General features: G+C 53.7%; 48 protein-coding genes, 4 tRNA genes and 1 pseudogene (2 of these 53 only partly in view). 24 read left to right on the forward strand and 29 right to left on the reverse strand.

Translation table 11 applies throughout. The features are described from left to right. Both ppnN and xni read left to right on the forward strand, forming a co-directional pair. On the forward strand, positions 1-721 hold the 3' portion of the coding sequence (ppnN, locus tag H4F65_RS08980) for a nucleotide 5'-monophosphate nucleosidase PpnN (protein WP_010284789.1). Its footprint begins 644 nt before the window's first position; the window shows 721 of its 1,365 coding nt (coding positions 645-1,365); its start codon lies beyond the left edge, outside the window; the stop codon is at positions 719-721. A gap of 71 nt (positions 722-792) precedes the next feature. Beyond that, on the forward strand, positions 793-1,575 hold the full coding sequence (xni, locus tag H4F65_RS08985; RefSeq protein WP_010284786.1) for a flap endonuclease Xni: 783 nt from the start codon (positions 793-795) through the stop codon (positions 1,573-1,575). A 53-nt stretch (positions 1,576-1,628) separates the two neighbouring features. Here xni and rlmM read toward each other — a convergent pair whose 3' ends face one another. The 4 genes from rlmM to H4F65_RS09005 all read right to left on the reverse strand — a co-directional run bounded on the left by rlmM (position 1,629) and on the right by H4F65_RS09005 (position 4,893). Then, positions 1,629-2,729, reverse strand: a complete 1,101-nt coding sequence (gene rlmM, locus H4F65_RS08990) for a 23S rRNA (cytidine(2498)-2'-O)-methyltransferase RlmM (RefSeq protein ID WP_010284783.1) — start codon at positions 2,727-2,729, stop codon at positions 1,629-1,631. After that, positions 2,722-3,117, reverse strand: a complete 396-nt coding sequence (locus H4F65_RS08995) for a DUF423 domain-containing protein (RefSeq protein ID WP_010284780.1) — start codon at positions 3,115-3,117, stop codon at positions 2,722-2,724. The genes rlmM and H4F65_RS08995 overlap by 8 nt, the downstream gene beginning before the upstream one ends. 93 nt (positions 3,118-3,210) lie before the next feature. Beyond that, the gene (locus H4F65_RS09000; protein ID WP_010284779.1) at positions 3,211-4,134 is read right to left on the reverse strand and encodes a transcriptional regulator GcvA; all 924 of its coding nucleotides are present in this window, start codon (positions 4,132-4,134) and stop codon (positions 3,211-3,213) included. Positions 4,135-4,671: 537 nt separating this feature from the next. Beyond that, positions 4,672-4,893 (reverse strand): YgdI/YgdR family lipoprotein, encoded by a 222-nt coding sequence (locus tag H4F65_RS09005; protein ID WP_005975888.1) that lies wholly within the window; start codon positions 4,891-4,893, stop codon positions 4,672-4,674. 183 nt (positions 4,894-5,076) lie between these two features. On the opposite strand from H4F65_RS09005, the gene csdA reads away from it, so the two are divergent. Further along, positions 5,077-6,282: a cysteine desulfurase CsdA gene (csdA, locus tag H4F65_RS09010; protein ID WP_010284774.1), complete on the forward strand. Its 1,206-nt coding sequence runs from the start codon at positions 5,077-5,079 to the stop codon at positions 6,280-6,282. Positions 6,283-6,285: 3 nt separating this feature from the next. Beyond that, a complete protein-coding gene (gene csdE / locus H4F65_RS09015) occupies positions 6,286-6,741 on the forward strand; it encodes a cysteine desulfurase sulfur acceptor subunit CsdE (protein ID WP_010284772.1) in 456 nt (151 codons plus the stop codon). A 15-nt stretch (positions 6,742-6,756) separates the two neighbouring features. On the opposite strand, the gene tcdA is transcribed toward csdE, so the two are convergent. From tcdA to mltA, 3 genes are all read right to left on the reverse strand, one after another. Beyond that, complete coding sequence (gene tcdA / locus H4F65_RS09020; RefSeq protein WP_010284764.1) at positions 6,757-7,575, reverse strand: tRNA cyclic N6-threonylcarbamoyladenosine(37) synthase TcdA; 819 nt, start codon at positions 7,573-7,575, stop codon at positions 6,757-6,759. A gap of 68 nt (positions 7,576-7,643) precedes the next feature. Beyond that, positions 7,644-9,902 carry a molybdopterin-dependent oxidoreductase gene (locus H4F65_RS09025; protein ID WP_039319356.1) on the reverse strand — a complete coding sequence of 753 codons (2,259 nt, stop codon included), beginning with the start codon at positions 9,900-9,902 and terminating at the stop codon, positions 7,644-7,646. Positions 9,903-9,920: 18 nt separating this feature from the next. Further along, the gene (mltA, locus tag H4F65_RS09030; RefSeq protein WP_039319359.1) at positions 9,921-11,057 is read right to left on the reverse strand and encodes a murein transglycosylase A; all 1,137 of its coding nucleotides are present in this window, start codon (positions 11,055-11,057) and stop codon (positions 9,921-9,923) included. A gap of 272 nt (positions 11,058-11,329) precedes the next feature. Here mltA and H4F65_RS09035 point away from each other — a divergent pair. The 3 genes from H4F65_RS09035 (at position 11,330) to H4F65_RS09045 (ending at position 11,674) form a co-directional block, all read left to right on the forward strand. Continuing rightward, a tRNA-Met gene (locus H4F65_RS09035) sits at positions 11,330-11,406 on the forward strand. Between the two features lie 57 nt (positions 11,407-11,463). Next, positions 11,464-11,540: transfer RNA gene (locus tag H4F65_RS09040), tRNA-Met, on the forward strand. A 57-nt stretch (positions 11,541-11,597) separates the two neighbouring features. Further along, positions 11,598-11,674, forward strand: a tRNA-Met gene (locus H4F65_RS09045). Between the two features lie 189 nt (positions 11,675-11,863). Here H4F65_RS09045 and amiC read toward each other — a convergent pair. Beyond that, positions 11,864-13,108: an N-acetylmuramoyl-L-alanine amidase AmiC gene (amiC, locus tag H4F65_RS09050; RefSeq protein ID WP_039312452.1), complete on the reverse strand. Its 1,245-nt coding sequence runs from the start codon at positions 13,106-13,108 to the stop codon at positions 11,864-11,866. Between the two features lie 260 nt (positions 13,109-13,368). Between amiC and argA the strand changes: the two genes are divergently transcribed. Then, positions 13,369-14,712, forward strand: a complete 1,344-nt coding sequence (argA, locus tag H4F65_RS09055) for an amino-acid N-acetyltransferase (RefSeq protein WP_172644761.1) — start codon at positions 13,369-13,371, stop codon at positions 14,710-14,712. Positions 14,713-14,795: 83 nt separating this feature from the next. Here argA and H4F65_RS09060 read toward each other — a convergent pair whose 3' ends face one another. Further along, positions 14,796-15,992 carry an L-talarate/galactarate dehydratase gene (locus tag H4F65_RS09060; protein WP_010286465.1) on the reverse strand — a complete coding sequence of 399 codons (1,197 nt, stop codon included), beginning with the start codon at positions 15,990-15,992 and terminating at the stop codon, positions 14,796-14,798. A gap of 314 nt (positions 15,993-16,306) precedes the next feature. On the opposite strand from H4F65_RS09060, the gene H4F65_RS09065 reads away from it, so the two are divergent. Next, the gene (locus H4F65_RS09065; protein WP_010286463.1) at positions 16,307-17,329 is read left to right on the forward strand and encodes a LacI family DNA-binding transcriptional regulator; all 1,023 of its coding nucleotides are present in this window, start codon (positions 16,307-16,309) and stop codon (positions 17,327-17,329) included. A gap of 125 nt (positions 17,330-17,454) precedes the next feature. Here the strand turns inward: H4F65_RS09065 and recD are convergent, their stop codons facing one another. The 8 genes from recD to H4F65_RS09105 form a co-directional block, all read right to left on the reverse strand. Then, positions 17,455-19,320 carry an exodeoxyribonuclease V subunit alpha gene (recD, locus tag H4F65_RS09070; RefSeq protein WP_010286461.1) on the reverse strand — a complete coding sequence of 622 codons (1,866 nt, stop codon included), beginning with the start codon at positions 19,318-19,320 and terminating at the stop codon, positions 17,455-17,457. Further along, complete coding sequence (gene recB / locus H4F65_RS09075; protein ID WP_010286459.1) at positions 19,317-22,898, reverse strand: exodeoxyribonuclease V subunit beta; 3,582 nt, start codon at positions 22,896-22,898, stop codon at positions 19,317-19,319. The genes recD and recB overlap by 4 nt, the downstream gene beginning before the upstream one ends. Further along, positions 22,895-25,831 carry a pitrilysin gene (gene ptrA, locus H4F65_RS09080; RefSeq protein WP_039319364.1) on the reverse strand — a complete coding sequence of 979 codons (2,937 nt, stop codon included), beginning with the start codon at positions 25,829-25,831 and terminating at the stop codon, positions 22,895-22,897. Before ptrA ends, recB begins: the two co-directional genes overlap by 4 nt. 96 nt (positions 25,832-25,927) lie before the next feature. Further along, on the reverse strand, positions 25,928-29,326 hold the full coding sequence (gene recC / locus H4F65_RS09085; RefSeq protein ID WP_039319367.1) for an exodeoxyribonuclease V subunit gamma: 3,399 nt from the start codon (positions 29,324-29,326) through the stop codon (positions 25,928-25,930). Positions 29,327-29,383: 57 nt separating this feature from the next. Further along, positions 29,384-29,779, reverse strand: a complete 396-nt coding sequence (locus H4F65_RS09090; protein WP_010286800.1) for a prepilin-type N-terminal cleavage/methylation domain-containing protein — start codon at positions 29,777-29,779, stop codon at positions 29,384-29,386. After that, entirely contained in the window at positions 29,766-30,221 is a 456-nt protein-coding gene (locus H4F65_RS09095) for a YgdB family protein (RefSeq protein WP_236146236.1), read from the reverse strand. Before H4F65_RS09095 ends, H4F65_RS09090 begins: the two co-directional genes overlap by 14 nt. Beyond that, positions 30,218-30,829 carry a prepilin peptidase-dependent protein gene (locus H4F65_RS09100; protein WP_420850612.1) on the reverse strand — a complete coding sequence of 204 codons (612 nt, stop codon included), beginning with the start codon at positions 30,827-30,829 and terminating at the stop codon, positions 30,218-30,220. The genes H4F65_RS09095 and H4F65_RS09100 overlap by 4 nt, the downstream gene beginning before the upstream one ends. A gap of 8 nt (positions 30,830-30,837) precedes the next feature. Further along, the gene (locus tag H4F65_RS09105; RefSeq protein ID WP_039319370.1) at positions 30,838-31,341 is read right to left on the reverse strand and encodes a prepilin peptidase-dependent protein; all 504 of its coding nucleotides are present in this window, start codon (positions 31,339-31,341) and stop codon (positions 30,838-30,840) included. A gap of 222 nt (positions 31,342-31,563) precedes the next feature. On the opposite strand from H4F65_RS09105, the gene H4F65_RS09110 reads away from it, so the two are divergent. Together H4F65_RS09110 and H4F65_RS09115 are read left to right on the forward strand one after the other, a co-directional pair. Continuing rightward, on the forward strand, positions 31,564-32,034 hold the full coding sequence (locus H4F65_RS09110) for a hypothetical protein (RefSeq protein WP_010286790.1): 471 nt from the start codon (positions 31,564-31,566) through the stop codon (positions 32,032-32,034). A gap of 104 nt (positions 32,035-32,138) precedes the next feature. Beyond that, positions 32,139-32,375 carry a hypothetical protein gene (locus H4F65_RS09115; RefSeq protein WP_010286789.1) on the forward strand — a complete coding sequence of 79 codons (237 nt, stop codon included), beginning with the start codon at positions 32,139-32,141 and terminating at the stop codon, positions 32,373-32,375. Between the two features lie 45 nt (positions 32,376-32,420). Here H4F65_RS09115 and thyA read toward each other — a convergent pair whose 3' ends face one another. The 4 genes and pseudogenes from thyA to rppH form a co-directional block, all read right to left on the reverse strand. Next, complete coding sequence (thyA, locus tag H4F65_RS09120; protein ID WP_010286786.1) at positions 32,421-33,215, reverse strand: thymidylate synthase; 795 nt, start codon at positions 33,213-33,215, stop codon at positions 32,421-32,423. A gap of 36 nt (positions 33,216-33,251) precedes the next feature. Then, complete coding sequence (gene lgt / locus H4F65_RS09125; protein WP_010286783.1) at positions 33,252-34,118, reverse strand: prolipoprotein diacylglyceryl transferase; 867 nt, start codon at positions 34,116-34,118, stop codon at positions 33,252-33,254. 226 nt (positions 34,119-34,344) lie between these two features. After that, complete coding sequence (ptsP, locus tag H4F65_RS09130) at positions 34,345-36,591, reverse strand: phosphoenolpyruvate--protein phosphotransferase (RefSeq protein ID WP_039283946.1); 2,247 nt, start codon at positions 36,589-36,591, stop codon at positions 34,345-34,347. Positions 36,592-36,603: 12 nt separating this feature from the next. Further along, positions 36,604-37,136 (reverse strand): annotated as a pseudogene (rppH, locus tag H4F65_RS09135) (RNA pyrophosphohydrolase). A gap of 695 nt (positions 37,137-37,831) precedes the next feature. Here rppH and mutH point away from each other — a divergent pair. The 4 genes from mutH to H4F65_RS09155 all read left to right on the forward strand — a co-directional run bounded on the left by mutH (position 37,832) and on the right by H4F65_RS09155 (position 41,178). After that, positions 37,832-38,527: a DNA mismatch repair endonuclease MutH gene (gene mutH / locus H4F65_RS09140; RefSeq protein WP_010282867.1), complete on the forward strand. Its 696-nt coding sequence runs from the start codon at positions 37,832-37,834 to the stop codon at positions 38,525-38,527. 293 nt (positions 38,528-38,820) lie between these two features. Beyond that, a complete protein-coding gene (locus tag H4F65_RS09145) occupies positions 38,821-39,537 on the forward strand; it encodes a TerC family protein (RefSeq protein ID WP_010282862.1) in 717 nt (238 codons plus the stop codon). Between the two features lie 175 nt (positions 39,538-39,712). After that, positions 39,713-39,931 carry a YgdI/YgdR family lipoprotein gene (locus H4F65_RS09150; RefSeq protein WP_039276145.1) on the forward strand — a complete coding sequence of 73 codons (219 nt, stop codon included), beginning with the start codon at positions 39,713-39,715 and terminating at the stop codon, positions 39,929-39,931. Between the two features lie 185 nt (positions 39,932-40,116). Further along, positions 40,117-41,178 (forward strand): NADP(H)-dependent aldo-keto reductase, encoded by a 1,062-nt coding sequence (locus H4F65_RS09155; RefSeq protein WP_010282857.1) that lies wholly within the window; start codon positions 40,117-40,119, stop codon positions 41,176-41,178. Positions 41,179-41,235: 57 nt separating this feature from the next. On the opposite strand, the gene H4F65_RS09160 is transcribed toward H4F65_RS09155, so the two are convergent. The 3 genes from H4F65_RS09160 to trmB form a co-directional block, all read right to left on the reverse strand. Continuing rightward, positions 41,236-41,949 (reverse strand): YggN family protein, encoded by a 714-nt coding sequence (locus H4F65_RS09160; protein WP_010282855.1) that lies wholly within the window; start codon positions 41,947-41,949, stop codon positions 41,236-41,238. Positions 41,950-42,063: 114 nt separating this feature from the next. Next, positions 42,064-42,408, reverse strand: coding sequence for a YggL family protein (locus H4F65_RS09165; RefSeq protein WP_010282853.1), 345 nt, complete (start codon positions 42,406-42,408; stop codon positions 42,064-42,066). 1 nt (position 42,409) lies between these two features. Then, positions 42,410-43,129: a tRNA (guanosine(46)-N7)-methyltransferase TrmB gene (gene trmB / locus H4F65_RS09170; RefSeq protein WP_010282849.1), complete on the reverse strand. Its 720-nt coding sequence runs from the start codon at positions 43,127-43,129 to the stop codon at positions 42,410-42,412. Between the two features lie 165 nt (positions 43,130-43,294). Between trmB and mutY the strand changes: the two genes are divergently transcribed. From mutY to H4F65_RS09190, 4 genes are all read left to right on the forward strand, one after another. Next, the gene (gene mutY / locus H4F65_RS09175) at positions 43,295-44,401 is read left to right on the forward strand and encodes an A/G-specific adenine glycosylase (protein WP_010282847.1); all 1,107 of its coding nucleotides are present in this window, start codon (positions 43,295-43,297) and stop codon (positions 44,399-44,401) included. Then, positions 44,398-44,670: an oxidative damage protection protein gene (locus H4F65_RS09180; protein ID WP_010282845.1), complete on the forward strand. Its 273-nt coding sequence runs from the start codon at positions 44,398-44,400 to the stop codon at positions 44,668-44,670. The genes mutY and H4F65_RS09180 overlap by 4 nt, the downstream gene beginning before the upstream one ends. Positions 44,671-44,722: 52 nt before the next feature. Continuing rightward, a complete protein-coding gene (mltC, locus tag H4F65_RS09185; protein ID WP_010282844.1) occupies positions 44,723-45,796 on the forward strand; it encodes a membrane-bound lytic murein transglycosylase MltC in 1,074 nt (357 codons plus the stop codon). A 95-nt stretch (positions 45,797-45,891) separates the two neighbouring features. Beyond that, complete coding sequence (locus H4F65_RS09190; RefSeq protein ID WP_010282841.1) at positions 45,892-46,983, forward strand: helix-turn-helix domain-containing protein; 1,092 nt, start codon at positions 45,892-45,894, stop codon at positions 46,981-46,983. Here H4F65_RS09190 and H4F65_RS09195 read toward each other — a convergent pair. The 3 genes from H4F65_RS09195 to H4F65_RS09205 form a co-directional block, all read right to left on the reverse strand. After that, complete coding sequence (locus tag H4F65_RS09195) at positions 46,946-47,989, reverse strand: alpha/beta hydrolase family protein (RefSeq protein ID WP_039319373.1); 1,044 nt, start codon at positions 47,987-47,989, stop codon at positions 46,946-46,948. The two genes, H4F65_RS09190 and H4F65_RS09195, sit on opposite strands and share 38 nt — an antisense overlap. Positions 47,990-48,204: 215 nt before the next feature. Beyond that, complete coding sequence (locus tag H4F65_RS09200) at positions 48,205-49,038, reverse strand: phosphoenolpyruvate hydrolase family protein (protein WP_010282834.1); 834 nt, start codon at positions 49,036-49,038, stop codon at positions 48,205-48,207. 13 nt (positions 49,039-49,051) lie between these two features. Further along, complete coding sequence (locus tag H4F65_RS09205; protein ID WP_010282828.1) at positions 49,052-50,275, reverse strand: Tm-1-like ATP-binding domain-containing protein; 1,224 nt, start codon at positions 50,273-50,275, stop codon at positions 49,052-49,054. 288 nt (positions 50,276-50,563) lie between these two features. Here H4F65_RS09205 and H4F65_RS09210 point away from each other — a divergent pair, with 288 nt between their 5' ends. The 3 genes from H4F65_RS09210 to ansP all read left to right on the forward strand — a co-directional run bounded on the left by H4F65_RS09210 (position 50,564) and on the right by ansP (position 53,775). Then, a complete protein-coding gene (locus H4F65_RS09210; protein WP_010282824.1) occupies positions 50,564-51,193 on the forward strand; it encodes a TetR/AcrR family transcriptional regulator in 630 nt (209 codons plus the stop codon). Between the two features lie 79 nt (positions 51,194-51,272). Then, a complete protein-coding gene (locus H4F65_RS09215; RefSeq protein ID WP_010282822.1) occupies positions 51,273-52,013 on the forward strand; it encodes an SDR family oxidoreductase in 741 nt (246 codons plus the stop codon). 310 nt (positions 52,014-52,323) lie between these two features. Further along, positions 52,324-53,775 (forward strand): L-asparagine permease, encoded by a 1,452-nt coding sequence (gene ansP / locus H4F65_RS09220; protein WP_010282820.1) that lies wholly within the window; start codon positions 52,324-52,326, stop codon positions 53,773-53,775. Positions 53,776-53,996: 221 nt separating this feature from the next. Here ansP and H4F65_RS09225 read toward each other — a convergent pair whose 3' ends face one another. Beyond that, complete coding sequence (locus tag H4F65_RS09225; protein WP_010282817.1) at positions 53,997-56,150, reverse strand: ornithine decarboxylase; 2,154 nt, start codon at positions 56,148-56,150, stop codon at positions 53,997-53,999. Positions 56,151-56,824: 674 nt separating this feature from the next. On the opposite strand from H4F65_RS09225, the gene H4F65_RS09230 reads away from it, so the two are divergent. Continuing rightward, positions 56,825-56,900, forward strand: a tRNA-Phe gene (locus H4F65_RS09230). 249 nt (positions 56,901-57,149) lie between these two features. Here H4F65_RS09230 and H4F65_RS09235 read toward each other — a convergent pair. After that, positions 57,150-57,392, reverse strand: coding sequence for a helix-turn-helix domain-containing protein (locus H4F65_RS09235; RefSeq protein WP_010282810.1), 243 nt, complete (start codon positions 57,390-57,392; stop codon positions 57,150-57,152). A 103-nt stretch (positions 57,393-57,495) separates the two neighbouring features. Between H4F65_RS09235 and H4F65_RS09240 the strand changes: the two genes are divergently transcribed. Continuing rightward, positions 57,496-57,671 carry the 5' portion of a helix-turn-helix domain-containing protein gene (locus tag H4F65_RS09240; protein WP_039313952.1) on the forward strand. The gene runs 79 nt beyond the window's last position, so 176 of the gene's 255 nt are visible here — the first part of the coding sequence; the start codon lies at positions 57,496-57,498; its stop codon lies off the right edge, out of view.

The following is a 57,671-nucleotide window of genomic DNA, read 5'->3' on the forward strand; positions in this document are numbered from 1 at the left end:
TGAACCGTCCATCATTGCCGCTGAACCACCGAATCCGCTGGTCAATGAACTGATTATCATGCCGGATATCGAAAAGCGTCTGGAAGCCTTTGTCCGTATCGGACATGGCATCATTATTTTCCCCGGCGGGGTCGGAACGGCGGAAGAGTTCCTCTATCTGCTGGGCATTATGATGAACCCGGAGAACAGCGAGCAGGTGCTGCCGATTATCCTGACCGGGCCGGAGGAAAGTGCAGACTATTTCCGCGTGCTGGACGAATTCATTGTTAGCACGCTGGGCCGTCAGGCGCGTCGTTACTACTCGATCATCATTAATGATGCCGCAGAAGTCGCCCGTCAGATGAAGAAAGCGATGCCGCAGGTGAAAGAAAGCCGACGCCACACGGGCGATGCCTACAGCTTTAACTGGTCATTGCGCATCGCACCCGATCTGCAACTGCCTTTTGAGCCGACACATGAAAATATGGCCGATCTCAACCTGCACCCTAATCAGCCCGCTGAAGAGTTGGCTGCCGCGCTGCGTCGGGCGTTCTCCGGCATTGTGGCTGGTAATGTGAAGGAAGTCGGTATTCAGGCGATTGAGCAACGTGGGCCGTACAAAATTCACGGCGACCCGCAGATGATGAAAAGCATGGATACGCTGCTACAGGGCTTTGTCGCACAGCAGCGCATGAAGCTGCCCGGCAGTGCCTATATCCCCTGCTACGAAATCTGCTCCTAACGGTTTACCGCTCGATCGTACCTCTGTGGGGAAGTCTGGCTTCCCCCTCTTATCACATCAGGAATTACGCGATGCCCGTCCATTTGCTGATTGTCGACGCGCTCAATCTGATACGTCGCATTCATGCGGTACAAGGTTCGCCTTGTATCACAGCATGCCAACATGCGCTGCATCAACTCATCCAAAACAGTCAGCCTACGCATGCTGTCGCCGTCTTTGATGATGAAGATCGCGATACCAGCTGGCGCCACCAACTCTTGCCGGACTACAAGGCAGGACGCACGCCAATGCCGGATAATCTGAAGCAGGAACTCCCGCAGATTAAAGCAGCATTTGCCGCCGTTGGCGTAGCAAGCTGGCATAGCTCCGGCAATGAAGCCGACGATCTGGCGGCTACGCTGGCCGCCAAGCTGTCATCCGCAGGTCATCAGGCAACGATCGTGTCGACTGACAAAGGGTATTGCCAGCTACTGGCACCATACATTCAGATCCGAGATTACTTTCAGAAACGCTGGCTGGATCTACCGTTTATCGAACAGGAATTTGGTGTGTCACCGCAGCAGCTTACGGACTACTGGGGGCTGGCAGGCATTAGCAGCAGTAAGATTCCGGGCGTCGCAGGAATCGGCCCTAAAAGTGCCACACAGCTTTTGCAACAGGCAGGGAGTCTGGAGGCGTTGTATCAGCAATTGGATACCGTACCGGAGAAGTGGCGTAAGAAGCTGGAGCAGCATAAAGAAATGGCGCTGATCAGTCGTCAGGTTGCGACACTGCGCACCGATTTAACGCTTAATGGCAATCTTCAACAGTTGAGGCTGCCGGTGCAGAATAGCGCTCAGCCGCATTCTCACTAGCAGATAAATACGGATGCGTACCTGAGTGACCTCAGATACGCACCAGCTCGAGACTATCGCTCGTCGCGACGGCCGGGCACCGCGCTCCAGAAACGACGAACATGCACGGTGATTTCCTCACGGTCATGGTACAAATGCTTGGCATGCACTTCAGCATTAACGCCATTTTCGCTCAGGCGCTCACGCAGCACGGCCAGATTCTGCGATACCTCTTCATAGCGCTTCTTCATCGGCAACTTCAGGTTGAATATCGCTTCACGACACCAGCCCTTGATCAGCCAATCACTCATCAGGCTGGTGACTTTCGCCGGTTTCTCCACCATATCGCACACCAGCCAATACACGTTATTACGCGGTACTTCGAAGCGGAAACCATCCGCCTGATGGTGCATCACCTGTCCGGTATCCATCAGGCTCGGTGCCATTGGGCCGTTGTCTACCGCATAAACCATCATGCTGCGTTTAACCAGTTGGTAAGTCCAGCCGCCGGGGCAGGCACCTAAATCCACCGCGTACATGCCGCTGCCCAGACGCTCATCCCACTCGTCGGCAGGAATAAAGACGTGAAACGCTTCTTCCAGCTTCAGTGTCGAGCGGCTTGGTGCATCAGAAGGGAATTTGAGGCGTGGGATCCCCATATAAAACGGTGAATTGTTATTGCTATAAGAGTAACCGGCATAGCAGCAGCCGGGCGCAATGAACAGCACATGGAGCACCGGGCGATCCGCTTTTTCATAGCCCAGCAGAATTTTGTGCTCGCGCAATGCCGCGCGCAGCGGCACGGTAAATTTGCGGCAGAACTTCATCAGCTCTTTGCTTTCATTGGTGTCGGGAACTTCAACGCGCAGCTCTCCCGCACGTTCAATCGCTCCCGTCAGCATACCAACGATGGGCGTGATACGATCTTCTGGCGGCAGGTCGCGTAGCAGTTCACCGCTCACGAACATCTGGCGCGCAAAAATCAGCTCATGAAACGGCAGCGTTTTGACCAGACGTTCGGCATCTTCATGCTGATAGCATTCAAATACGACGTAGCCGCTGTTCTCTTTAACCCGCGCGAAGCCGAAAGCATTATGCTGCGTGGCTTTTTCCGTTATTTCCGCCGCACACTCTTTCTCAAACCCAGGGCGGCAATACAAAATGACTTTATTCATGGCGTTCAGCCTTTCTCTTCAGACGCAGTGCGCCAATCAATATTAATATCCACCCCACCAGAAAACAGGCTCCGCCAATCGGCGTCACATAAACCCACAGTTTCAGATGAGAAAGCGCCAGACAGTACAAACTTCCGCTGAAGAGTACCGTTCCCAACGCCAGAAAAACGCTGCTCCAGTAAAACCACAGATTGGTTCGCTGTTGCATCGCAACCGCTAGCGCCAAAATCGCCAGCGTGTGAAATGCCTGATATTCAAGGCCGGTTTTCAACCAGCCCAGCTCCGTTGCGCCCAGCGTTTTGCTGAGAACATGAGAGCCAAACGCGCCCAGCGCGACAAAAGTGAAGCCGCTGATAGCAGCAAACACCAGCATGAAACGACTATTCATCGTATTTACCTATAATCGTTGTTGCCTATCATCGTAGCGACCAGCATGGTTTATCTACGTGAGTTATTCGGTTAATCAGCCAGCAACACGGCTTCAGCGCGTGCCGTTGTCATAGCGGAAGCGAAATTTTTCCTGTTCGCTGGCTGCCCGCGCCAGAATCCAATGGCGAAAGGCGGCTATTTTACCCAGTTCTGCCTGACTGTCATGACATACCAGATAAAAAGCATTCCGGCTGACCAACACATCATTAAACGGGCACACCAGTCGCCCCGCTTCGATTTCCGTCTGCGCCATCACATTATTTGCCAGTGCGACGCCCTGCCCGTGAATCGCCGCCTGCAACACCATCGCGCTGTGGCTGAAAATCGGTCCTTGCTGCACGTTAATCTGCACGCCAAGCTGGCGCGTATAGGACAGCCAGTCACGACGCGACGCATCGTGCAGCAGCGTATGTGCACCCAGATCGTCCGGCGTTTTTAACGGATGATTCCCCGTCAGCAACACTGGCGAACAAACCGGCAACAGATATTCGGCGTACAGCTTTTCTACCCGCAGCCCCGGCCAGTTTCCCCGACCGTAGAAAATCGCGACATCCACATCATCCGCCAGACGATCTTCATCGCGATCCACCGCCTGAATACGCACATCAATCCCCGGATAGTCGGAGTTAAAACTCGAAAGGCGCGGCACCAGCCAATGAATGGCAAAGCTGGGCAGCAGGCTGACCGTTAACGCGCCTTTGGCGCTGCGGGATTGCAGCTTACGGGTTGCCTCATTCAAAGAGGAGAAGATCTCTTTGATATCAAGATAATAACTTTGCCCTTCTTCCGTCAGTAGCAGGGAGCGATTACGACGGCGGAATAATTTAAGCCCCAGGAAATCTTCCAGTGACTTAATCTGGTGGCTGACGGCAGCCTGCGTAACAAACAGTTCTTCTGCCGCTTTGGTAAAACTTAAATGGCGGGCCGCCGCATCAAAAACGCGCAATGCGTTGAGCGGAGGGAGACGTTTTGACATGAATGAAATCTTTTGGTTTACGCTAAATCAGCGATTTATCAGGCACATTCGTACCCAATAACGCTTAAGCTGCAGAAAAGCGACAATCGGAAATCGCCCCAGCCGATCCGCTGTCTACACGATCAAAATAATCGACAGCGACCAACCTCTCCACAACGAAAAGATGATGGGTACATATATTAGTTTTTGTAATCCGAGACATTATAATTTGTCCGTTGAGGATGTACCAGCAAATACCTATATTAGCGCAACTTCCTGGGCCGGAACGAAAAGTGCGGAGGGGTGACCTGAGGTGCTTTTGGCTTGTGGTTGTGATGTTGTGTTTGCTATTTGTTTGTCTGCCTTTTGCAGATGTGGTAGCGAGTCTACCCTATTCACTTCCTGTACACTTACCCTGTCTGTCCAAAGTGATTTTTTGTGTAGCACCGCAAATTGCGGTGCTTTTTTTTGCTTACGATTCACGCCTGAATGCCATGGCACGCTGATCTAGCATCTGGCACAGCTTAACAGGCAACGTGTGATGATAGGCAAACGGTACTATTTCCCTTTCGCCATTTCTTTCACATTATCACGGTTAATTTGCTGCTGCTGACCGTAGGCATCGGTATAGCTGATCATACCCGTCTCATCATCCACCTTCGGTTTCCCCTCTGCGACGATGGTACGCCCGTCATTGGTATGCATGACGTAATTACTGGAACAGGCTGCCAGAGAAAACGCCATCACGATAGCGGCAAAAATAGAGATTTTATTCTTCATAGTTAACCCTCAATGTATTTAAATGTTTTCTAGTTAACCTTATTCATCAGGAAATCCTGAAAATTAACACTTTAAAGCGTAGCAATAGTTGCTTTTTTTTCCATAAAATCGCATTAGGCATAGTCCTAAACTTGTCTCTCTCGACAAAATGGGACAGGATCTGCCCTCCAAAAGAGGATGCTCATGACACCGTTTAACCCCGCCACCTTTCGCCAACAGTTCCCCGCTCTCCAGCATTCGACTGTCTATCTTGATAGCGCCGCGACCGCACTGAAGCCGCAACCCGTCATCGATGCAGTACAGGCGTTCTATGGTAGCGAGAGTGGTACGGTGCATCGCAGCCAGCATCGCGGCGCGCAGGCGTTAACCCAGCGTTTTGAAGGCGCTCGTGAGCAAGTCGCTACGTTACTCCATGCAGACGACCCGCGTTCCATTGTCTGGACCAGAGGCACGACGGAAGCGATCAATCTGGTCGCGCAAAGCTATGCACGCCCTCGCCTTCAACCGGGCGACGAGATCGTCGTGAGCGAAGCGGAACATCACGCTAACCTCATTCCGTGGCTGATGGTGGCGCAGCAAACGGGCGCGAATATCGTGAAGTTACCGATAGGCGCGGACTGGTTACCGGATATCGAACAGCTCGCCACGCTGATCACGCCAAAAACCCGCCTGCTGGCGCTGGGACAGATGTCAAACGTGACAGGCGGCCAGCCCGATCTGGCGCGTGCGATTGCACTGGCTCACCGCTATGGTGCAGTCGTGATGGTTGACGGCGCGCAGGGCATCGTTCATTGCCCACCTGATGTGCAGGCACTGGATATCGATTTCTACGCATTTTCCGGACACAAGCTTTATGGCCCAACCGGGATTGGCGTGCTGTACGGCAAAACCGCCTTGCTGGAAAGCATGCTGCCATGGCAAGGCGGCGGGAAGATGATGACGCAGGTGTCCTTTGACGATTTCAAACCGCAGGCGATTCCACAGCGCTTTGAAGCGGGAACGCCGCACATTGCTGGCGTGCTTGGCCTGTCTGCGGCACTCGACTGGCTGAGCACGCTGGATTGGCACGCCGCAGAGCAGCATAGCCAGCAGTTAGCGCAGCTTGCCGAAACGTATTTAGCGCAGTTCCCCGGCTTTCGCAGCTTCCGTAGCCCACATTCCAGCGTGCTGTCCTTTGATATTGCCGATGTGCACCACAGCGATCTGGTTACGCTGCTAGCCGAAAGCGGCATCGCACTGCGCGCCGGACATCACTGTGCGCAGCCATTAATGGACGCGCTCGGTGTCAGCGGTACGCTCCGCGCCTCGTTTGCCCCGTATAACAACCAACAAGATGTTGCTGCGCTGATCGCCGCAGTGGGCAACGCCCTTGAATTACTGATCGACTAAACCATGACCCAGATAACTGACACCCCGCATCCTTTTGGCCACCACACCACTGTCGCCGACCTGCTGGCGCGCTTCGATGCCTGCCGCGCATGGGAAGATCGCTATCGGCAGCTCATTTTGCTGGCAAAGGCGTTGCCAACGTTGCCAGACGAGCTAAAAACCGAGGAGATTTCATTATCCGGCTGTGAAAATCGCGTCTGGCTGGGTTATCAACGTCAGGAAGACGGCAGGCTGCACTTTTACGGAGACAGCGACGGGCGCATTGTGCGGGGATTACTGGCGGTCTTGTTAACCGCCGTAGAGGGGGAAACGCCAGAAGCGCTATTGCAGCAGGATCCGCTGGCGCTGTTCGATAAGCTGGGGCTTCGCGCACAGCTCAGCGCTTCGCGTTCAAGCGGACTGGCGGCGCTGGCCGCCAGAATCAAGGAGATTGCTGAACAAGAGGCTGCGGACCAATAGCGGTATTCGCGCTATTTATTTCTGCGGCGCAGACGCTCTTTCCCTTTTCGCTATCATCTTCTTCAGCGCATGAGATACCGCTACAAACCCAAAGGTTGCGGTGACCATCGTCGCAGCACCAAAGCCTGACGCACAATCCATACGCATCACCCCATCAGCCGTACTACGCGACGCGCAAACGGAACCGTCAGGCTGCGGATACACCAGCGGCTCACTGGAAAACACACAGTCGATGCCCAGCTTTCCTTTGCTGTTCTTCACCACGTTAAAATCGTGCTTTAACCGCTCACGCAGCTTGGCGGCTAGCGGATCCTGAATCGTTTTCGCCAGATCGACGACTTCAATACGGGTCGGATCGATCTGCCCGCCCGCACCACCGGTTGTCACCACCGGGATCTTATAGCGGCGGCAGTAGGAGAGCAGCGCTGCCTTCGGGCGCACGCTGTCGATAGCGTCAATCACATAGCTGAAGTTCTGGTCGAGCAGCTCGGCCACGTTTTCCGCGCTAATAAAATCATCCACGCAGGTGACACGACATTCCGGGTTGATCGCCAAAATACGTTCGGCCATCACTTCTGTCTTCGACTGTCCGGTGTGCTGACGCAGCGCGTGAATCTGACGGTTGGTGTTACTGACACACACATCATCCATATCGATCAGCGTGATCGCGCCGATGCCGGTACGTGCCAGCGCCTCAGCCGCCCAGGAGCCAACGCCACCAATACCAATCACGCAAACGTGAGCCTGAGAAAACAGCGCCAGCGCCTGTTGACCATATAACCGCGCGGTACCGCCGAAGCGTTGCAAATAGGCTTCGGATAATTGCGTACTCATTCAACCAACCTTACGAAAACAAAATCACAGGAAAATAAAACCGCGAGAAAAAGCGGCTCAGGATAGCGCTAAACCCGTACGACATCCACCAGACAGCTCATGGCGTTCGGTCCCTGCGTCAGCGGCGACGTGCCGATATCCAGCGTCAGTACATTCGCATTTCCTGATTGTTCAACCGGATGCCACGTTTTCTGGCCGAAGCCGGGCTCAAACCAGGCACCGGTGGACATAATCACCACGCCCGGCGTGACGCCGTCGGTAATCTGTACGCCCGCCAGAATGCGGCCACGTGCATTTCTGACTTCCACCTGCGAGCGATCGACGATATCCCGCGCAGCCGCGTCCTGCGGGTGCATATAAAGCGTCTCTTTTCCTGCGGTCTTATTCGCGGCAACCTGCGGTGTAGCGGCCAACTGGCTGTGCAAACGATCGGACGGCTGAATGGAAATAAAATGCAGCGGCCACTCTTCCGTGCTTTTGGCACCCAGCCATTCAACGGGAGGCTGCCATTCAGGATGCGGCGCAAAATCCGCATAGCCATAGCTAGCGATGGCAGAGCTAAACAGTTCAATTTTACCGCTTGGCGTACTCAGCGCATGCTGCTGTGGATCGCAGCGGAAATCCTCAAAGAACACAAACGGCTTTTCATCCATCGGGATTTCTACATGTCCCTGCTGCCAGAAATCTTCAAATGACGGCCAACGGTCAGCGGCATCTCGCTGCCTTGAGCGGCATTCATCATAAAGGTGTTCCAGCCACTGCTGCTCGCTGCGATTTTGTGTGAAGACGTCGCCATAACCCAGACGTTCCGCCAATTCGCTGAAAATATCCACGTCATTACGCGCCTGATGCTGCGGCGCAATCGCCTGATGCATGGCAAAGATAAAGCGATCGCGGGATGAGCCGCCGATATCATTACGCTCTAGTGTCGTGGTGACAGGCAGCACGATATCCGCCATCTGCGCCGCTGGCGTCCAGACGATATCCTGCACAATCACCGTATCCGGCTTGCGCCAGCCGTCCACCAAACGGTTCAACTGCTGGTGATGATGAAACGGGTTACCGCCCGCCCAATGAATCAGATGAATATCGGGATAAGTATGGGTTTCGCCCTGAAAGGTATAAGGCGTTCCCGGATGCAGTAGCATATCGGCGATACGCGCCACGGGGATCGCCTTCCCTGCGTTCGGGGTTGATGGAGACGCTGGCGCAGGCGTTGAAATACGCTCGTTGCCGACGCTGTTCATCGAACCGTGGCCGAAGGAGAATCCGCCGCCCGGTAATCCCACCTGTCCCAGCATGGAAGACAGCGCAATCATCATCCAGTAAGGCTGTTCGCCACGATGGGCGCGCTGCACGGAGTAAGAGCAGGTAATGAAGCTGCGTACGCCAATCAGCTGCTGCGCCAGACGCCGGATACGCTCGGCGGGAATGCCCGTGATATCGCTGGCCCATTCGGGGGTTTTCACCACGCCGTCGCCGCGACCGTGCAAATAGTCACTCAGCTGTTCATAACCGACGCAGTAGCGTTGCAGGAAATCCTTATCGTCAGCGCCCAAACGCTGAATCTCATAGCCCAGTGCCAGCATCAAGGCGACATCGGTATTCGGACGGATAGGAATCCACTCGGCATTCACAAATTCAGGGCAGTCATCGCGCATCGGGCTGATGTTGATGACCGGAATTCCTTTCGCCACCAGCGCTTCCAGCGCGGGCTTAAGCGTGTGGTGCCCGGCCCCACCGGATGCCACCTGTGCGTTTTTCAGCGCCAGACCGCCAAACGCGAGGAAAATATCACAATGCTCGGCGACGCTGCGCCACTCGGTGACCTTGCCCGTCAGCGGATGAAAGGTGCCAATCACGTACGGCAGGAAGAACTGCGCCGCACCCCAGCTGTAATTTCCCTGCTGATCGACCGCGCCACCGCCGGAGAAATAGAAGCGTCGCACCTGAGAACGCGCATGGTGATAGCGCCCAGCAGACGACCAGCCGTAAGAACCGGCAAACATGCCATCCGCACCGTAGCGATCGCGGATACGGCGATTCTCCTGCGCAACGAGATCGAGCGCGACGTCCCAATCCACTTCAACAAAATCTTCCCGACCACGCAGCGTTCTGTCGCTGTTTTCGCGTTTCTGAAGCCAGGAGCGACGCACCGAAGGCCGACGGATACGTCGGTCGGAATACACCAGCGGCACGATGGAATCGAGCATGGCGGACGGTGCCGGATCGTCGGCAAATGGCTCGCAGCGAATCAGCTTGCCGTCTTCAACCACAGCGGTAAACGCACCCCAGTGCGCAAGATGTGGATAACGTTTAATCGCCATGACAACCTCAGAGAAGAATCAATTTTGTTGATAATTAACCAGCAGTGAAGAACCTGAACTGTTCGTCGGGCTGCTTTGCGCGTTCTTCAACACCCAGACCCGGCCATAGTGGTTATAGAAACCCGCCGAGTGCCCTGCATCCGGCCCAATGCCCTGATACATATCGAAGTGCTGGCCTTTAATCGCCCCACCGACATCCAGCGCAATCATCAGGCGCATTTCATACTTGCCAGTGAATTTTCCAACGTTATCCAGCAGCGGCACTTCCATTAACAGAGCCGTACCTGCCGGAATCAGCGAACGGTCAGAGGCGACGGAGGCTTTCGCCACCAGCGGCACCGCGCTTGCGCCTTTGACGGGCGCAGACATCATTGGCTTAAAGAACACAAAGGAAGGATTCTGCTCAAACAGTTCACGCACTTCATACTCGGTGTGCTGCTCCGCCCACTTGCGGATAGCCTGCATCGACATCTCTTCACGCGGCACTTCACCACGATCGATCAGCACCTTACCAATACTGCGGTAAGCGTGGCCGTTTTTGCCCGCATAGCCGAAGAACGTCAGCGGGCGTCCATCGCCAAAATCAATATAGGCGCTGCCCTGCACTTCCATCATGAAGTTATCAACCAGCGAATTGGTCCAGGCGAGAACCAGTCGCTCATCCAGCGCGCCTGAATAAATTCCGGCACGATCTGGCAGTCGGCGGTTCTTTTTGCCCTTTGACGGCATAGCATATAAAGGATGACGGAATTCGCCCTGACGGGTATGACGCGCCTGCAACACCGGCGTGTAGTAACCGGTAAACTGCACGTTACCAAAGTTATCAACGCCTTCCATCTGCCAGGCGTTCAGACCAAATTTGCTCAGTTCGCGGGTATCGGCACCGGACATCATCCAGTTTTCAATCGCCTGAAAGGTCGTATTATTGCGCGAGTACAGACTAGGTGACGCCGATCGAATTTCAGAGACCTGGGTCATGAAATCCCGTGCGTTGACCGGTTTTCCTTTGGCATTAGGTTCATTCACCAATTCCAGAGGCTGGTTGAGGTGACCATCCTTATATTGCTGCCCGCGATCGGTTGGCCTGGATTGGCACCCCGCCAGAATGGCAATGACCACTGCGGTCAGCACGTATTTTCCCCACCGTCCCTTCATCTTTGCGCTCGCTTTTTACATCAAAAAATTTACCGTCGAACGATAACAAACGGCTATCGAGAAAGGAATGGGACAGCATATAAATCCACGGTTCGAGCGTATGCCGTTCGGCACACCGCGTAACAAAAGCCAGGATTTCTGCTTATCGCCACGCCGCGGTCACAAAACAACCCATTAGGCGGTAAATCAATCACCTGACAACCCAATACCGCGTTTTTTTATAGAAATAGGTTGCATCAATGCTCATGGAGAGTATAGTGCGCATCCACGGACGCGGGGTGGAGCAGCCTGGTAGCTCGTCGGGCTCATAACCCGAAGGTCGTCGGTTCAAATCCGGCCCCCGCAACCAATTGATGTGAGTCGTCCATCAAGAGATGTGAAAGCAGTAGAGATAAGTCAGTACGGACGCGGGGTGGAGCAGCCTGGTAGCTCGTCGGGCTCATAACCCGAAGGTCGTCGGTTCGAATCCGGCCCCCGCAACCAATTGATGTGAGTAGTCCATCAAGAGATGTGAAAGCAGTAAAAATAAGTCATTACGGACGCGGGGTGGAGCAGCCTGGTAGCTCGTCGGGCTCATAACCCGAAGGTCGTCGGTTCGAATCCGGCCCCCGCAACCAATTAAAGTTCTTTAAATTAAGAACTGCGCGATAAAGCACCTTAACGGGTGCTTTTTTGTTTTCTGCACTACCAATTTTCGCTGCATTTTCTACGAACATCCTGTTTCTACGTACCATGCCCCAGATATCTTCCCTCTGAACCGCGCCAGCTAGGCGCGGTCATCGCACGAGCTACATCGATAACATCAACTACCGCTCAGCCTGACTGGCAAAATAGGCTTTAATTCCTGCAAAAATGGATTCGGCAATCTGCTGCTGGAAATGGCTGGTGCGCAGCTTTCGTTCTTCTTCCAGATTGCTGATAAATGCCGTCTCAACCAGAACAGACGGAATATCCGGCGCTTTCAATACCGCAAACCCGGCCTGATCGACGCTGTTTTTATGCAGACGATTCACCCTGCCCAAGCGGGTCAGGATCTCTTTACCAAACTTCAGGCTATCGCCAATCGTTACGGTCTGCACCAGATCGAACATGGTGTGATCCAGATAGCGATCGCCACTCATGCTCACGCCACCGATCAAATCCGATTCGTTCTGGGTCTCTGCCAAAAATCTGGCAGCGGTGCTGGTTGCCCCTTTTTTCGAGAGGGCAAAAACCGACGATCCTCTTGCCGCTCGATTGGTAAACGCATCCGCATGAATCGAAATGAACAGATCGGCACGCTGCTTGCGCGCTTTCGCCACCCGTACGCGCAGCGGAATGAACACATCTTCATTACGCGTCATATAGGCTTTCATGTTGGATTCATTGTCGATCAGCTTACGCAAGCGGCGAGCGATTTGTAGCACGATATCTTTCTCGCGCGTTTTATTCTTCCCAATCGCACCGGGATCTTCGCCGCCATGACCGGGATCGAGCATAATAATCAGCGGACGATCACGCCCCGCTTTCCCGGCTTTCGGCGCTTCTGCTGGCAGCGTACGTTCCAGATCGCCTTTGTTGTAATCCTCCAGCAGAGCCAGAAGCGGATCGTCTTCGTTGTCGTAGCGCCCTGCGGCGGGATACAAATCTAGCACCAGTCGGTGCTTGAATTCCGCTACTGGCTCCAGCGTAAAGACTTTGGTCGTCGCCTGCTGCTTGAGCTCCAACACCAGGCGCACCGTGGTTTTATCAAACTGGCCGATACGCGCTTCTTTAATCAGCGGGTCGTTATCTGACTTAAACTGGCTGGCTATCTCCTTCAGTACGCTGTTCAGATGAACATTTTCAATATCCACCACGATGCGTTCAGGATTACTCAGACTAAACTGTTTATATTTCAGCGGGTGATTGGATTCCAGCGTGACGCGGGTATAGGCGGAGGACGGCCAGACGCGCACGGCCACGACCTGCGTCGTCGCAGCTATTCCTACACCACTTACGCTTAACAGCCAGGTTGCTGCTGCGCTTTGTAATAGACGCCGTCGAGTCAGATGATGATTCGAATGAGACATGCCGCTCCGATCTGATTGCTGTGCGCTATCCTGCATTGTTGTGTTGAGAATGCACGAGATAGGCCATTAAAAAATGAATAAAGGTAAAAATTGTCAAAAACTTTAACGAATCTGCTCCACGCTGTCATGCAAAAATCCTGTGCAGGCCTTATAACAGGCGGATATCATAAATTTGAAGCATTAACACTCGCTTTTCTGGTTAATACTTCCTCTTGCCTTTTACGTCATAAAGAATAAAAATACAGAAATTACGAATAAAAATGCAAAGAGGGCTCACAGTGAAGGAACGGAGTACAGAACTGGTTCAGGGCTTCCGCCATTCAGTTCCCTATATCAATGCCCACCGTGGTAAAACGTTTGTCATCATGTTAGGTGGCGAAGCCATTGAACATGCCAACTTCTCTAGCATCGTAAATGATATCGGGCTGCTACACAGCCTGGGGATCAAGCTGGTCGTCGTTTATGGCGCTCGCCCCCAGATCGATGCCAACCTGACAACGCATCACTACGAGCCTCTCTACCATAAAAATACCCGCATCACCGACAGCACCACGCTGGAACTGGTCAAGCAGGCGGCAGGAATGTTGCAGTTGGACATCACCGCCCGGCTGTCGATGAGCCTGAACAACACGCCGTTGCAAGGTGCCCACATTAATGTCGTCAGCGGTAACTTTATTATCGCGCAGCCGCTTGGCGTGGATGACGGTGTGGACTACTGCCACAGCGGCCGTATTCGCCGCATTGATGAAGAAGCCGTTCACCGCCAGTTGAATAGCGGTGCAATTGTGCTGCTCGGCCCGGTTGCGGTTTCAGTCACCGGTGAAAGTTTCAATTTAACCTCGGAAGAGGTCGCGACCCAGCTCGCTATTAAGCTGAAAGCGGAAAAGATGATCGGTTTCTGCTCCTCGCAGGGCGTGACCAATGCAGAAGGCAACATCATTTCCGAACTGTTCCCCGACGATGCGCAGCAGCGTATTGATGCTCTGGAACAGGCTGGTGATTACCATTCAGGTACGGTCCGATTCCTGCGCGGCGCGGTCAAAGCCTGCCGCAGCGGCGTACGCCGTAGCCACCTGATCAGCTATCAGGACGACGGCGCGCTGCTGCAAGAGCTGTTCTCACGCGACGGCATCGGTACGCAGATCGTGATGGAAAGCGCCGAGCAGGTCCGCCGTGCAACCATCAATGATATTGGCGGTATTCTTGAACTGATTCGCCCGCTGGAAGAGCAAGGTATTCTGGTCAGACGCTCGCGTGAGCAGTTGGAAATGGAAATCGACAAATTCACCGTCGTGGTACGCGATAACCTGACTATCGCCTGCGCCGCACTTTATCCGTTCCCGGAAGAAAGCATCGGCGAAATGGCCTGCGTCGCGGTTCACCCGGATTACCGCAGTTCATCACGCGGCGATATGCTGTTACTGCGCGTTGCTGCTCAGGCACGTCAGCAGGGTCTGAAAAAACTATTCGTGCTGACGACGCACAGTATCCACTGGTTCCAGGAGCGCGGCTTTTTACCCGCCGAAGTGGAAATGCTGCCGAAGAAAAAGCAGGCGCTGTATAACTACCAGCGTCGCTCGAAGATTCTGGTGCTGGATCTCTGAGTTATTCCGCTCGATAACGCTTCTCGTGGCCGATCGTAAAATCGGCCACGTTGTTTTCATTCGCTCACGACGTTTTCATCCGCTTATGGCTGTTTGCCAAACTCACAGCTTAGTGTTGTCCACTTCCTTGCCTGTTCACTCAGCGTAAATCCTAACCCCAGACGATCGGATACCCACATGCGCCCATCGCGCAGCTCTAGCTGCTCGTTGAAGAGCGGATTCAGCCACTCAAAGTGTTCCAGCCAGGGTTCAATCGGATAGGCCGCCGCCAGATGCAAGTGCACTTCCATCGCAAAATGCGGTGCCAGTTTACGACCGTGTTTCGCGGCCAAGTCCATGATTTTCAGGAAAGGCGAAATTCCCCCCACGCGCGGTGCATCCGGCTGGACGAAATCACTGGCGTTACCGAGGATCAGCTGTTCATGCTCGCGGAAGCTGGTCAGCATCTCGCCAGTCGCAATCGGCGTATCCAGCGCCGCCGTCAGCGCCGCATGACCTTCCACATCGTAGGCATCTAGCGGTTCTTCAATCCAGATCAGGTTAAAGGCTTCCATCTTTCTGCCCATCCGAATCGCCGTTTCACGATCCCACTGCTGATTGGCATCCACCATCAGCGGGAAGTCATCTCCCAGCGCTTCACGCACCGCCGTGAGGCGACGGATATCCTCCGCCGTATTCGGCTGGCCGACTTTCAGTTTGATCCCGCCGATACCGCTTTCACGGGAGATCACGACATTTTTTAATACCTGATCCAATGGCGTATGCAGGAAGCCGCCGGAGGTGTTGTAACACTGTACAGAATCACGGTGTGAGCCCAGCAGCTTCGACAGAGGCAGACCTGCACGTTTGGCTTTCATATCCCACAGCGCGATGTCGAGCGGAGAAATCGCCTGCACCGCCATCCCACTGCGGCCAACCGATGCGCCAGCCCATAGCAGCTTGGTATAGATCTTATCGATATCGTTTGGATCTTCGCCCAGCAGATTATCGGCAATCTCTTTCGCGTGGGCATAAATTCCTTGTCCGCCCGCCCGCTTGGAGTAACTGAACCCGACCCCTTCAAACCCATCACGACTGCGGATTTCCGCAAAAATAATGGCGACTTCGGTTAGCGGTTTCTGCCTGCCGGTCAGTACTTTCGCATCACTCACCGGCGTTGCCAGCGGCAAAAACGCCAGAGAGAGTTTTACCCATTCGATTCGATCGCCCGACTCGGCAGCCGTTCTGACGTTCGTGACTTTTGCATAGCTAACCGCTGCTGAATTTGCACTGATGGTCATGTCTCACCTCGTAAAATGATTGCGCTAACATTCATAAACAGAAGGAAGATAGCGATAAATGAAGAAAAAACATGCAACTCAGATCACATAATAATCATTATCACGATAAAACTGTTCATCGAGAGACAAAATTAATGATTGCGCAATCACCAAAAAAAGTAAGAGGATACAGCGGGAATACAGCCCAGCCAGCCCGAAAAAGCGAGACAATCCGGCAGGTTGTCAGAAACACAGGCGACTGGTAAACCGATGTGCCATCAACGATAATCCAGCGACATGTGAATGTGCGCGCAGCCTCAGAAGGGAACCCGTGATTGAAACGCGATAAGAACGCCAGCAGCATGCCGCCACGTGCTCCCACGCTTGAAGATGTGGCGCGTGCCGCAGGCATTTCGCCCATGACCGTCAGCCGCGCGTTGAACAATCCGAAGATTGTTCGTGCAGAAACCGTGAATAAGGTGATGGAAGCGGTACGCGCTACGGGCTATATCCCTAATATGTTAGCGGGTGGACTCGCCTCCCGACGCAGTAAGCTGATTGCTGTCGTGGTGCCGCAAATCAATAACAACATGTTCGTTGATACCGTTCAGGCGATCAGCGATGAGCTGGCCGCACGCGGTTACCACATGCTGCTGTGCGTCGCTGGCTATACCAATGAATCCGAGGCAGAGATTGTCGCTACCCTGCTTTCTCGTCGCCCGGACGGCATCGTTCTCACCGGTATTCACCACACGCCCGAGCTCAAACGTCTTCTGCTCAACGCCACGATCCCCGTCGTCGAAATCTGGGATCTCACCCCGACACCGCTCGATATGCTGGTCGGTTTTTCTCATGAAAGCATCGGGAACGCCATCGGGCATTATTTGCTGGGTAAAGGACATTCGCGCTTCGGTCTGGTGTGGACTGAAGACGCACGTGCCGGGCTGCGTAAGAAAGGGATTTACGACGTCATACAAAAACAGCCAAATGGTTATGTACGTGAGGCCATCGCCCCGTGGCCTGCGACGCTGGCGCTAGGGCGACAAGGGCTGAGCGATCTGCTCGCCGGTGGCGAGGATTTTGATGCCATTATTTGCAGTTCCGATACGCTGGCGCAGGGGGTGATGATCGAAGCCGCCGCCAGAGGATTAGCCGTACCGAAGCAACTGGCCGTCATGGGATTTGGCGATCTCGATTTCGCTGCACACAGCACACCGACCATTACCACGGTCAGAGTCGATCGCTGGAAGATCGGCACCGACGCGGCGGCAATGCTGGCAGAAAAAATTGAGGGGAAAAGCGTGCCCTCCCCCATCATGGATATCGGTTTTTCACTGATTGAACGCGAATCCGCCTGACGTTCTATTCATTTGACGTTCTAACCACCTGACGTTCTATCCGCCACACGTCAAACTTCATGTACGCTGGCTGCCCTTACCGACTCGGCCTGTCGTGGGCCTCGTCAGTCTATAACGCAAATGCATTAAGGTGTGTCGCCATTCATCAGTGCGCTAATTCTCTCTTCCAACCCGCTATAGCGCTGCGTTGGCGTTTTCACCGCCCGGCAGAGAATGCGAACGTCGGTATAGAGTGACAAACGCTGGCGTGCACGCGTGATGGCGGTATACACCAGCTCCCGCGTCAGCACCGGTAAATAGTGGTTCGGCAGCACCAGCGCCGTATGATCAAACTCCGATCCCTGCGATTTATGCACCGTCATGGCATAGGCCGTTTCATGCGGCGGCAGACGGCTTGGCGTAACGTCTTTGGTTTCACCATTTGGCAACGGGAAAAATACGCGCAGTTCTCCGTTGTCTCCCATCATGGCAATACCGATATCCCCATTGAACAGGCCTAATGCGGCATCGTTACGCTCAATCATGACCGGTCGGCCGGGATACCAACGGTTAAGCGGATTACGGTTGCGCTGAATCAGCCCAGCCTGATGCAAAGCCTGTTCGATGCGCTGATTCAGCCCTGCTACGCCAAATGGCCCTTCGCGCAATGCGCACAGCTGGCGATAGCGCTGGAAGGCAAGCAGCACAGCGTCCGGCGTGGCTCCCGCCGCCACAAGCTGTAGATAATCACGATACCCTTCGACGCACTGTGCCAGCATGACCTGATACTCTTCAGCCTCGGTTAACGGGCTACAGGTAATGTCGGCAAACTCGCCGTTCAGCACCGCGCGTACACGAGCATCATCACCGCCGTTCACCGCCAGCGCCAGTTGTCCAATCCCGGAATGCGGATCGAAACGGTAGCTCCGGCGTAACAGACAAATACTGTCACTGACCGTCGATTGCCCTTCAGGGCCGCTTTCATCCAGCTTACAACCCGTCAGCCGCTGCAATTGCTGCGCCCGTACACGGCTATAGCCAGCCTCGGCAAAACGGCAGATATCGCCCAACACCGCCCCCGCCTCGACGGACGCCAGCTGATCGCGGTCACCCAGAAAGATAATTCTGGCGTGTGGCGGAAGCGCGGCGATCACGTTTGCCATCATCGGCAGATCGACCATCGACGCCTCATCCACAATCAGTACATCCAAATGTAGCGGGTTGTCCTGATGGTGACGTAGGCGCTGACTGTCTGTCACCGCCCCCAAAAGCCGATGCAGCGTTGTCGCTTCCTGCGGAAACGCGTCCCGCAACAAAGGATCCACCTCAAGACGGTGCAGAGCCTGTCCCAGCGACTCCGTGAGCCGCGCAGCCGCTTTCCCGGTCGGCGCAGCCAGTTGAATACGTAACGTTTCTCCCATATTCAGCTCAATTAGCGCCGCCAGCAATTTGGCTACCGTCGTGGTTTTCCCCGTCCCCGGCCCGCCAGAAATCACCGCAATGCGGCGCGTCAAGGCGACAGCCGCGGCCACCTTCTGCCAGTTAACCTCTTCGCCTGCGTCAGGAAACAGCCGATCCAAAACCGCTCGGATCGCTGGTTCATCGACGGAGAACGTATCGCGTTCGCTGGCGATAAACCGCGCCACGCGGCCTTCACTCTGCCAGCTACGCTGTAAATACAGCTTTTCTCCTTGCAGCACCAGCGGCGTCGGCTGACTGCCGTCGCTGACGGCATCGGACGCCAGTAAACGCTGACGCCATGCGGCAACCGTGTTTAGCCCTGCCTCCGTGAGCAGCTGTTGTGCCAGTTCAGGCTCGCGGCCGTCAAACAGCGTCTGGGCCTGCAAGTTCTCCAGCGGCAAACACACGTGCCCCGCGCCCGAATGTGCACTCAGGCAGGCGGCGGCCAACAGCAGATCGGGCTGCGCTTCATCCGCCAGCATTCTGGCGAACTGAACATCCAGCGGACGCAGTAACCGACGCGCCAGTGCCATTTCAAGTAACGCTATCATGGGGGAATTCCTGTATCAGCATCGTCAGACGTCTTTCCCTTAAAGAGCGCATCAAGCCCGAAAACAAATTCAGCAGAGGGACGACAGGCAAAGATGCCATTGCCAGGGTGAGATTCCTCAACGCCGCGTAAAAACAGATAAAACACCCCGCCAAAATGGCGCTCATAGTCATAATCCGCAATGCGATGACGCAGATAACGGTGCAAAGCCAGCGTGTAGAGCTGGTATTGCAGGTCATAACGATGTTCGGCCATCGACTGCATCATGGCAGTTTGGGTGTACGCACTGGCATCAGGGCCGAGCCAATTGGACTTATAGTCCAGCAGGTAATAACGCCCTTCCCAGCGGAACACCAGATCGATAAACCCTTTCAGCATGCCTTTCACCTGCTGAAAAGAGAGCGCCGGACAACGTGCAGATAGCGGGTCGTGATGTTTCGCCAGCCGATCGAGCTGCGCCGCCTGTATTGGCGCACCAATCGGTATATAGAACTGTAATTCAGCCTGCTTATCGGCGTTCTCCAGTGCCGATAGCGCGATCCCTTGCTCATTAAGCGGCGTATGCAAAAGCGTATCCATCCACGCCTTTAACACCGGGTGCCAGTGCGCTTCAAATCCCTGTAGCTGCAGCTGTTCGGCTAACCAGTCATCCTCAACGGGCTGAGTGAAATCCAGCGTTTCAAACAGGCTATGTAAAAACGTTCCCGGACTCGCGCCGCGCGGGAACGTATGCGGCGTCAGTTGGGTTTCGTCCGCTTCCTGACGCTCGCCTATCGCTTCGATATCCAGACGCGGCACCAGATCCTGCGCACTGGCAGACCCATGCTGCTGAAGCCCCGAATAGCTGGTTACTCGCCAGCCGTCGCGCAGTTGGCGTTCGATGTGGCGAGCCCGCAGCTCGGCCAGTTCCGGTCTATCCGGCTGCCAACGCTGTTCTTCCATCGCCTGTAACGGTGTTAATGCGACACCGTCGCCAACCATGCCTTCCAGCTCGCTGACTAACGTGGCAGCTTCAGCTTCTTTACCGCGCTGGAGTAAATAGCCCAGCGCGCTCTGGTGCATATCGCTGCTGCCATCTTTCTTACGCGACCGCTGAACCGGCGCAACGCCTACGCTACAGTGGTAGATAGAACGGGTTAACGCGACATACAGCAAACGTAAATCTTCCGCCAGCCGCTCTTCTTCCGCTAGCGTCTGGCTTTCTTCATTATTTTGCAGATCCAACACGGCCTGATAGCTTTCGCGATCGTGATAAATCCCCTGATCCTGCACGCGGAAGTTACTGATGAAAGGTAGCCATACCAGCGGGTATTCGAGCCCTTTCGATTTGTGGATCGTCACGATCTGCACCAGGTGACGATCGCTTTCCAGACGTAGCTGCTGATTCTCTGCCTGCGGATTAGGTTGAACAATCTGCTGTGATAGCCAGCGCACCAGCGCATGTTCGCTATCAAGGGTTGCGGAGGCATCCTGCAATAACTCACCGATATGCAGAATATCGGTAATGCGGCGCTCACCCTCCGCGCTCGCCAGCAGGTTCTCCGCCAGCTGATGTCGGCTCATCAGCGCACGCAGCATCGGCAGTACGCCGCGCTGACGCCACAGAGCACGGTAACCCGCAAATTCATCTACCAACGCATCCCACGCAGCTTCGCTTTGCCCTAATGCATCAACCTGTTCGGCATCCAGCCCCATCAGGGCCGTCGCCATCGCGCTGCGTAACGTGCGCTCCTGTTCCGGTGCCAGCACCGCCTGCAACAGCCACAACATATCGCTGGCTTCCGGCGTGCTGAATACGCTGTCGCGATTGGACAGATAAACCGAAGGAATGGACAAACGGCTCAGCGCGTCACGAATCAGCGAGGCTTCACGCCGGCTACGCACCAGCACACTCATGTCGGATGCCCTGACCAAACGGCGGGAGTCATCAGTAACCAGCCAGGCTTCATTGCGCTGACTGGCCGCCAGCCAGTCACGAATCTGCGCCGCACACTGACGCGCCATCTGTTGTTGATAATCTCCTACGCCAATCGGTTCCGAACCCGTTAGCCAGAATTGCAGCGCAGGCTGAGGCTGCCCTGCAACCTCAAACACCAAACCGCGCTTGGACTCAGCAGGCTTGACCGGCAGGAAAGGAATGTTTTGAAAAATAAAAGGAGAGTCGAGGCGTTCAAACAGACGATTAACGCCATGTACCATCTGGTGCGACGAGCGCCAGTTCGTACCCAGCGTATAATGCGCGGCGACTTCTCCGCGTGCGTGCATGTAGGTAAAAATATCCGCACCGCGAAACGCATAAATAGCCTGCTTAGGGTCACCGATCAGCAATAGCCCACACTGCGACTGCCCGACATACAACATTCTGAAAATACGGTACTGTTGAGGATCGGTATCCTGAAATTCATCGATCATCGCCACCGGATAGCGTTCGCGAATGGCGCTGGCAAGCTGTTCCCCACCAGACTCCTGCAACGCAACATCCAAACGGCTCAGCAGATCGTCAAACCCCAGCTCTGCTCGCTGTCGTTTTTCCTCACTCACCGACTCGCGGATCGCCGACAGCGCGCGAACAATGACTAAATCGCGCAGCGACAGCGGCGCTTCAAGCAGCCGTTCGGTCTCATCAAAGAGGGTATGGACAGGCGGCTCGCCTTTCTTCGTTTTCTCGATTAGCGTTTGCTGGGCAAATCTCACCAGATCTTTCGGCAGTTGGTAATCCAGCGTCGGCTGCTCTGCCCACAGCGTGACTTTCTGTAGCCAGTTGGGAAGATGCTTACTGCTGTAGCTGCGTTTATCGACGCCAGAAGCACTAATCAGCGCTTCCAGATCCGCGGCTGATGCCAGCCAGCGTTGTTTGTACGCATCGATCGTCGCCACGATCTTCTCATGTCGACTCAGCAGCGTTTCGTCTTCTTCTGGCGGCAAGCGAAACGCAGGCGCTTCACCATGCAGATAAGGCGCCAGATCGGCCAACAGGTTTTCCGGTCCTTTCCACTCCAGACCGACAATGCGTGCAACCTCGACTGGCAGCGGGTAGCAATAACGGCGCCAGAAATCAGCGCAGGCCTGACGGCGCAGCGGCTGTTCATCTTCTATCAGCACCTGTTCGAAAAGCACGCCGGATTCAAACGCATTGGTACTGAGCATACGCTGGCAGAAGCCGTGGATCGTGTAGATCGCCGCTTCATCCATTTGTCGTTCGGCCGCCAGCAATACGTCGGCCGCATCGCGGTGGTCCGAAATCTCCGCCAGCAACTGCGCTAGCGAAGCATCTTTAGGCTTCTCCGCCTCTTCACCCTGCGCGCTTTTACGCAGGCAGGCGATGCGCAACGCGTGAATTCTGGCACGAATACGCTCCCGCAACTCTTCGGTCGCAGCCTCCGTAAAGGTCACAACCAGAATTTCTTCGACCAGTAGTGGACGTGGATACGCGGCTTGCTTCCCCAGCCCCAATAGCAGGCGCAGGTAAAGCGCAGCCAGCGTATAGGTTTTCCCCGTTCCGGCCGACGCCTCAATCAGCCGCTCCCCGAGGAGCGGCAACGTCATAACGTCTAATGATTGCGGCGCGGCATTTTTCATTCTGCTGAAACCTTACCGACCGCTGTCGATTCTGCTGGCGCAGGGATCATCGTAGGCGCTTTCTCACGCGGTAGCGTTTTCTGCAATGAAGACGCATCCGCGTAGGTATGCCATCCTTTCGGTGCAGCATAGTCGGCTTTACCATGATGGCTGCCGGAAACCTGCGATAGAATCGCCAGCCCTTCAGGCTTCAGCGCCTTCTGGAAGAAGTCTGCCAGTTGCGTGACCGTCAGCGGTTTGATTTGTTCGAGCAGTTTCTCGCGTGAATCAAAAGCGAAGTTTTCCCGATCCAGATCGCGACGCAGTCGGCTAGCCTCTTCACCTAAGGTTTGCGGACGCTGGTTCAGTTCATTCATCACGCCCTGCTTATACTGCGTGAACTCTTCTTCACTCATTTCACGCAGTCGTTTTTGCGCTTTCAGGTAAAAATCTTCATAACGCTGATACAGATAAGCAGGCTGTTTGCTGTTGCTTTGCAGCAGGAAGGCAATGCCCATCTGCCGGCCGACCGTCGTCGGGAAGGCAAACACCGCGTAACCCAGTTGCTCTTCCGTTCTCAGTTGGCTATAGAACCAAGGCTGAACGATCTGCCCCAGCACCGAGCTATACGCCATGCTTTCCGTTTCCGAATACCCCGTCGGTACATACACCGCTGCTAACGCAGAATCCGTACTGCTGCCCGGGCGCTGCAGATTAGCAAGCTGCGACTTACTGACTTTGACATCATCGCTGCGCGACAGATTTTCGCCACCAGCCTTCAGATGCGCCTTCAGCGTGTTCGCCAGATCGGTAACTCGCTCTGGTGCTAGATTGCCAACGACCAGCATTTCCGGCGTGGCTTTTTGCAGCAGGTCTTTGCGGTAGTTAACCACATCCTGTAAACGGATATCCTTCAGCAGGTTACGACGTTCTGCGCGCTCAAAGTAAGGCAATTGCGATATCGCCTGAACCGGCTGTAACGCCTGTTCAAAGGCTTTTGATTTCTCTACCGCATCCAATTGCTGTATGTACCAGGACTTTGCCTGCTCCAGCTGTGCTTCCGTCGAGGTAAAGGAGGCGTAACCATCCGCCAACGTCAGCAGCAATCGTGGCAAATGCTGGGTATAGCCATTGGCGCTAATCACCAGACCATCATTGCTGCGGGTGGAGAAACTGATGCCGCCAATCGAAGCCTGATAGCTGAGTTCATCCAGCGCCAGACCTGCCAGATAATCGTTTAACGCAAACAGCACCTGATTACGGGCGGTGCTGCGCGCTTCCTGATTACGCAGGAACAGCGTGATTTCCGCTTTCGGCTCATCAGCGAAGTAATGGCTTGGCATATACAGCACGCGCAGCCCCGGCTGATTCAGCAGAAGTGTCGGTTTAGTGATCGCCTTATCGGCTTTGATCAGGGAGAAATCATCTGGGATATAGGGGTTGATCGTCGGCAACGACAGTGACATTTTCTGCCCCAGCGTTTTCCATTTTGCGAATGTGGCTGACGGGATTTTATTCATCTCGTACGGCGCATCAACAAAATAGGCCACTTTATTATGCGGCTCATTCGGGCTGATGACCCAGACGCGCGCGTTCTGCGGCGTCATCTCGTCCAGTCGTGCGGCGATAGCTTTCGGATCGTAGCGATCGGCAACATACTGCGCATCCAGCGTATGTTCGACCGGCACACGCAACATGGTATCAACCAACCATTCGATGTAGTCCATATCACGGCTGATGGACGGATAGCGGAAATCCAGATCAAGAACATGCGCGATCTCATCAAAATAGCGCTGCTGAATCCCTTCTGTGCGAATTTGTTGCAGATAACGGAATATCGCAGCGATCACTTCATCACGCTGTGCCAGACCTTTATCGGTCAGCGAGGCTGAAATAGCGAACATGCCGCCGTTACGGTCAATGATCGGCGAAGAACCCGCACCGATAGACTCAACCAGCCCTTCCTTTTGCAACCAGTCAGAGAGCGTATTCTGGCTGCGGTTGCCGATCAGATAGCTTATGTAGGTATCCGTCTTGCTGCGAAATTCCTGGCTAATATCGCTGACGCGAAACTCAATGCGCAGCTGTTTTCTCGGCTGGGCAGGAACATAGTGAATCATTACGCCGCGCTGCTTTTCCGTCGCCACAGGAACGGTAACCGCAGGAACGCTGGCGTTGTGATTAGGAATGCGCCCGAAGGTATCAACCGCCAGTTTCGCCAGTTCAGGCAGAGGTTGATTACTGTAAATCACCCCTTTCATCAGGTTGGCGGAGTAGTATTTCTGATAGAACTTCACCAATTCATCATGCAGTTTGCTGCCAGGTTTATCGCTCAGGGTTTCAAGATTCCCCCCCGAAAAACGTGCGCTTGGATGCGCCGGGTTCAGCGTTTCTGCCCCCACCTGCGCCATGCGGTGACCGTCACGCGAACGCGCCATCGTTAATTCCGCATTGACCGCATTACGCTCACGATCGGCATTCACCGGATCGAGCAGCGGTTCCGCAATCGCGTCCGCCATCCGATCTACGGCTGGTCGCAGCGCGTCATTTTCCACTTCCAGATAAAACGCCGTGCGGTAAGACGCCGTGCTGGCATTGTGGCTACCGCCATGCTTTTTCAAAAATTCGGACAGCGCTTCTGGCTCTGGGTAACGTTTCGATCCCATCAGCACCATGTGTTCGAGGTAATGCGCTAATCCCAGTTGATTATTGGGATCGTCAAGCGAGCCAATAGGCAGCGCCAGTGATGCCAGCGATTTGGGTGCCTGCGGATCGGAAACCAGCAGAACGGTCATTCCATTATCCAGTTTGATCGCCTGATATTGCCGCGGATCTTTTTCGCTTTTTCGAATCGTCTGAGCCAGCGGCTGCCAGCCCGTCTCAGCCCAACTCGCCGGAAGCCAGAACGTGAATAAAAGAAACCACCCGGTAATCCAGACCCACTGTTTACGCATGCAATTCTCCAACCTCATATCCATCACTTTTCACGTTGCAGTGCGTTATCTTCTCGCACCTCGAAATCGACTCGGGCATTACCCAAAACAAACTCATCACGCCAGATTAGAGCGGAACGGTGGCAGTAGCCAGATTTGCGCCGCTTCAATCACCTCATTCATTCGTTTTTCATCCAACTCACGGATGATGCGTTGCAGGTAATAATCTTCACCCTCACCCCGCATTCCCATATTTCCCTGCCAGGCTTGCAGTAAACGGGCGCGCGCTTTGTTCTGCGCCTCCTCATCCAACCGCAGGCTATCGCTTTCGCGATCATAACATTCAGCCAGCCAGGCGCTCCCCGCTTTATTGAGCAATAACAGCGGCTTGCTCATTCCCTGACGATAGCCATCCAGCATGACAGACAAATGTTCTCTGGCCTGCGCTTCCGACAAGGCAGCAAAGCGCCACGCCGTCTCTTCCCGCCCATACAGTCGACTTTCCCCCTGACCGCCCGTTGCACAGTAGGCCAGATGCTCCAACCACAGCGTCATACCATCCTTCATGGAAAGCGTGCCCGGACGCCAGCGCAGCAAGCCATCCGGCTGCACCTGATTCAACCAGCCGCTGACGCGCACGCCGTCGAGGAGAATATCCACTTCCCGGCTCACCGACAGCGACGGCGTTAATTCATCACGCACACGCGCAGCCAACTGCGCCATCTCCTGCTGTTGTTCCTGCCAGTAAATTTCGCCGAACGCACCATAGGGCAGCTCACCCGCGGCTCTGGCACGGCGATACAGTTTTTCGGTATCGCCTTCATTAATCAAGGTATTAAGCAACTCGCTATTCAATTGATAGCGATTAAGGCTATCAACCACAAAGGGCTCTTCATCCAACAGTTCATCACTGTGCAGCATAAAACTCACGCCAAGCCGCAGTTGAAAAAAGGCTCGCACAGGATGACGATAAAAACGCTTCAAATCGTCTAGGCTGACATCTCTATCACTCGCTCTTGCGGACAGCGCTTCGCGATCGAAATCAGGCTGAGCCTCCCCTTTTCGGTTCGCCGCAGCCAGCCACTCGGCCGCAAAGCTCAACGGCTGCGGTGCAGACAGGAAGTTATTCGCATCAAAAGGCATACGGCTATGTTCGCGGCAAAGGTGCTTCACCACGCGCTCCGCGCTGCTATCGATATCCAGCGCTTCATCGCCCGGCAGGACGTAACTTTGCGCGATATATTCCGTCAGTTCGCTGACCAATACGGAAGGATAGCGACGCGTATTATCCTGGATCGAGCGCCCGATATAGCTGATGTAGAGTTTATGCTGCGCCGACAAAAGCGCTTCAAGAAACAGATAGCGGTCATCATCACGTCGGCTACGATCGCCGCGCTTGATTTTCCGCCCCATGAGATCGAACCCGAGCGGTGGCAGCGTTCGAGGATAAACGCCGTCATTCATGCCCAACAAACACACGACCTTGAACGGAATGGAACGCATCGGCATTAGCGTACAAAAGTTGATCGAACCAGCAAGAAAACGCTGGCTGAGCCGCTCCTGATCGAGACGCCGCGACAGTTCATCACGTAACCGGGAGATTGGCACCTGTTGCGGATAATGCGCCATCGTGCCCATACCGATCACGTACTGCCACTGTTTTTCAACTAACGCCAGCGCCGCTTCTGTCTCACTGTCAGCTTCAAAGAAGGTTTCGATCAGCTCTCGACATAACGGTAGCCAGTCGACAAGCACGCGCGGCTGAGACAGGCGCTGACGCCAGTGGTGAATCTGCATCAGCAGTTCGGCCAGTTGACCGGCCAGTTCCGCAATCAATCCGCTGGATTCATCATAAGGCAGCACGCCCTGCCAGTCGCCGACCTGACTGTCCATCGCATAGCCCAGCAGCATTCTCGTCAGGCCGAAACGCCACGTATGTTGCCCCGTTGGCGGCAACATCAGATCGCGCACGTTGTCGTCATCGAGTCCCCAGCGCACGCCGGATTCCACCACCCACAGGCGCAGACGCCGTAGCCCTTCTTCCTGAATACCAAAACGCGCAGCCAGCGCGGGCACTTCAAGCAATGCCAGAACCTGTTCCGCCGTAAAACGGCTCGTCGGTAAATCCAGCAGGCTGATTACCGCTTGCAAGGCGGGATGCGCATGTCGCGCACGCTGATCGGAGATGGCAAAAGGCAGGTAGCGGTTATCTGGCGCGTTGCCAAACACCGCCTGAATAAACGGCGTATAGCTGTCGATATCCGCCATCATCACAATGACATCGCGCGGCATCAGTTCAGGATCGTCAGCCATCATGGCCAGCAGCCGATCGTGAAGCACTTCAACTTCACGCTGCGGGCTGTGGCAAGCGTGAAAATCGATCGAACGATCGTCGAGAGCCAGCAGGCGTTTTTGCATGCTGGTGTTCTGCGTTTCGTGACTGACGGCCACTACCGCGTGGTCTTCCAGCTCAAGAATATCGCGCTGCAAGGTTTGCAGCAGATTCTCGCCATCCGACTCAACAAAAGCGTCGATCTCCTGCACGCTATCCAAATCAGCCAGCAGATAAAGGTTATCGCGCCCCAGCTTTCCCCATGATGCCAGCAGCGGATTATTAATCGACTGTTTACCGTCGTCATTGAACAATGCTTCTGCGTGTGAAGGATCGCGAAAGAGCGGGCGGGTTTCATCAGTCTGTTCGCCATCAAAGCGATGTAAGCGGCGGTTGCGGGCTTTTAGCTTCGCCAGAAATTTATAATCCTGAATGTCACTCCAGTAATGGCGACAAGGATTGGTAAATAGCAGGTGCACATCAATATGGCGCGCCAGAGCGTTCAACGCCTGTAAATAGATAGGGGGTAACGCCGAAATACCGCAGATAAAAACGCGTGGCGGCAGGCCTTTCGGGCACGTTTTTGCCTGTTCTAACGCAGTAATAAAGCGTTGATACAGAATCGCATGGTGCCATTCGGGCTGCGCCAGTTCACGCGTGTAATCCACCAGAGCGCGCCACAGCGCGGACTGCCACAGCTGATTCCCGCCGAGATCGTCAACCTGTTTCCCTTCTTGCCATGCCTTGATCCATTCCGGGCGATAAATCAGGTATTGATCGAAAAGATCCGCTACGCGTCCGGCAAGCTGATGCAGCTTGCGCTGGTTATCGTCATCCTGCAAATAGTGGTTAAGGGCCGCAAAGTCAGGCTGAGCCAACAAATCGGGCAGCAAATGCATAAGCTTCCACGTCATCGCATCCTTGCTGAAGGCGCTTTCTTTTGGGATATCCGGCAGCACATGGCGACACATATTCCACAAAAAAACACCGGGCAGCGGGAATTGAATATTGGCTGCAATCCCGAAGTGTCCAGCCAGTTCAATTTGCAGCCACTGCGCCATCCCCGGGCTTTGGACTAAAATCACTTCCTGCTGGAAGGGATCCGCGAGCGGCTGACGTTTTATCAGCTCAACCATCAGTCTTTTCAAGATATCTAACTGATTAGAGTGATAGATTCTAAACATTCTGGCTCCTGCTCGCCGCGGCTTACGATTTATAGTTCATAGTTTACCCAAGTATGCCTACCCCACAGGCGATGACAGGCAAAACCAACGGTTTAGTGTAGCCTGATAGCGACGTGGCGTCATGACTCTTGCCGTTACCTGACGGCATTCTCCATTCTGGAGCTGCTCTGACACACTAAACTGCCAGTTTTTACTCGCAAGAGACGCGGTATTATCAATATCAGACGGATTATATCGTACACCCGCTTCATAGGCCTCCAACTGCTGCATCGCAAATCGCCAGGCCTGACGCTGCTGCAACTGGTGTTGAAATGACTGCTGCAAGATTTGGTGATATTGCAGTAGCCCCATCAGCGACACGGCAAACAGCAGCGCCGCCACCAGTGTCTCCGGCAGGCTAAAGCCAGATTGATGGCTCACAATCCCCTTTTTCAGTGCGCTATTCAGTTGCATCACAGCGTGTCACCTCCTTATCAGGACAAAAATCCAGCCAGCCGTTACCCAATGGTTGAATCACAATCTGACCCGACGACAGTGCCGAAAAGGACACTCGTTGGTACAACGTCAACGGCCGCGCTGAAGCGGGGAGAGCCCCTTCGCCACGCAGTAATCCTTGCTCCCCATCCGAGGCCGCACGCAGGCACACCACAAGCTGTTCTGCCGACAGCCGCTGACACTGCCAGTTTTCCGTTAGCGTTCCCCAACGCTGTCCCCTTCCCCAGTTCAGCGAGGACAATGCCTGATTGAACGCTCGCAGATAGTGCCGTTCATCGTTCCCCACCTGGATGGCAGCATCAAGCTGGCGCTGTAAACCAGACATCAACAGCAGGCCGATAATGGCGATGAGCAGCACCATAGCCAGCGTTCCACTTCCCTCCTGATGTCCTTTTCTCATTGGTTGCGACCAAGAATAAGGCGGGAGGTATGCTGCCGAACGGCAGGACGCTTGGCCCAATAACCAGCGAGCTGTAATTCATATAACGCCGCATCATTTTGTGCAGACAGGCGCTGTAACCGGAACACCGTGAGCACCACCTCTTGCGGATCAAACAGCTTCTCCCATCTGTCGCCCTGACAGTTATGCGCCCCACTCTGAATTTCCAACGACCGACCGCGCAAGCGATAGCCAAAAGACTCGGCATCCTGCTGTTCCCCGCCATCCCAAACCCCATTTCGGTTCAGATCGTAAGAGACATTCAGACAGCTGTTTTCCGCCTCGCCCGGATACTTCCCTATGCTAATTGCCTTTCCCTGACAGGTTCCCGCACAAAAACCAGCCCGACGGATATCTTTCTCAACCCCCATCGCCACCTGACTGAACAGTTGTTCCAGCCGGAAAAGCTGTGCGCTGCCCTGGCTTTGACTGCGCAGCAGAGGATACAACTGCGCCGCCGACAGCATAATCAGACTACCTAAACTTAGTGCTAACAGGATTTCCGGCAGAGTGAATCCACGTTGCTTACACCTCGGCCTTGGTTGCCTCAATTTTGTTCGTTTCAACACGAGCGGTTTCAGCATAAGGGAATCGCTAGGACAACCTGCGCCTCGCTGCACAAACGTATCCGTCCTCTCACCGAGATGATGAGGCGTAGCTGACCCGCAGAATTCGACAACGAGATGTGCCCGGCCTGTGCCGCGTTACGCAAGCCAAAGAACGTAAAAACGTTGCTTGTGAACTTTGCCAACACAACATCCTGCGTACGGCGAACGAATTGCCCCGGATGGTTCTCACGGCACGTCTCCTCTGCCTGTTTTTCATTCTGCCCCGCCACCATGCACCATAACTCTCCCTGTGGTATGAGCTTCGCCGTGCGGGTTTCGTTATGCCAGTAAGCATTCGCCTGAACCCGACTCAAAAAGTCCAGCAGTTGCTGCGCACTCTGTTCCAGACGGATTGCCTGTTGATACTGAATCCAGCCATGCAAACCGCCACCCGCCATTAGCGCCACAATCGTCAGCACCACCAATAATTCAAGCAAGGTGAACCCTCGCCGTTGTCGATTCCCTGTTTTCATGGCGTAAGGATAGTGAGTCTTCTCTGTAAAAACAGCATGTTAACTACGTTATACGCGGCGACTCGCAATGTTTTACTGCAACGGTGTAACAACAGAAAAAGCGTGCGGGGAGGTAGGGAAAACGAGGGAATAGCAGGAGAAACCACGCGGTGAAGGAGGTAATGTCACACCCCGAGTAAGCCGGTGACAAGGAGGAATCGAACTCAGGATGAGGAGATCGAAATGAAATCAATAACAGTGAGAGAAAATGGGATCTCGACTCTGGAAGTGGCAAATCGTTACTTTAGTACGGTTAACCTTGGTATGTCAGTTTCCCCAATGAATCAGGATGATGTTGACTGGTGCATTGCTTTTGCCAGAGAAAGCGATTTCGATATTGACTGGCGTTTGGCAAAAATGAGTCTTTACGCTGATAGTGAATTCGGGTTTATCTTTAAGATCGATTCTGACATACCAACAACAAAACCCGACGGGGCTTGTGTTTGTTCATTCAACACAATAAACCATATATTAAGCATTGAGTTACTTCAGAATTTCTCAAAAAGGGGTTCTATTCTGGATGGGAAAATGTTGACCTATTGTTTGGTCATCATCCTATTTTTTCTTATCAAGGTGGAAGGTGAAGGCGTTTATATTCAAAGCCCAGTCAATGAAAAAGTTGCTGATTATTATATCAAAAGTCATCAATTTTAGATGTAAGCGGAGATAAATCTATCCTCTTTCGCTCGGCAGATGATTTACTCAACTGGTTCATATCGTATTCAAATCGGAGATAGCACATTGAGGAAGAGTAAATAATGCGCGACAATGTGGCTAATAAATCGTCATTTTGCGAGGTGGTTATGAATAAAGAGCCGACAGATTACCGTGCAACAGTGTCATCTCGACAGATGAAATCTCATGCAGGCCGCAAAATTCAAATTACCAGTGAGGAAGAATTATTTACTCTCATGTTTATCGCAGCAGATGGGATTAAAAACTCCCCAGCACCATCCATTCAGGAAGCAGTAGGTCCGTTGCACGAAGAGCAATAACAAAAAGGGCCGCATTACGCGGCCCTCGAAAACATGGGAGAAGCTTTAGATCGCAACCGGTGCTTTGATGGCGGGATGTGGATCGTATCCCTCGATTTCAAAGTCCTCGAAGCGATAGTCGAACAACGTATCTGGACGGCGCTTAATCACCAGTTTAGGCAGCGCGCGCGGTTCACGGCTCAACTGTAGATTCGTCTGTTCCAGATGGTTGTTGTACAGATGCGTGTCGCCGCCAGTCCAGACGAAATCACCAACATCCAGATCGCACTGCTGTGCCACCATATGCACCAGCAGCGCATAGCTGGCGATGTTGAACGGCAGGCCGAGGAAAATATCGCACGAGCGCTGATAAAGCTGGCAAGAGAGTTTGCCATCCGCCACGTAGAACTGGAAAAACGCGTGGCACGGTGCCAGCGCCATTTTGTCCAGCTCACCCACGTTCCAGGCAGACACGATAATACGGCGAGAATCTGGATCTTGTCTCAACTGGGTCAGAACATTCTTCAACTGGTCGATCTCACGACCGTCGGCAGCGCCCCACGAACGCCACTGTTTGCCGTAAACCGGCCCCAAATCACCGTTCTCATCCGCCCATTCATCCCAAATACTGACTTTATTTTCATGCAGATAAACAACATTGGTATCGCCGTTCAGGAACCAGAGCAGCTCATGAATAATCGAACGCAGGTGGCATTTTTTGGTGGTAACCAGCGGAAACCCGTCCTGCAAGTTGAAACGCATCTGATGGCCGAAAATAGAACGCGTGCCCGTGCCGGTACGGTCGGCTTTCGGCGTGCCCTCTTCAAGCACTTTTTTCATCAGATCCAGATACTGTTTCATACTACCTCACCAAAAATATTAAAGAAGGACGGCGGATTATTGCTGTGCAGGCTGACGGCGGTAGGCCCAGACCATCATCAGAATACCAGCGATCACCATCGGCAGAGACAGGATTTGCCCCATGCTGAACAGGCCGCCGAACAGCCCCAGCTGCGCATCCGGCTGGCGGAAGAATTCAGTAATGATTCGGAACATGCCATAACCGATCAGGAAAAGCCCTGAAACGCTGCCCATCGGCCGAGATTTACGAATAAAGATATTCAGAATGATAAACAGCGCCACTCCTTCCAACATCATTTGATACAGCTGGGAAGGATGACGCGGCAGCATGCCGTACTGATTGAAAATCGCCTGCCATTGCGGGTTACTGACGGCCAGCGCCATATCTTCGCCGCGCGAACCAGGAAACAGCATGGCCCACGGCGTATCCGTCGTCACGCGTCCCCACAGTTCGCCATTGATGAAGTTGCCCAGTCGGCCAGCGCCAAGCCCGAAAGGAATCAGAGGGGCAATAAAATCAGCAACCTGGAAGAAATGGCGTTTGGTGCGATGAGCGAACCACAGCATGACGCAGATGACGCCCATTAAGCCGCCGTGGAACGACATACCGCCATCCCAGACTTTGAAAAGATAGAGCGGGTTTTCAAGAAATGACGGGAAGGCATAAAACAGGACGTAGCCCAGACGCCCACCGACGAAGACCCCAAGGAACCCCATATACAGCAGGTTTTCGACTTCATCTTTGGTCCAGCCACTCCCCGGTTTATTCGCCCGACGCACCGCCAACCACATGGCAAATACAAAACCCACCAGATACATCAGCCCATACCAGTGCAGCGCCAGCGGGCCGATTGAGAAAATCACGGGATCAAACTGAGGAAACGCCAGATAGCTTGTCGTCATCATTCACCACATATTTTATTGTGTTATCCCTACTTTTGGGATCGTCATTGATAGGCAAAAGGCAGGAGAATGAATCTGTTCCTGCGAACCGCGGTGGCGAATCATAGCATACGCGCCCACGCTCTTTGATCGCGAAGGGGAAAAGTTCTGTAAAACATTGAGTCGTTGTTAAACATTTACTCGCAATTAAATCTTGATATATCCGTCAATACCGCACCGCGACGGATTAGCGTCCGCCTCGAATTAAGCCGCCCAATCCGCGCTCTTCCATGAAGATCGCCGCCCACTGTCGGACTTCCGTCGCACTCTGCGCACCGAGTAGTTGCTTCACCAACGCCTGCGATTCCGCCAGCGTAATTTGGCGCAGCAGGTATTTAATTCGCGCAACGCTACGTCCGTTCATACTGAGCGAGCGATACCCCAGCCCGGTTAGCAGCAGTGCACCAAGCGCTTCACCCGCCATTTCACCACACACGGAAAGCGGAATATTGTGCCGCTCGCACTCGACGGCAATCATATTCAACGCCTGCAACATGGAAGGATGCAGGCTGTCATAAAGCGATGCCACATGAGCGTTGTTACGATCTACCGCCAGCAGATACTGCGTCAGATCGTTGGTACCAACCGAAACAAAATCGATGCGGGAAGCCAGATGAGGGAGCAGGAACAGCATCGACGGGACTTCAATCATGATCCCAATTCGCGGCTTGGGCTGCGGGAAGCCCAGCAATTCTTCTACTTCGCCCGCGGCCTGATCGATCAGGCGACGCGCTTCGCTGATTTCATCCAGACTGCTGATCATCGGCAACAGGATGTTGAGATTGCCAATATGTGCGTTGGCACGCAGCATCGCGCGCACCTGAATCAGAAAGATTTCAGGCTGATCGAGCGTAATACGAATGCCGCGCCAGCCAAGGCACGGGTTCTCTTCGCTAATAGGTAGATAGGGCAGCGGCTTATCCGCGCCGATATCCAGCGTGCGCAGCATCACGGGGCGCGTAGGGTAAAGCGCCAACATGCTTTGATATTGCGCCATCTGCTCATCTTCAGACGGAAATCCGCTTTGCAACATAAACGGGATTTCCGTGCGATACAGACCCACCCCATCAACCTGATTGATAAAGCGTTTTTCGTGTTCAGCGCTGAGCCCCGCATTCAACATGACCTGAATGCGTTCGCCGCTTTTCAGTACAGCAGGCTGTTCCATCTCGCCTTCGGCCAGGCGAGTCAGCTCATTTTCTTCCGTCAACAGACGCTGGTATTCCTGTACCAGCACGGGTTCAGGATCGACCAGCAGCTCGCCGCGATAGCCGTCGATAATCAGCTGTCGCTGATGCAGCAGTTCGGGCTGGATGTCTGCGCCCACCAGCGTCGGAATGCCCATGGCACGGACGAGAATCGCCGCATGCGAATTCGCGGCACCGTCATAGACAACAACGCCCGCCAGACGCTCCGGCGGCAGTTCCGCCAGCAGCGTGGCGGTTAATTCATCCGCCACGAGGATAAAGCGCTCAGGCCATTGCCCCATGATTTGCGCGTTATCGTCGAGATGGAACAGCAGCCGCTGCCCCAACGCACGCAGATCGCCCGCCCGTTCGCGTAAATAAGTATCCTGCAAATTGGTGAACTGTGCGGCAAAGCGCTCGATCACCAGCTTCACGGCCCACTCGGCGGCATTGCCCGCATCCACTTCCTGAAAGAGTTCTCGCTTGAGCCGCGCATCGTTCAGCAAGTGCGAGTACAAATCGAAAATCGCCGCGCTCTCTTTCTGCGCGCTGGCGCTAAACCGCTTGCTGAAGCGACGGAATTCCGCCGTGGCCTCTTCCAGCGCCTGCGTTAAACGGGAGCGCTCACGCTCGCTGTCCAGACTCGATGCGGGGAAAACCTGTTCCAGAGAAGGCTGAGTACAATCCTGCCAGCCGGGGGCAATCGCCACGCCGGGTGCAGCCACCAGCGCCTTAACGCGCGTCTGACGGTATTGACCGAAGAGCGTTTTTATCTGTGAAAGGGAAAGAATAGCGGCCATCTGCGTGGCCAGCGTCACCATGAACGATTCTTCGTTTTTATCAAACTGACGATGTTCACGCTGCTGCACTACCAGTACGCCCAGCAGGTGGCGACGGTAGATAATGGGAACGCCAAGAAAAGAGCGGAAATGTTGCTCTTTCACAGCGGGGATATATTTGAAACTGGGGTGTGCACGCGCGTCGGCCAGATTGATGGGCTCAGCACGTTGCCCGACCAACCCGACAATACCTTGCCCAAACGCCAGCGTAACCGTACGCCCGCGCGGCTTTTTCAACCCGCGCGTTGCCATCAGGTAATAGCATTGACGATCGTGATCGGCCAGATAAATGGAACAGACTTCCGTGTCCATAGCCTGACAGGTCTCATTGACCAGAATGTCCAGCGCATCACTAAGGCGTGCCGTTGCCGCAACGTTTTCGACAATTTCTCGCAAGCGCGTGAGCATAATGTGCCTGAATTACCCTCTTTTTCGCCGAGGACCGGATGGGGTAACCACCCGAGCCGCAACACTCTCCTGAAGCAGTATCACCGGATTGATAAATTCCTTCATCACGCGACGATACACATCTCGCTTAAAAGAGACGACCTGACGTACCGGATACCAGTAACTCACCCAGCGCCAGCCATCAAATTCCGGCGTGCCGCTGCTCTGCATATTGATATCCGACTCATTACACATCAACTGTAGCAAAAACCATTTCTGCTTTTGGCCGATACAGACCGGTTTTGTATCCCAACGCACCAAACGCTTTGGTAATTTATAGCGTAACCAGTTACGGGTAGATGCCAATACGCGCACATCCTTTTTTCTTAACCCGACTTCTTCAAACAGTTCGCGGTACATCGCCTGCTCAGCACTTTCACCGGGGTTAATCCCCCCTGCGGAAACTGCCAAGAGTGCTGACCATAGCGCCGGGCCCACATCACCTGCCCCTGCCGATTACAAATTACAATACCAACGTTTGGGCGGTAGCCATCATCATCGATCACCGACTACCTCGATAAACATCAATGCAAAGATGACCTGATTGTTTCACACTCCCGTCAGGTGGTAAACCACTGCTTGGAAAGCATGTGATACGAATAAAAGTAAGATAACCCACAGATAAGATCAAAGTTATAAACATGTGAAGACCAGAATCGGCAATTTATTCACTTTTTCTGTGGACATCTTTGTGCAGAACCCATGAAGAAGTGAGTAAAACTCATTTCTCATGAAGAAAAAATATTAATGCGAATTAAAAATTAATGCTTTCTATTCATTAAATTACAAACAATCTTACGTGAAACAGCAGCCCCTTGTTTTTTGTTCAAATGGCATACAACGCAAGATTGGCGAAAGATCGCACTATGCCGATTTTATCCACAGGTAATAACTCAAAGTCAGGCAATAAATAGGCAAAAACAGTAAAAAGGTCAGGAGTCAAGGCTGTAAATAGAACCAGTAATTCATGTTTATGTGGGTTATCCAAGAAATCTGTGGATAACCTAGTGTAAGATCCTGTTTATTGTCGGTGGCTATACGTGCACAGTTTGCAAAACGGTGTTAAGTGATCGCCATCACACTAAAAAAAAGCACTACGAATCATGCTATTATTGTTTTTCTCCACAGTCTTGCAGGCTGTGCACTGGTACTCTCTATCTATTGTGTTTTTTTTGAGCGAAAAAATATCGAGCTATACGCTATGAATTCACCCACGGTTCACACGACTGCGCCGCCAAGTGAGCACACGTTACTGGAACGCGCGCAATCCCTCGCGGGTTATAATCTCGCGGAATTAGCGGACATCGCCCGCCTGCCCCTTCCCGCTAACCTGAAACGCGATAAAGGCTGGATTGGTATCTTGCTGGAGCGTTTTCTGGGTGCAAGCGCAGGCAGCAAGCCCGAGCAGGATTTCCCCGACATCGGCGTTGAACTCAAAACCATTCCTATTGATGAACAGGGCAAACCGCTGGAAACCACGTTCGTCTGCGTCGCACCATTAACAGGCAACAGCGGCGTAACGTGGGAAAGCAGCCACGTACGACACAAGCTCGCGCGGGTACTGTGGATTCCGGTGGAAGGCTCGCGGCACATTCCGCTGGGGGAACGCCGTATTGGCACACCGCTGATCTGGAGCCCCAATGAAGAAGAAGAGGAACAGCTGCGCTGCGATTGGGAAGAGTTGATGGATCTGATCGTGCTTGGCCGGGTAGAAAGCATCACCGCCCGACATGGCGAAGTGCTACAGCTACGCCCCAAAGCGGCAAATAGCCGGGCATTAACCGAGGCAATTGGCGAATTTGGTCAACCGATTCTAACCTTGCCACGCGGGTTCTATCTGAAAAAAACCTTTACCGCACCGCTACTGGCACGCCACTTTATGCAGCTCAGCAGCTGAATTTCATTAGCGCGATGTTCTATTAGCACGATGTTTCATCAGCGCCCCGCTTCATCGTACACTAGCCTCATACGCCGCACTCTATTACGCAGCAATCGTGCGACAAGGGAATCGTTCTGGGAAAAGCCTGACGTCAACCCAGAGTAAAAAACCAGAGCAAAAGGGACGCCAGCACACGGCTGCAATACGAAGTATGACGAGTATATTTTCACGACATCACACTTTCGCTTGCCTACGCCCCGAGCTGGCAGAGTATAATATCGTTTACGTTTCGTTTAAGGTGTATTGATATAATGTTTGATTGGATTGTTGATCCGAACGCATGGTTAGCATTGGGAACGCTGACTATTCTGGAAATCGTTCTTGGGATCGATAACATTATTTTCCTGTCTCTGGTTGTCGCCAAACTGCCTAAAGCCCAGCAAAACAAAGCTCGCCGCATCGGGCTGATGGGGGCGATGTTAATGCGTTTGGGACTGCTCGCTTCTATTGCCTGGGTCATGCGTCTGACCGACCCGCTGTTCACCGTCGCTGGCAATGAAATCTCCACACGTGACCTGATCCTGTTCTTCGGGGGACTCTTCCTGATCTGGAAGTCGAGTATGGAAATTCACGAAACCGTCGAAGGCGGTTCAGAAGACCATACTTCCAAGGTGTACTCTTTCTTTGGCGCAATTGTGCAGATCATGATGCTGGATATTATCTTCAGCCTGGATTCAGTGATCACTGCTGTCGGCCTGTCTGACCATCTGTTTATTATGATGGCAGCGGTCATTATTGCCGTTCTCGTGATGATGTTCTCTGCGCGCCCTATCGGCGAGTTTGTCGAACGCCATCCGTCCGTCAAAATGCTGGCCTTGTCGTTCCTGATCCTGGTTGGGTTCACCCTGATTCTGGAAAGCTTCGACGTTCACGTACCGAAAGGCTACATCTACTTCGCCATGTTCTTCTCGATGTCCGTCGAGGCGTTGAACCTGCTGCGCAGTAAAAAAGAAAAATCAGCGCACTGATCGTCGTATAACGAGCGATCAAAACGCTAGATGGCCTAATCAGGCGGCGACCAGCCGCCTGATTACACAATATTAATTCCCTCCAAACACATTTTTTCCATTATTCCTACGTTATCCCCCGCAACCATTTGCTAGACTCACCTTAGATTTTGGCATTTATGAACGGGTTAATATGATGAAAGTACGGATGAAAATGGCAATCACACTGGCGTTATTATTCACTCTGGCAGGCTGTTCCAGTGACTACGTGATGGCGACAAAAGAGGGGCAAATGCTCCTGACGCAGGGAAAACCCGTCCTGGATAAAGATACCGGGTTGCTCAGCTATACCGATGAGCAAGGTAATCAGAAACAAATCAACAGCGACCAGATCTCCCAGATCGTGCAGCGCTAACGGCAACGTTAGCCCGATATTCCTCATCGGGCTATGCTCTCCGGCAAAATCCCGCTTCCCCACTCGCCACGGCTTCGTTTATAGTCGAATTCAGGTGTGTTTTCCCAAACTCATTGGAATCGCAGCAAATCATGCGGAAATGACGGGAAAGGCGCCTGCTATTTTCAGACATAAGGAAGCTGGCAATGCAATATCACCGTATTCCCCATAGTTCTTTAGAAGTGAGCGTGCTGGGTCTTGGTACGATGACCTTTGGCGAACAGAACAGCGAAGCAGACGCTCATGCTCAGTTAGATCACGCCATTGCCGCAGGTGTTAACCTGATTGACACAGCAGAAATGTACGCCGTTCCTCCACGCCCGGAAACACAGGGGTTAACCGAGAGCTATATCGGTTCCTGGCTGAAATCCCGTGGCGGACGCGAGAAATTGATTGTGGCCAGTAAAGTCTCCGGCCCCGTGCGCGGAAACGATCACAGCATCCGGCCACAGCAGGCGCTGGACAGAAAAAACATCCGTGCCGCGCTGGATGCCAGTCTGCAACGCCTGAACACCGACTATATCGATCTCTATCAGTTGCATTGGCCACAGCGCCAGACCAACTGCTTTGGCAAGCTGAACTATCAGTATACGGATGACAAACCGCAATATACTGAAGACAAATCGGTCGTGACACTGCTGGAAACGCTGGAAGCGCTAAATGAACAGGTGCGTGCCGGTAAGATCCGCTACGTCGGCGTCTCCAACGAAACCCCGTGGGGCGTGATGCGCTATCTGCATCTGGCGGAAAAGCATGACCTGCCGCGTATCGTGTCGATTCAGAACCCCTACAGCCTGCTGAACCGCAGTTTTGAAGTCGGCTTAGCGGAAATCAGCCAGCATGAAGGCGTGGAACTTCTCGCCTACTCATCACTGGCATTCGGTACGCTGACGGGGAAATACCTGAACGGCGCACAGCCTGCTAACGCACGCAACACGTTATTTAGCCGCTTTACTCGCTATACTGGCCCGCAGGCTCAAGCAGCGGTTGCCGAGTACGTCGCGCTGGCGCAAAAGCACGGTCTGGATCCGGCTCAAATGGCATTGGCGTTTGTGCGTCAGCAGCCGTTCGTCGCCAGTACGCTGCTAGGCGCGACTACACTGGAACAGCTGCAAACCAACCTCGACAGCCAGAACCTGACGCTGGACGGCGAGATCCTCGACGAGCTGGAAGCTATCCATCGTCGTTTTACGTTTCCGGCACCATAAACGCAAAACCGGGCATTGCCCGGTTTTCTTTAATGCATGCACAAGAACGCTGAACAATTACTTCAGCGTCTGCAACAGACTCTTGCGCTGGTTTTCCAGCGATGTGACGCGGCTACATACGTCATTGCCGAAGCGCTGGAACTCCAGTTCCTGATTGTTCCATTCGGCCTGAATCGCTTTCTGCAAACCACCGAGGTTGCCCATCATCGCCTGTAGCGGGTTGCCGCCGCTGGACATCTGTTTCACGCCCATTTCGTTCAGGCTGTCCTGCAAGACGCCGCCCATGCTTTGCTGCACGAGCTGTTTGCCATCTTGCTCAACTTGCTTAATCGCCTGATGGTGAAACGTCAGGCCATCGGTGCGGTGTTCGATAATTCGGTTCATCTGCTGCTTGAGCTGTTTATCCAGCGTAGTCAGACGATTGCGCACATTGCTGTCGCTGCCAAGCTCCTGCACGATCACGTTATCCAGCGCGACTCGCGCTTTTTCAAGATGCTGCTGCGCGCCCTGATCGATCCACGGCAGCTGCTGGCGTAAATCTGCCTGATAGGCTTTGGCCTTCTGGCGCTGTTCGGCATTCAGGGTCAGTGGCGTACCGTTACGGACGATATCGCCCTGCGGGGAGAGTTGTAAATTGCCGCTGGCACCCACGACCTGTACGTGTTGCGGACTGATAATGATGTCGTCCTGCGGGTTCACGTTGCACTGGTAGGCTGCCTGCGCTTGCCAGGACAGCAACATCAATAAACCCAAGGTTATTTTACGCGACATATTTTCTCCTGAAGAAAACAACGGCAGTAGCGGGAGAGCGGTAATCCGCCCGTTGAGGAGGCGGATAACGCCTGAGCCAGAATCAGCTCAGGCATGCCTTGATAAGACCAAGGATTACAGCAGGTGTTCTGGCAGATCCCACCAGATATCGAACAGGTTGCTGACTTTCACGTCCGTCAGTTTCTGCTCTTCCAACCAGCGGCTAACCAGTTGGCGATGCTCTTCGGTGCAGTGACCAACTTTTTGCAGACAGATCAGGCCTTCCCAGAGCAAATAACCGCTGCCTTCAAATGCCAGTCCTTGTGGTTCAATGACGTCGTCAACGAACTTATCCATCAACTGATCGATATCTTCTACGCTAGTGCCTTCTGGAAAGCGGAAGCTGACAGAAAAACCTAATTCCTGAAACTCATCGATATGAAGCTTTTTACGTAAACGACGGCTACGAGCTTGTGCCATTTTATTTTATCCTCTCAAACATCAGATCCCACACGCCATGCCCCAAACGCTGGCCGCGCGCTTCAAATTTCGTCAACGGACGGGACTCCGGCCGCTCAACGTACTCATTATTATTGGAAAGATTACGGTACTCGGTGACAGAGGTCATCACTTCGAGCATATGCTGCGCATAAGGTTCCCAGTCTGTTGCCATATGGAACACGCCGCCGACTTTCAGCTTACTCCGTACCAGTTGGACAAAAGGTACCTGGACGATACGGCGTTTATTATGGCGGGCTTTATGCCACGGGTCTGGGAAGAAAAGTTGAACCATAGACAGCGAGCCATCCGGGATCATATTCATCAGCACTTCGACCGCATCGTGACACATCACGCGCAGATTGCTGATTCCCGCCTCCTGTGCGGCAGCGAGACACGCTCCCACGCCCGGCAGGTGAACTTCGATGCCGAGGAAATTCTGCTCAGGATGCTGTGCCGCCATCGTCACCAGCGAGGCGCCCATCCCAAACCCAATTTCCAGTACTACCGGCGCGTCACGACCAAATAGCGCGTTAAAATCGACCAGCTCGGTCTGATATTCCACGCCCATCACCGGCCAGTAGTTATCCAGCGCCAGCTGTTGCCCGTTCGTCAAACGCCCCTGACGGCGGACAAAACTGCGGATACGGCGCATCGGGCGCCCATTCTCATCAAATTCCGGTGAAATGACGTTGTTAATCATAAAGAGTGCTTACTTGCTGTCCGATTTCATTAAGGAAACGCGCATTATGCAAGGATACCGTGGTTTAGCAAGCCCACTGCCTCGGAAAGTTCCGGTTTACAGCACATTCACTCTGTGCTGGAATCGCTGTCAAACTTTTTATCTGTCGGATAGTGACCCCATTTTATGATGCAAGCGCAACAGTTCGCCCATCAGGTGCTGGACTGGTATCAACGCTATGGCCGCAAAACCCTGCCGTGGCAGCTTGAGAAAACTCCCTATAAAGTATGGCTATCCGAAGTGATGTTGCAACAAACGCAGGTCACCACGGTTATTCCCTATTTCCAACGCTTTATGGAACGCTTTCCGAACGTAAACGCACTGGCGGCAGCGCCGCTGGACGAAGTGCTCCACTTGTGGACCGGGCTGGGCTACTACGCCCGCGCGCGCAACCTGCACAAAGCGGCACAAACTATCGTGTCACGTCACGGCGGCGAGTTCCCCACCACCTTTGATGAAGTCGCGGCATTACCGGGCGTCGGGCGTTCCACCGCCGGCGCGGTGCTATCGCTCGCTCTCGGCCAGCATTACCCCATTCTCGACGGTAACGTGAAGCGCGTACTGGCACGCTGCTACGCGGTTGACGGCTGGCCGGGCAAGAAAGAGGTCGAAAAGAAACTGTGGGCGCGGAGTGAAGACGTCACGCCAGCCGAGGGCGTCAGCCAGTTTAATCAGGCAATGATGGATCTCGGTGCGATGGTCTGCACCCGCAGCCGCCCCAAGTGCGAGCTGTGCCCGCTGAACACCGGCTGCATTGCCTATGCCAACCACAGCTGGGCGCAATACCCCGGCAAGAAACCGAAGCAGACGCTGCCGGAGAAAACCGGCTGGTTCCTGCTGATGCAACAGGGTTCTCAGGTCTGGCTGCAACAGCGCCCTGCCGTCGGCCTGTGGGGCGGGCTATTTTGCTTTCCACAGTTCAGCGAACGTCGGGAATTGGAACTCTGGCTGCAACAACGCGGTCTGAATCCTGATGGATTGCAACAGCTTGTCGCGTTCCGCCATACATTTAGCCATTTTCATCTGGATATCGTTCCGCTCTGGCTGGACGTATCGCAGACCGACCGCTCACAAAACCAGTCCTGCATGGATGACGGTGCAGGTCTCTGGTATAACTTAGCGCAGCCGCCGTCTGTCGGACTGGCCGCCCCGGTAGAACGCTTGCTGAGGGAGTTGGCTCACCCGCAGTCAACACATTTGAAAGCCTGCGAAATTGATGAGGAAGAAGCATGAGCAGAACGATTTTTTGTACTTTTTTACAACGCGACGCCGACGGGCAGGATTTCCAGCTCTATCCCGGCGACCTGGGCAAGCGCATCTATAACGAAATTTCCAAAGAAGCCTGGGCGCAGTGGCAAACCAAGCAAACTATGCTAATCAACGAGAAAAAACTCAGCATGATGAATGTTGACGACCGTAAGCTGCTGGAACAGGAAATGATCAAATTCCTGTTTGAAGGGAAGGACGTACACATCGAAGGCTATACGCCTCCGAGCCACTGAGATTGCGGGCTTTCGGGCCCGTTTACGTCCCCATTCCGACACGGCTTGTTATATGAAGAAAATGTTAGCTCTGCTGGTGATTGCACCACTGCTGGTTTCCTGTTCAGGAAACAAAGGGAATGCCAACGACGAAGAGTTTCTCAAGGATACCAACGCCTTCGATATTTTGATGGGCCAGTTCGCCAACAACATCGAAAATATCTGGGGAATGAATGAAGTACTGATCGCCGGCCCGAAAGACTACGTCAAATACACCGATCAATATAAGACGCGTAGCCACATCAACTTTGATGCCGGTTCAATCACGATCGAAACCATTTCGGCAACCAATTCCGTTGCCAGCTTGCGCCAGGCGATTATTACGACCCTGCTGATGGGCGATGACGCCAGTAACACCGATCTGTATTCCGACGCTAACGATATTCAAATCAGCCGCGAACCGCTGCTATACGGACAGGTGCTGGATAACACCGGACAGCCAATCCGCTGGGAAGGCCGTGCCGCCAGCTTTGCGGATTACCTGCTCCAGAATCGTCTGCAAAAACGCACCTCCGGCATGCACGTTATCTGGTCGGTCACGATGCAGCTTGTCCCTAACCATCTGGATAAGCGTGCGCACAAATACCTGCCGCTGGTGCGTAAAGCCTCCGAACGTTACGGTATTGAAGAGTCGCTGATTCTGGCGATTATGCAGACAGAATCCAGCTTCAACCCTTACGCCGTCAGCCGTTCCGATGCGCTGGGTCTGATGCAGGTGGTGCAACACAGCGCAGGACGCGATGTCTTCAAGATGAAAGGGAAATGGGGACAGCCAAGCCGCAGCTATCTGTTCGATCCAGAACAAAACATCGACGCGGGTACCGCCTATCTGTCGATTCTGAAGAACAGCTATTTGGCAGGCATTGAGAACCCGACGTCGAAACGCTACGCCGTCATCACCGCATATAACGGTGGCGCAGGCAGCGTGTTGCGCGTCTTCTCCAGCGATCGCGATCGCGCCGTGGGCATTATCAACAACATGTCACCGAGCGATGTCTACCAAACGTTGACGACGAAGCACCCGTCTGGTGAATCACGTCGCTATCTGTACAAAGTGAACACGGCACAGAAAAATTACCGCCGCTAATTCACGCGCACCACAGAACGCCGTGCTACCGGGTTTACTCCGGTAGCGCGGTTTCATCAGACCAGATATCTACAATAACGTTGTTGATAAACACAATGACCGCGATTCCTTTACCGTTTATTACCGCACTTCTGCTGGTTATTTTGTTTTTTCGCATCCAGATTCTGGCTATTCACAACCCTTCTCAAAACAAGAACACCAAAAAACGCAGCGCACTGGCAGAAGCGGTACTCATCGTCGTAAGCTGTCTTGCCCTGACGCTGGTGGCGTTACGCTGGGGCAGTCATGTTGCCTTACCCGCGTTTATTCAACCCGCGATTGCCGCATCGATTCCGCCGCTGCTATGGCTGTGCCTTTTCCCCCACGGCGACAAGGCATCTGAGGACGTACCCCACAGACGCAGACGTTCTCTCTGGCATCTGTTACCGCCTTTACTCATCCTTGGCGCAGGCGCTATCCAGAATAGAACAACCGTTCCGCTTATCGATCTGATGCTGGTGAGTATTTACTTCAGTTATGGGGCGGCGCTGATTTACCGCGCTCGCCGTCTGCAAACGTCATCACCCAGATGGAAAAGCGCGCCGTTTATCGCCGGGCTATATGTGCTTATCTCCGGCGCTATCGACACCGTCATTGCTCTGGATATCGCGTTCTACAGCGGCAATAGCGCGGCGACCATCATCACCGCATTCCACATCGTCATGCTGGCGATATTGACCCTGCTGATCGTCACATACCGCACGTCCCCGCAGGCAGGGGTTGTCGCGCAGCCTGACCAGAAGCCTGAAGCCGTACCCGCCACCGAAGACGAACACCAGCTCGCGAAAGCGTTAGATGATTTCATCCGCACTCACGCGCTGTACACCGATCCGGGCATGACGCTTCAGCGTCTGAGCAGGCGCATGGGCATACCGCTCAGACGCCTGTCCGAAACCATCAACCGCGTTCACGGTCGTAATTTCTCGCAGGTGATGAACGAATACCGCATCGAGGAGGCTAAGCGCCTCCTCAGCCAAACGGATGACCGAATCACGGATATCATGCTGGCCAGCGGGTTTCAGACTAAATCAAACTTCAACCGCGAATTTTTGCGGCTAACGGGGATGAGCCCCAGCGTCTGGCGTAGTCAGTACCCACTTCAGGAACAGACTACGGCTTCCGCCACGCCGCCTGAAGAAAATCGCTGACATCCTTCCCAACTTCCTGATGGATCTGCTCACGCGAACGCTCACCGCCGTCGAGACAAATCATGCCCTCGCCCGGGTTCTCGGCGTTGATGATTTCAACAGCACCTGGCTTACAAAGCTGCATAAAACTAAAATGCGTTGCGTCGGCAATTTCTTTATACGCTGAATGCGCAGGCGACAGCTTCTGCGCCAGATCGTGGGATTCCAGCATGGCGGGTAATTCCTCATTGGGATACCCCGCCGCCATAATCAAGATAGGAATGTTTATTGCCGCCAGACTCTCTGCGGTAAACCCTCGCGCCAGCCCCATATCCAGAGATACCACCGCGCTGACGCGTGGATCTGCAAACGACTTATCAAGCTGCGCAGGCGATGCGGCATTTTTTGCGACCTGCATCTTTTCATACACCTTGCAGGACGCCAGCCCAGCGTGCGTCAGGCAATCCTTCTCAAATTGCTCCGTACTAAAGCGCCCCCCAGCCAGCTCAAGCACCGTCCATCCTCCCAGCGAGTGACCCACGGCGGCAATGCGCTTCGCATCAACCTGCCCCGTCTTCTCTGGCGTGGCGAGTAATGCCGTAATCACGCGACTGAGGTCATGAGGCCGTTGCCACAATTCCTGAGCCTTCTCGGTCCGCATATCTTTAAAGGTGGTTCCGGGGTGGTTGGGCGCGGCGACAATATAGCCTTGTTTAACCAACGCCTGCGCCAGCCAAAATTGATTGAACCAGCTCCCGCCGTAGCCGTGTGAAACGACAATCAAAGGATGCTCACCGGACTCAGGCACGGCATTTTTACTCACGGCGATGCCGGGAAAAACAATATTTTCACCAATGGTCGTCGTCTGCGATGGTGATGAAGCCGGATAAAATACGGCGACGTCCAACGGCCTGTTAGTGGCCTCATCCGCTAACGTTATTTGTTGAAACCCAATGCCCGTTTTTGCCATAACAGCAAAGCTGAGTAGTAAGTTCGTTATCAACCCTATCGTAATACGCCATGTCATACCTATTTCTCCGAAGTTTCTGCACTGTGAAAAATAGCATTTATAACAATGACTTTCTTGCCGATGCGACCTAAAACGCTATTTAGTACCTCTGTTTAATACACAAAAAACTACGGCCAGCATGTGCTGGCCGTATTCCCTGATATTGGCGCAAAATTTACCCGCCTTCCTTCCTGCTTTAGAACGTCGGCTAGGTATAGAGCCAAAAAAGTCTGTTAACGCTTAATTTTTTTGAATTGCTGTGTAGTAGCCGTTAATGCGCTTTCTGTCGGCAGCCGCTCCATAGAGCTGGCGCCGTAAAAACCATCGCACTGCGGGCAGTGATCCATAATGAACTGTGCGTCCTGCGGTGTTGAAATCGGCCCGCCGTGGCACAACACAATCACATCCTTACGGATGGATTTCGCTTCATCCGCCCAGTGATTAATCAACGGCACGCAATCCGCCAGATTAAGCGCGGTTTCCGCGCCAATGTTACCGCCGGTGGTTAACCCCATATGTGGCACAATAATATCCGCCCCCGCTTTCGTCATCGCGACGGCATCTGCCGCACTGAACACGTAAGGCGTGGTCAGCATGTCTTTTTCATGCGCCAGACGAATCATGTCCACTTCCAGCGCATATCCCATACCGGTTTCTTCCAGATTGGCGCGGAAATTACCGTCAATCAGCCCAACGGTTGGGAAGTTCTGCACGCCAGAAAAACCCAGCGCTTTCAGGTCATCCAAAAACTTATCAAACTGACAGAAAGGATCGGTTCCGTTTACGCCCGCCAGCACTGGCGTGTGCTTCACAACGGGCAGCACCTCTTTCGCCATATCCACGACAATCTCATTCGCGTTGCCGTAAGCCAACAGGCCAGCCAGCGAACCGCGTCCTGCCATGCGATAGCGCCCGGAGTTGTAGATCACGATCAGATCGATACCGCCCGCTTCTTCACATTTCGCGGAAAGGCCCGTTCCTGCACCACCGCCGATAATCGGTTCGCGACGCGCGATCATTTCGCGGAATTTTGCCAGCAGTTCCTGGCGATTTATGCCTGACTTCATACTTTTTCCTTTCTTATTTCACTAATTCCCGAAACGCATCAACAGCGGCATGGGCAAATAAAGGATCGTTAATATGGAAAGGCAGACGAATAATCTGTCGTCTTGCCGTTTGCTGCACGACGCTCTCCAGCGTGCTGATAAACGCGTCGCGTGCTTCCGGGTGCCAGAATGCTTGATTCGGTGCATCCAGCGCGGAGAAGCCGCCTTCCGGAATCAGGAAGCGCACCTCGCCTTCACAGCGGTTCAGCTTCTCCCCAATCCAGCGCGCCATCGCGATATTTTCATCTATCGTCGTCCGCATCAGGGTGACCTGCGCGTTGTGGTTGTAGAACAGGCGATGCGCGTATTTCTCCGGCACGCTGGCGGGAGAACCAAAATTCACCATGTCCAGCGCACCGCAGGACGCCACATAAGGCACTTGCGTCTTGGCTATCGCATCAAACCGTTCCGGCCCGCAGGCCAGCACGCCATCAAACAGTAAATCGCACACCTCTGTCGTGGTGAGATCGAGCACGCCAGTAAGCAAATGGCTGTCCACCAGCTTTTCCATCGCTTTCCCACCGCTGCCCGTCGCGTGAAAGACCAGACAGTCAAACTCCGCTTCCAGCAATGCACTGGCTTCCTGAATGCACGGCGTCGTGACACCAAACATAGTCAGGCCAATCGCGGGCTTATCGTCATGATGTTCCTGAATATGAAACGTCACAGCACCAGCGATCTGGTGCGCGGCGTTGCCGAGAACCTGACGAGAAATGCGGTTCAGGCCCGCCACATCGGTAACGGAATACATCATGCTGATATCGCTGGCACCGATGTAACCGGAGATATCGCCGGAGGCCATCGTCGACACCATCAGCTTCGGCATACCAATCGGCAACGCCTGCATCGCGGGCGTAATCAGCGCGGTTCCGCCGGAGCCGCCGAGACCCAGCACCCCGGCAATATCATCGCGGGACAGCATGAAGTGCTCAAACGCAACGGCCATCGCGCTAATCGCCTGCCCTCTGTCATGGCAAAACACCGCCGATGCGCCCTGCGGATGGTAAGAGGCCACCGTTGCGGCGCTGATATCTGTCGCCTCTGACACCCGTGTATCGGCTGACGGCAGTGTCGTTGACAGATCGACCGTGACGGTTTTTAAGCCCGTAGCGGCAATCAGATCACGGACGTAAATCTGTTCTTTTCCTTTAGTATCCGCAGTACTTGCAATATAAACGCTGCCAATTTCACTTCCCACTTGGTATCCCTCCCACCGTTAGCGAAACAATTAACAGATTGATATAAGTGATAATTACAAGAAACCAAAAACAAACAAGATTAATTTATCGCCATATTGAGACTTGAGTATCACAAAGACAAACCATTAAATACCCAAATGAGACAAAAGTCTCAAAATGTTATGTATGGCATTACATTAACAGTAAGAAAGCTTGACGTGGCACAAGAATCACTCAATTTGCTATAGTTCAGGCGACAACGCCGTGCTGCCCGATAGCGTCCGGCCCGAAAATGCAATGAGGTCTATGTGATTGAACGGGATGAAAAACTGACATCAACACGGGCGAAAACCCGTCGTTTACTAATTGATACCGCCATGAATATGTTCGATCAAGGCATATTCCCTTCCATTACGGATGTTGCCGCTGCGGCTCAGCTTTCACGCGCGACAGCCTACCGCTATTTTCCGACGCAAAGTGCGTTAGTTTCAGCCGTTGTCGGCGAAAGCCTTGGCCCGATTCTGGCGTGGCACCCGACACAGCCGGATGCCAGCGAACGCGTTGCCGAACTGCTGCGCTTTGCTTACCCAAGGATGCTGGAACATGAAGGTGCGCTGCGTGCCGCACTGCATCTGTCACTGCAACAATGGGCCGATCGCCGCTCTAATCGCCTGCATACGGATACGCTGACGCGCGGCAATCGTAAACGCCTGCTCAAGATTGCCACTGAACCGCTGGAAGGAAAAATCACGCCGGAAGCACAACAGCGGGTGATCTATGCCTTATCGCTTATTTATGGTTCGGAAGTTTTCCTGGTGCTGAAAGATATCTGGCATCTGGAAGAAGATGGCATTCAGGATGTCACGCAGTGGGTCGCCAAAGCCATTTTACGGCAGGCGGAAGAAGACGCCGCACAGGCAGCTTCACAGAAAACCTAACGAACACATCTATGCTGCGTCCCGCCCTATCACCGGATACGCAGCAACGGAAGAACACACGTTGCCAAGGAAACACATGATGCTGGAAGGTAAACGCGCGATTGTCACCGGCGGTGGCCGCGATTTTGGACAAGCGGTATCCGTCTGGCTGGCTCGCGAAGGGGTGAAGGTCGATCTTTGCGCCCGCAAATTGGCCGATGCCCAGGCCAGCGTCGACATCATTCATCAGGAAGGCGGCACGGCACGCGCGTATCAGTGCGATATTGCCAACCCTGATTCGGTCAGAGATTTTTCCGCACAGCTGCTGGGAGACAGCACGCCCGTCGATATTCTGGTGCTCAGCGCCGCCCAATGGCTGGAAGGCGCATTGGGGGAGGAAGACACCGATACGGATATCGTCAGCACCATCAACTCCGGCCTGACCGGTTCTATCCTGCTCACCAAAGTGCTATTGCCAAGCCTGCGTCGTTCACAGCGTGCCGACATTCTGGCGATGGTTTCCGTCTGCGGTATCCCGCAGTTCCACGACTCTATCGCCCACCCCGCCTTCTTCGCCGCCAAGCACGGTATGAGCGGTTTTAGCCAGAATCTGGCACATCATGTCGCACAGGAAAACATTCGCGTAACGGGGTTTTATCCGCCAGATTTTGAGGTCACAAGCTTTGACGACAATCCCGCTAGTGGGGAAAAAATGGGCGAGCATTTGCTGAACGCCCGCTCGATATGGGAAACCATGCGTTTCGTGCTCATCCAGCCGCGCAGTTGCCATATCAACGCCATCCATTTTCAGGGGCCGACGCGCGCAGATATCGGCGTGTAACCCATCACCTTTTGCGCGGCATCCCGCTCCGGTATTTATCATATAACCGGGGCGGTGAAGGGTGTTTCCCGCCTAACGTCCCACATTCCCCCACGCATCACGCTCTGACACACTTTCCTTCTCTCCATTTTTTGCCACAGCACACAGGAAAAGGTAGCATCGCTGCCGTTGTTTTCTGCCATGCGGCTCACCGCGCCCAGCGCACTATAAAAAAAACGCCTCAAGCAAAAACATAACCAGTTGAATTCGAAATAATAATAGCGAACGCGTCACCACAAGATGCGTGATAGACAGGAAAGCACGGACACCAATGACAGAACATTCCTCCCCTCATGGCGAGCGTCATGCCGCCGAGCAACGTCTCCACGAAAAGGGTTATCACCAAAGTCTCGGCAATCGCCATGTGCAGATGATCGCCATTGGCGGCTCCATCGGCACCGGGCTGTTTCTTGGCGCAGGTGCGCGTCTGCAAATGGCAGGGCCAGCGCTGGCGTTGGTCTATCTGGTTTGTGGCATTTTCTCTTTTTTCATCCTGCGCGCACTGGGTGAACTGATCGTGCATCGCCCCACCAGCGGCAGCTTCGTGTCGTACTCGCGTGAGTTTCTGGGTGAAAAGGCCTCCTACGTGGCAGGCTGGATGTACTTCCTCAACTGGGCGATGACGGGAATTGTCGACATCACCGCCGTCGCGCTCTACATGCACTACTGGGGCACGTTTGCCGATGTCCCACAGTGGTTGTTCGCGCTGGGAGCACTGTCCATCGTCACGCTGATGAACCTGATCGGTGTGAAGTGGTTTGCCGAAATGGAGTTCTGGTTCGCACTAATTAAGGTCGCGGCCATCGCCATTTTTCTGGTGGTCGGCACGGTCTATCTCGGCACGGGCAGCCCGCTGGATGGCAATACGCCCGGCCTGCACCTGATTACCGATAACGGCGGCCTGTTCCCGCACGGCATTCTGCCTGCGCTGGTGCTGGTTCAAGGGGTGATATTTGCCTTTGCCGGTATCGAGATCATTGGGACAACCGCAGGCGAATGTAAGAACCCAGAGCAAGTACTGCCGAAAGCGGTCAACAGCGTCATCTGGCGTATCGGCCTGTTCTACGTCGGCTCTATCGCGTTATTGGTCTGCCTGCTGCCGTGGAACGCCTATCAGACAGGACAAAGCCCGTTCGTGACCTTCTTCAGCAAGCTGGGCGTGCCCTATATCGGGACGATCATGAATATCGTGGTGCTGTCCGCTGCGCTGTCCAGCCTGAATTCCGGTCTGTACTCGACGGGCCGCATTCTGCGTTCACTGTCGCTGGGTGGATCGGCTCCCGCTTTCCTGTCGAAAATGAGCAACCAGTCCGTACCCTATACCGGTATTTTAGTCACGGTCTGCATCCACATTATCGGCGTGGTGCTGAACTACGTGGTGCCGTCGCAGGTATTCGAGATTGTCCTGAATATCGCCTCGCTCGGCATTATCTGTTCCTGGGCATTCATCATTCTGTGTCAGATGCAGTTGCGTAAAGCGATTCGTCAGGGGAAAGCCAAGCCGGTGGCGTTCAAAATGCCCGGTGCGCCCGTGACATCATGGCTGACGCTGGCTTTTCTGGTGAGCGTATTGGGATTGATGGCGTTTGATTACCCGAACGGTACCTGGACGGTTGCGACAATTCCGGTACTGGCGATCATGCTGATTATCGGCTGGCGCGGGCTGAAAAAGCAGCGAGAAGCCGTGAAGCTCGCCAACCAGCAGGAATCCAGCCTGCGTTAAGGTTAAGATAGAAAAAATTCAGGCTCGTTTCCGAGCCTGAATTTGAGATTACTGACAAAGTCCGTAGAGCGGGAATAACGGATAGATCGTAAAGACGCTGTGAATACGTCCATGTACGCTCGGCTTGCGCCATCCCTGGCGCAAACGCTTTACTCTTCTATTCCGTTACTCCCGTTCTAATTCGGTAAATAGGTTTGTCAACGGTCTGAAGAGAAATGTAATTACTCTTCTACCACGTAACCGTACAGACGCTTGCTGCCATCTTCTTCCGCGACGCTGTAAACGCCCTGCAATTCCGGAGAGAAGCCCGGCAGCAGGTTAATGCCCGCTTCCAGCGCCAGAAAATAGCGCTGTACCGCCCCGCCCCAGGTTTCCCCCGGCACGACACACAATACGCCCGGCGGATACGGCAATGCGCCTTCTGCTGCGATACGTCCTTCTGCTTCGTCGATAGGAATCAGCTCGATATTCCCGCGCACAAATTCCCTGTTGGCATCCTGCGGCAACATCACCACGGACGGAAACTCGGTTTTGCGGAACATCGCTTTTTGCAGATCTTTCACGTTGTGCTGGGCGTAAAAATCATGCATTTCCTGACACAGCCGACGCAGCCGGTAACCGCGATAACGCTCTTTGTATTTTTGATACAGGCTAGGCAGCACTTCGCTCAGAGGCGCATCGCGGGCGATCAGCGTTTCGAAATGCACCAGCGCATTCACCAGCTCCTGCATTTTTACAGCGTCTTCCGCTGGCGTTAGCAGGAACAAGATCGAGTTCATGTCGCATTTTTCAGGGATGATGCCGTGCTCGCGCAGGTAGTTGGCAAGGATCGTCGCCGGAATACCAAATTCAGTATAATCGCCGCTAATCGCATCAATACCCGGCGTTGTCAGCAGTAATTTACAAGGATCGATAAAATACTGATCCTCCGCGTATCCTTCGAACGCATGCCATTTCTCACCCGGCTCAAAGTTGAAGAAGCGCACGTCCTGCGCGATGGTCTCCGTATCGTGATCCTGCCAAAGCGCCCCGCCCACCGTCACAGGCACGAACGGTTTGATGAGCGAACAACGCGTCAGTAGCTGCTTACGCGCCTCAATGCCCAGCTTCACGCAGTCCATCCACATACGACGCCCGCTTGCCCCTTCGTGCATTTTGGCATTGACGTCCAACGCGGCGAACAATGGGTAAAACGGGCTGGTCGAGGCGTGCAGCATAAAAGCGTTATTCAGTTGCTTATGGTTGCAGAAACGGCGCTGGCCTTTGATATGCGTATCTTTCTTGTGGATCTGCGAGGTCTGGGAGAAGCCCGCCTGCTGTTTATGCACCGACTGCGTCACGAAAATCCCCGGATCGTTCTCATTCAGATCCAGCAACAGCGGCGAACACTGCTCCATCATCGGGATAAACTGCTCGTAGCCGACCCAGGCGGAGTCAAACAGAATGTAGTCGCACAGGTGCCCGATGCTATCGACGACCTGACGCGCGTTATAAATCGTGCCGTCATAGGTGCCAAGCTGGATGACGGCCAGACGGAACGGGCGCGGCTCGTTGGCACGTTCCGGCGCGACTTCCGCGATCAGCTTACGCAGATAGGCTTCATCAAAACAGTGCGCATCCACGCCGCCGATAAAGCCAAACGGATTGCGCACAGTTTCCAGATAAACTGGCGTCGCGCCCGCCTGAATCAGCGCACCGTGATGGTTGGATTTATGGTTGTTGCGGTCAAACAGCACCAGATCGCCGCGTGCCAGCAACGCATTTGTCACCACTTTGTTCGCCGAGGACGTGCCATTCAACACGAAATAGGTTTTATCGGCATTAAACACGCGCGCAGCGTGCTTCTGCGCCTTCTTCGCCGCCCCTTCGTGAATCAACAAATCGCCCAGTTTGACGTCTGCGTTACAGATGTCCGAACGAAACACGTTCTCACCGTAAAACTCAAAAAACTGACGCCCCGCCGGGTGCTTGCGGAAGAACTGGCCGCCCTGATGCCCCGGACAGGCAAACGTCGTGTTTTTCATGTTGACGTATTTGGTCAGCGTATCGAAAAACGGCGGCAGCAGCGCGTCCTGATAAGCTTTCGCCGCTCGCTCTAACACGTTGGCGTGCTCGCCTTCGTCATCGAGAATCAGCCATTCGCTACCCGCAGGCAGAACATCTAACTCTTTATCTTCATCAGGCTCTTCGACAAACGCCGGAATACTAAAACCGGTGTGCTGCAATATCGACAAAATGCCGCTACGGGCTTCCTCAATAGAAACCACGACCGCCGCCACATCCGTGAAGTCAGTCTGACTCAACGCGACAATCTCACGCGTTGTGGTTAAACGGGTGCCAACCGCTGCATTCGCCGCAATTTTTAACTGTTTCATGTAACCAACCCAAACGGTTAAAGGTAAGTGTACGTGCCTGGAAGACACCGTTCAGGGATAACAATCCCGACCAATCACAATGCCAATCAATAACGACAAGCGTATGATCCCTACAGGTAAACTGTAGGCTAAGAATGGAAAAACTGGAGCCAGCACCATCCGATAGACATCAGTAAAAGCAGAGGCGTACTCTATTTTTACTCATGCCTAACAGCGAGCGAACGAACGCTTCACCGCATGGTGAAGGAGGATAATCGACGGGGAGAAAAGTAAACTGCGCAGCGGTGATAAGAAGAAACGCACAGCGACGTCATCAACGAACTGGCGCGAGCATGCGACACCATGAGCAATGAATCTGACATATCGGCGATCCTCTTTAGCTAACGCTAACTACGCTTAAAGGGGCGTTCAGGTGAACGAGACGTTAAAAACCGCGCAATAATGGCATTATTCTTCATCAAATTCAACAATCCAGCCCGCACTCAACACGGTAAAAAGTGCAACGAAACATGCCACGCGAATCAGGAAGAAACGTTACCGCGCTAAGCGTGCTGAAAGGATCGCCAGAAACTGGCTAGCAAATAATACAATTGCCTGAAAATAGCGCAGGCGCTCCGCTTTGTGACAGAAACCCATTGACGCCACGTGGCCAATACGGTTTAATGCGCCCCGTTGCCCGGATAGCTCAGTCGGTAGAGCAGAGGATTGAAAATCCTCGTGTCCTTGGTTCGATTCCGAGTCCGGGCACCACTAATTCTTAACCCTCGCCTTTGGCGGGGGTTTTTCGTTTCTGGCGCGTGGACTCTTCATCGAACACCATTCGATTATTCGCCGCAAGCGGCTCACCCTTTCAGGGCCAGCGCGACAAGCGCGCTGTTCAACGCCTCCCGCGTTTGTCCGAGTCCGAGTACCACTAATTTAAAGAAACCAGCCTAACGGCTGGTTTTTTGCTTTTGGGGATTGGGTTCTGAACTGGGTCTCGTTCTCTACGAGTGCTATCTATCCCGCCTCCCCTTCCCCATGATTCGAGCCCATCCCCTGATAGCGTGACGGCCAGATCTCCTCAGGCCGCTTTCCCAATGCGCAGGCAATTAATCTCTCACCTTTCGGCCAGTGTCTCGTTAAAGCATTAGCGAGTGTTGAAGACGCTAATCCAGATGCTCTTGATACCGCGGCCAACGTTGTTCCTTTCTTCCTTAAACCAGCAATAATGTCTGCCGGATGCCAATTGTGCTTATCCATTTATCGACCTCTCCCTGTGATGAATTGCTCCAATTATCCCATTTTGGGATAAAAAAGGAAATGGTTGATATTCGATTTTAGGATATCTATCAAGGTCACCAAAATGGCATCGATTTATTCAAATGAATATCAATCAGTTATAAAAATACTGCGAGAGGCCAGAATCGAAAAAGGCATGACCCAAGAAAATTTAGCGAACGCTTTAGGTCGACCTCAGTCTTTTGTAGCCAAAATCGAGAATGGGGAACGTAGGCTGGATGTTGTTGAATTTGTCCACAT

The sequence above is a fragment of the Pectobacterium brasiliense genome (assembly GCF_016950255.1).
GTDB classification, from domain to species: domain Bacteria; phylum Pseudomonadota; class Gammaproteobacteria; order Enterobacterales; family Enterobacteriaceae; genus Pectobacterium; species Pectobacterium brasiliense.

Bases quoted from the DNA above. Each gene is read 5' to 3' on its own strand.
- xni (WP_010284786.1), top strand. From the start codon at position 793: ATGCCCGTCCATTTGCTGATTGTCGACGCGCTCAATCTGATACGTCGC.
- rlmM (WP_010284783.1), bottom strand. From the start codon at position 2,729: ATGAATAAAGTCATTTTGTATTGCCGCCCTGGGTTTGAGAAAGAGTGT.
- H4F65_RS08995 (WP_010284780.1), bottom strand. From the start codon at position 3,117: ATGAATAGTCGTTTCATGCTGGTGTTTGCTGCTATCAGCGGCTTCACT.
- H4F65_RS09000 (WP_010284779.1), bottom strand. From the start codon at position 4,134: ATGTCAAAACGTCTCCCTCCGCTCAACGCATTGCGCGTTTTTGATGCG.
- H4F65_RS09005 (WP_005975888.1), bottom strand. From the start codon at position 4,893: ATGAAGAATAAAATCTCTATTTTTGCCGCTATCGTGATGGCGTTTTCT.
- csdA (WP_010284774.1), top strand. From the start codon at position 5,077: ATGACACCGTTTAACCCCGCCACCTTTCGCCAACAGTTCCCCGCTCTC.
- csdE (WP_010284772.1), top strand. From the start codon at position 6,286: ATGACCCAGATAACTGACACCCCGCATCCTTTTGGCCACCACACCACT.
- tcdA (WP_010284764.1), bottom strand. From the start codon at position 7,575: ATGAGTACGCAATTATCCGAAGCCTATTTGCAACGCTTCGGCGGTACC.
- H4F65_RS09025 (WP_039319356.1), bottom strand. From the start codon at position 9,902: ATGGCGATTAAACGTTATCCACATCTTGCGCACTGGGGTGCGTTTACC.
- mltA (WP_039319359.1), bottom strand. From the start codon at position 11,057: ATGAAGGGACGGTGGGGAAAATACGTGCTGACCGCAGTGGTCATTGCC.
- amiC (WP_039312452.1), bottom strand. From the start codon at position 13,108: ATGTCTCATTCGAATCATCATCTGACTCGACGGCGTCTATTACAAAGC.
- argA (WP_172644761.1), top strand. From the start codon at position 13,369: ATGCAAAGAGGGCTCACAGTGAAGGAACGGAGTACAGAACTGGTTCAG.
- H4F65_RS09060 (WP_010286465.1), bottom strand. From the start codon at position 15,992: ATGACCATCAGTGCAAATTCAGCAGCGGTTAGCTATGCAAAAGTCACG.
- recD (WP_010286461.1), bottom strand. From the start codon at position 19,320: ATGATAGCGTTACTTGAAATGGCACTGGCGCGTCGGTTACTGCGTCCG.
- recB (WP_010286459.1), bottom strand. From the start codon at position 22,898: ATGAAAAATGCCGCGCCGCAATCATTAGACGTTATGACGTTGCCGCTC.
- ptrA (WP_039319364.1), bottom strand. From the start codon at position 25,831: ATGCGTAAACAGTGGGTCTGGATTACCGGGTGGTTTCTTTTATTCACG.
- recC (WP_039319367.1), bottom strand. From the start codon at position 29,326: ATGTTTAGAATCTATCACTCTAATCAGTTAGATATCTTGAAAAGACTG.
- H4F65_RS09090 (WP_010286800.1), bottom strand. From the start codon at position 29,779: ATGCAACTGAATAGCGCACTGAAAAAGGGGATTGTGAGCCATCAATCT.
- H4F65_RS09095 (WP_236146236.1), bottom strand. From the start codon at position 30,221: ATGAGAAAAGGACATCAGGAGGGAAGTGGAACGCTGGCTATGGTGCTG.
- H4F65_RS09105 (WP_039319370.1), bottom strand. From the start codon at position 31,341: ATGAAAACAGGGAATCGACAACGGCGAGGGTTCACCTTGCTTGAATTA.
- H4F65_RS09110 (WP_010286790.1), top strand. From the start codon at position 31,564: ATGAAATCAATAACAGTGAGAGAAAATGGGATCTCGACTCTGGAAGTG.
- H4F65_RS09115 (WP_010286789.1), top strand. From the start codon at position 32,139: ATGCGCGACAATGTGGCTAATAAATCGTCATTTTGCGAGGTGGTTATG.
- thyA (WP_010286786.1), bottom strand. From the start codon at position 33,215: ATGAAACAGTATCTGGATCTGATGAAAAAAGTGCTTGAAGAGGGCACG.
- lgt (WP_010286783.1), bottom strand. From the start codon at position 34,118: ATGACGACAAGCTATCTGGCGTTTCCTCAGTTTGATCCCGTGATTTTC.
- ptsP (WP_039283946.1), bottom strand. From the start codon at position 36,591: ATGCTCACGCGCTTGCGAGAAATTGTCGAAAACGTTGCGGCAACGGCA.
- mutH (WP_010282867.1), top strand. From the start codon at position 37,832: ATGAATTCACCCACGGTTCACACGACTGCGCCGCCAAGTGAGCACACG.
- H4F65_RS09145 (WP_010282862.1), top strand. From the start codon at position 38,821: ATGTTTGATTGGATTGTTGATCCGAACGCATGGTTAGCATTGGGAACG.
- H4F65_RS09150 (WP_039276145.1), top strand. From the start codon at position 39,713: ATGAAAGTACGGATGAAAATGGCAATCACACTGGCGTTATTATTCACT.
- H4F65_RS09155 (WP_010282857.1), top strand. From the start codon at position 40,117: ATGCAATATCACCGTATTCCCCATAGTTCTTTAGAAGTGAGCGTGCTG.
- H4F65_RS09160 (WP_010282855.1), bottom strand. From the start codon at position 41,949: ATGTCGCGTAAAATAACCTTGGGTTTATTGATGTTGCTGTCCTGGCAA.
- H4F65_RS09165 (WP_010282853.1), bottom strand. From the start codon at position 42,408: ATGGCACAAGCTCGTAGCCGTCGTTTACGTAAAAAGCTTCATATCGAT.
- trmB (WP_010282849.1), bottom strand. From the start codon at position 43,129: ATGATTAACAACGTCATTTCACCGGAATTTGATGAGAATGGGCGCCCG.
- mutY (WP_010282847.1), top strand. From the start codon at position 43,295: ATGATGCAAGCGCAACAGTTCGCCCATCAGGTGCTGGACTGGTATCAA.
- H4F65_RS09180 (WP_010282845.1), top strand. From the start codon at position 44,398: ATGAGCAGAACGATTTTTTGTACTTTTTTACAACGCGACGCCGACGGG.
- mltC (WP_010282844.1), top strand. From the start codon at position 44,723: ATGAAGAAAATGTTAGCTCTGCTGGTGATTGCACCACTGCTGGTTTCC.
- H4F65_RS09190 (WP_010282841.1), top strand. From the start codon at position 45,892: ATGACCGCGATTCCTTTACCGTTTATTACCGCACTTCTGCTGGTTATT.
- H4F65_RS09195 (WP_039319373.1), bottom strand. From the start codon at position 47,989: ATGACATGGCGTATTACGATAGGGTTGATAACGAACTTACTACTCAGC.
- H4F65_RS09200 (WP_010282834.1), bottom strand. From the start codon at position 49,038: ATGAAGTCAGGCATAAATCGCCAGGAACTGCTGGCAAAATTCCGCGAA.
- H4F65_RS09215 (WP_010282822.1), top strand. From the start codon at position 51,273: ATGCTGGAAGGTAAACGCGCGATTGTCACCGGCGGTGGCCGCGATTTT.
- ansP (WP_010282820.1), top strand. From the start codon at position 52,324: ATGACAGAACATTCCTCCCCTCATGGCGAGCGTCATGCCGCCGAGCAA.
- H4F65_RS09225 (WP_010282817.1), bottom strand. From the start codon at position 56,150: ATGAAACAGTTAAAAATTGCGGCGAATGCAGCGGTTGGCACCCGTTTA.
- H4F65_RS09235 (WP_010282810.1), bottom strand. From the start codon at position 57,392: ATGGATAAGCACAATTGGCATCCGGCAGACATTATTGCTGGTTTAAGG.